This window comes from Aeromonas jandaei, from assembly GCF_037890695.1.
Lineage (GTDB): Bacteria > Pseudomonadota > Gammaproteobacteria > Enterobacterales > Aeromonadaceae > Aeromonas > Aeromonas jandaei.
Genome location: NZ_CP149571.1, coordinates 1362501 through 1419313, shown reverse-complemented (window position 1 = coordinate 1419313; position 56813 = coordinate 1362501). Strand labels below are relative to the sequence as shown.

General features: G+C 60.2%; 45 protein-coding genes, 7 tRNA genes, 2 rRNA genes, 5 pseudogenes and 1 riboswitch (2 of these 60 cut by a window edge). Of the genes and pseudogenes, 28 read left to right on the top strand and 31 right to left on the bottom strand.

Annotation, left to right across the window (positions count from 1 at the left end; all coding sequences use genetic code 11):
- Positions 1-554 carry the start of a YjjI family glycine radical enzyme gene (locus tag WE862_RS06875; protein WP_042030350.1) on the bottom strand. Its footprint begins 973 nt before the window's first position, so 554 of the gene's 1527 nt are visible here — the first part of the coding sequence; its start codon is at positions 552-554; its stop codon lies beyond the left edge, outside the window.
- Positions 555-718: 164 nt separating this feature from the next.
- Positions 719-1195 (bottom strand): L,D-transpeptidase family protein, encoded by a 477-nt coding sequence (locus WE862_RS06870; protein WP_033114013.1) that lies wholly within the window; start codon positions 1193-1195, stop codon positions 719-721.
- Positions 1196-1475: 280 nt separating this feature from the next.
- On the opposite strand from WE862_RS06870, the gene WE862_RS06865 reads away from it, so the two are divergent.
- Positions 1476-4643, top strand: a complete 3168-nt coding sequence (locus WE862_RS06865; RefSeq protein ID WP_042030349.1) for a S41 family peptidase — start codon at positions 1476-1478, stop codon at positions 4641-4643.
- Between the two features lie 15 nt (positions 4644-4658).
- Here WE862_RS06865 and WE862_RS06860 read toward each other — a convergent pair whose 3' ends face one another.
- Positions 4659-5957, bottom strand: a complete 1299-nt coding sequence (locus tag WE862_RS06860) for a ferredoxin reductase family protein (protein WP_042030348.1) — start codon at positions 5955-5957, stop codon at positions 4659-4661.
- A gap of 306 nt (positions 5958-6263) precedes the next feature.
- On the opposite strand from WE862_RS06860, the gene WE862_RS06855 reads away from it, so the two are divergent.
- Positions 6264-6497 carry a hypothetical protein gene (locus tag WE862_RS06855; RefSeq protein ID WP_040067369.1) on the top strand — a complete coding sequence of 78 codons (234 nt, stop codon included), beginning with the start codon at positions 6264-6266 and terminating at the stop codon, positions 6495-6497.
- Between the two features lie 84 nt (positions 6498-6581).
- Here WE862_RS06855 and WE862_RS06850 read toward each other — a convergent pair whose 3' ends face one another.
- Positions 6582-8447, bottom strand: a complete 1866-nt coding sequence (locus WE862_RS06850; protein WP_042030346.1) for a M3 family metallopeptidase — start codon at positions 8445-8447, stop codon at positions 6582-6584.
- Between the two features lie 288 nt (positions 8448-8735).
- Here WE862_RS06850 and WE862_RS06845 point away from each other — a divergent pair, with 288 nt between their 5' ends.
- Both WE862_RS06845 and gbpA read left to right on the top strand, forming a co-directional pair.
- Positions 8736-10418, top strand: a complete 1683-nt coding sequence (locus WE862_RS06845) for a methyl-accepting chemotaxis protein (RefSeq protein ID WP_042030345.1) — start codon at positions 8736-8738, stop codon at positions 10416-10418.
- A 264-nt stretch (positions 10419-10682) separates the two neighbouring features.
- Positions 10683-10768: riboswitch (cyclic di-GMP riboswitch) on the top strand.
- 65 nt (positions 10769-10833) lie between these two features.
- Positions 10834-12264, top strand: a complete 1431-nt coding sequence (gene gbpA, locus WE862_RS06840) for an N-acetylglucosamine-binding protein GbpA (RefSeq protein WP_339058718.1) — start codon at positions 10834-10836, stop codon at positions 12262-12264.
- 151 nt (positions 12265-12415) lie between these two features.
- Here the strand turns inward: gbpA and WE862_RS06835 are convergent, their stop codons facing one another.
- The 11 genes and pseudogenes from WE862_RS06835 to WE862_RS06785 form a co-directional block, all read right to left on the bottom strand.
- Positions 12416-13252 (bottom strand): transporter substrate-binding domain-containing protein, encoded by an 837-nt coding sequence (locus WE862_RS06835; RefSeq protein WP_040067363.1) that lies wholly within the window; start codon positions 13250-13252, stop codon positions 12416-12418.
- A complete protein-coding gene (locus WE862_RS06830) occupies positions 13249-14010 on the bottom strand; it encodes an amino acid ABC transporter ATP-binding protein (protein WP_040067361.1) in 762 nt (253 codons plus the stop codon). The genes WE862_RS06835 and WE862_RS06830 overlap by 4 nt, the downstream gene beginning before the upstream one ends.
- On the bottom strand, positions 14007-14669 hold the full coding sequence (locus WE862_RS06825) for an amino acid ABC transporter permease (RefSeq protein WP_042030341.1): 663 nt from the start codon (positions 14667-14669) through the stop codon (positions 14007-14009). The genes WE862_RS06830 and WE862_RS06825 overlap by 4 nt, the downstream gene beginning before the upstream one ends.
- Before the next feature lie 92 nt (positions 14670-14761).
- Entirely contained in the window at positions 14762-15427 is a 666-nt protein-coding gene (locus WE862_RS06820) for an amino acid ABC transporter permease (protein ID WP_040067357.1), read from the bottom strand.
- Positions 15424-16636, bottom strand: a pseudogene (locus tag WE862_RS06815) (threonine synthase). Before WE862_RS06815 ends, WE862_RS06820 begins: the two are co-directional and overlap by 4 nt.
- Before the next feature lie 195 nt (positions 16637-16831).
- The gene (gene cbl, locus WE862_RS06810) at positions 16832-17779 is read right to left on the bottom strand and encodes an HTH-type transcriptional regulator Cbl (protein WP_042030338.1); all 948 of its coding nucleotides are present in this window, start codon (positions 17777-17779) and stop codon (positions 16832-16834) included.
- A 123-nt stretch (positions 17780-17902) separates the two neighbouring features.
- Entirely contained in the window at positions 17903-18970 is a 1068-nt protein-coding gene (locus WE862_RS06805; RefSeq protein WP_042030337.1) for a sulfate/molybdate ABC transporter ATP-binding protein, read from the bottom strand.
- A gap of 22 nt (positions 18971-18992) precedes the next feature.
- Positions 18993-19883 (bottom strand): sulfate ABC transporter permease subunit CysW, encoded by an 891-nt coding sequence (gene cysW, locus WE862_RS06800; RefSeq protein ID WP_042030335.1) that lies wholly within the window; start codon positions 19881-19883, stop codon positions 18993-18995.
- Complete coding sequence (gene cysT, locus WE862_RS06795; protein WP_041209035.1) at positions 19880-20719, bottom strand: sulfate ABC transporter permease subunit CysT; 840 nt, start codon at positions 20717-20719, stop codon at positions 19880-19882. The genes cysW and cysT overlap by 4 nt, the downstream gene beginning before the upstream one ends.
- A gap of 252 nt (positions 20720-20971) precedes the next feature.
- A complete protein-coding gene (locus tag WE862_RS06790) occupies positions 20972-21553 on the bottom strand; it encodes an RBBP9/YdeN family alpha/beta hydrolase (RefSeq protein WP_042030333.1) in 582 nt (193 codons plus the stop codon).
- Between the two features lie 62 nt (positions 21554-21615).
- Complete coding sequence (locus tag WE862_RS06785; protein ID WP_042030331.1) at positions 21616-22617, bottom strand: sulfate ABC transporter substrate-binding protein; 1002 nt, start codon at positions 22615-22617, stop codon at positions 21616-21618.
- A 219-nt stretch (positions 22618-22836) separates the two neighbouring features.
- Between WE862_RS06785 and WE862_RS06780 the strand changes: the two genes are divergently transcribed.
- The 4 genes from WE862_RS06780 (at position 22837) to WE862_RS06765 (ending at position 25438) form a co-directional block, all read left to right on the top strand.
- Positions 22837-24099: an MgtC/SapB family protein gene (locus WE862_RS06780; protein WP_042030330.1), complete on the top strand. Its 1263-nt coding sequence runs from the start codon at positions 22837-22839 to the stop codon at positions 24097-24099.
- A gap of 86 nt (positions 24100-24185) precedes the next feature.
- Positions 24186-24776: a sugar O-acetyltransferase gene (locus tag WE862_RS06775; RefSeq protein ID WP_042030328.1), complete on the top strand. Its 591-nt coding sequence runs from the start codon at positions 24186-24188 to the stop codon at positions 24774-24776.
- Positions 24773-25111, top strand: coding sequence for a DUF1294 domain-containing protein (locus tag WE862_RS06770; RefSeq protein WP_042030326.1), 339 nt, complete (start codon positions 24773-24775; stop codon positions 25109-25111). The genes WE862_RS06775 and WE862_RS06770 overlap by 4 nt, the downstream gene beginning before the upstream one ends.
- Positions 25112-25225: 114 nt before the next feature.
- Positions 25226-25438 (top strand): hypothetical protein, encoded by a 213-nt coding sequence (locus WE862_RS06765; protein ID WP_041209029.1) that lies wholly within the window; start codon positions 25226-25228, stop codon positions 25436-25438.
- Positions 25439-25505: 67 nt separating this feature from the next.
- Here the strand turns inward: WE862_RS06765 and yrfG are convergent, their stop codons facing one another.
- Positions 25506-26186 carry a GMP/IMP nucleotidase gene (gene yrfG / locus WE862_RS06760; RefSeq protein ID WP_042030325.1) on the bottom strand — a complete coding sequence of 227 codons (681 nt, stop codon included), beginning with the start codon at positions 26184-26186 and terminating at the stop codon, positions 25506-25508.
- 143 nt (positions 26187-26329) lie between these two features.
- Here yrfG and nudE point away from each other — a divergent pair, with 143 nt between their 5' ends.
- The 3 genes from nudE (at position 26330) to WE862_RS06745 (ending at position 29497) form a co-directional block, all read left to right on the top strand.
- Entirely contained in the window at positions 26330-26929 is a 600-nt protein-coding gene (gene nudE, locus WE862_RS06755; RefSeq protein ID WP_042030324.1) for an ADP compounds hydrolase NudE, read from the top strand.
- Between the two features lie 46 nt (positions 26930-26975).
- A complete protein-coding gene (cysQ, locus tag WE862_RS06750; protein ID WP_042030322.1) occupies positions 26976-27788 on the top strand; it encodes a 3'(2'),5'-bisphosphate nucleotidase CysQ in 813 nt (270 codons plus the stop codon).
- A 437-nt stretch (positions 27789-28225) separates the two neighbouring features.
- Entirely contained in the window at positions 28226-29497 is a 1272-nt protein-coding gene (locus WE862_RS06745) for an aromatic amino acid transport family protein (protein ID WP_042030321.1), read from the top strand.
- 71 nt (positions 29498-29568) lie between these two features.
- Here WE862_RS06745 and WE862_RS06740 read toward each other — a convergent pair whose 3' ends face one another.
- From WE862_RS06740 to metJ, 3 genes and pseudogenes are all read right to left on the bottom strand, one after another.
- A complete protein-coding gene (locus tag WE862_RS06740) occupies positions 29569-29907 on the bottom strand; it encodes a tRNA-binding protein (protein WP_005343050.1) in 339 nt (112 codons plus the stop codon).
- Between the two features lie 84 nt (positions 29908-29991).
- Positions 29992-30738: pseudogene (locus tag WE862_RS06735) on the bottom strand (helix-turn-helix domain-containing protein).
- A gap of 6 nt (positions 30739-30744) precedes the next feature.
- A complete protein-coding gene (gene metJ, locus WE862_RS06730; protein ID WP_005343046.1) occupies positions 30745-31068 on the bottom strand; it encodes a met regulon transcriptional regulator MetJ in 324 nt (107 codons plus the stop codon).
- A gap of 220 nt (positions 31069-31288) precedes the next feature.
- Between metJ and metB the strand changes: the two genes are divergently transcribed.
- Positions 31289-32461, top strand: coding sequence for a cystathionine gamma-synthase (gene metB, locus WE862_RS06725; protein WP_042030319.1), 1173 nt, complete (start codon positions 31289-31291; stop codon positions 32459-32461).
- A pseudogene (locus tag WE862_RS06720) lies at positions 32461-34918 on the top strand (bifunctional aspartate kinase/homoserine dehydrogenase II). Before metB ends, WE862_RS06720 begins: the two are co-directional and overlap by 1 nt.
- A gap of 69 nt (positions 34919-34987) precedes the next feature.
- Here WE862_RS06720 and WE862_RS06715 read toward each other — a convergent pair.
- Both WE862_RS06715 and WE862_RS06710 read right to left on the bottom strand, forming a co-directional pair.
- Positions 34988-36253: an inorganic phosphate transporter gene (locus WE862_RS06715; protein ID WP_041209023.1), complete on the bottom strand. Its 1266-nt coding sequence runs from the start codon at positions 36251-36253 to the stop codon at positions 34988-34990.
- Positions 36254-36278: 25 nt separating this feature from the next.
- The gene (locus tag WE862_RS06710; protein WP_033113984.1) at positions 36279-36959 is read right to left on the bottom strand and encodes a TIGR00153 family protein; all 681 of its coding nucleotides are present in this window, start codon (positions 36957-36959) and stop codon (positions 36279-36281) included.
- 169 nt (positions 36960-37128) lie between these two features.
- Here WE862_RS06710 and WE862_RS06705 point away from each other — a divergent pair, with 169 nt between their 5' ends.
- The gene (locus tag WE862_RS06705) at positions 37129-38097 is read left to right on the top strand and encodes an inorganic triphosphatase (protein WP_042030317.1); all 969 of its coding nucleotides are present in this window, start codon (positions 37129-37131) and stop codon (positions 38095-38097) included.
- A 59-nt stretch (positions 38098-38156) separates the two neighbouring features.
- Here WE862_RS06705 and dapA read toward each other — a convergent pair whose 3' ends face one another.
- Positions 38157-39029, bottom strand: a complete 873-nt coding sequence (gene dapA / locus WE862_RS06700) for a 4-hydroxy-tetrahydrodipicolinate synthase (RefSeq protein ID WP_041209021.1) — start codon at positions 39027-39029, stop codon at positions 38157-38159.
- Between the two features lie 280 nt (positions 39030-39309).
- Between dapA and rsmC the strand changes: the two genes are divergently transcribed.
- The 9 genes from rsmC (at position 39310) to WE862_RS06655 (ending at position 44340) form a co-directional block, all read left to right on the top strand.
- Positions 39310-40338 carry a 16S rRNA (guanine(1207)-N(2))-methyltransferase RsmC gene (gene rsmC / locus WE862_RS06695; protein ID WP_042030314.1) on the top strand — a complete coding sequence of 343 codons (1029 nt, stop codon included), beginning with the start codon at positions 39310-39312 and terminating at the stop codon, positions 40336-40338.
- A gap of 151 nt (positions 40339-40489) precedes the next feature.
- A complete protein-coding gene (gene glgC / locus WE862_RS06690; protein WP_033113980.1) occupies positions 40490-41707 on the top strand; it encodes a glucose-1-phosphate adenylyltransferase in 1218 nt (405 codons plus the stop codon).
- Positions 41697-43157, top strand: coding sequence for a glycogen synthase GlgA (glgA, locus tag WE862_RS06685; RefSeq protein WP_042030311.1), 1461 nt, complete (start codon positions 41697-41699; stop codon positions 43155-43157). The genes glgC and glgA overlap by 11 nt, the downstream gene beginning before the upstream one ends.
- 128 nt (positions 43158-43285) lie before the next feature.
- Positions 43286-43371: transfer RNA gene (locus WE862_RS06680), tRNA-Leu, on the top strand.
- A 54-nt stretch (positions 43372-43425) separates the two neighbouring features.
- Positions 43426-43511: transfer RNA gene (locus tag WE862_RS06675), tRNA-Leu, on the top strand.
- 72 nt (positions 43512-43583) lie between these two features.
- A tRNA-Leu gene (locus WE862_RS06670) sits at positions 43584-43669 on the top strand.
- A gap of 45 nt (positions 43670-43714) precedes the next feature.
- Positions 43715-43800: transfer RNA gene (locus WE862_RS06665), tRNA-Leu, on the top strand.
- A gap of 72 nt (positions 43801-43872) precedes the next feature.
- Positions 43873-43958, top strand: a tRNA-Leu gene (locus tag WE862_RS06660).
- A gap of 109 nt (positions 43959-44067) precedes the next feature.
- Positions 44068-44340 carry a late competence development ComFB family protein gene (locus WE862_RS06655; protein WP_042030310.1) on the top strand — a complete coding sequence of 91 codons (273 nt, stop codon included), beginning with the start codon at positions 44068-44070 and terminating at the stop codon, positions 44338-44340.
- A gap of 6 nt (positions 44341-44346) precedes the next feature.
- On the opposite strand, the gene WE862_RS06650 is transcribed toward WE862_RS06655, so the two are convergent.
- Positions 44347-44553 (bottom strand): hypothetical protein, encoded by a 207-nt coding sequence (locus WE862_RS06650; protein WP_042030309.1) that lies wholly within the window; start codon positions 44551-44553, stop codon positions 44347-44349.
- A 302-nt stretch (positions 44554-44855) separates the two neighbouring features.
- Here WE862_RS06650 and nhaC point away from each other — a divergent pair, with 302 nt between their 5' ends.
- A complete protein-coding gene (gene nhaC / locus WE862_RS06645) occupies positions 44856-46265 on the top strand; it encodes a Na+/H+ antiporter NhaC (RefSeq protein WP_041210901.1) in 1410 nt (469 codons plus the stop codon).
- Between the two features lie 115 nt (positions 46266-46380).
- On the opposite strand, the gene erpA is transcribed toward nhaC, so the two are convergent.
- From erpA to clcA, 3 genes and pseudogenes are all read right to left on the bottom strand, one after another.
- Positions 46381-46731 (bottom strand): iron-sulfur cluster insertion protein ErpA, encoded by a 351-nt coding sequence (gene erpA / locus WE862_RS06640; protein WP_005340225.1) that lies wholly within the window; start codon positions 46729-46731, stop codon positions 46381-46383.
- An 87-nt stretch (positions 46732-46818) separates the two neighbouring features.
- Positions 46819-47514: a DUF6776 family protein gene (locus WE862_RS06635; protein WP_042030308.1), complete on the bottom strand. Its 696-nt coding sequence runs from the start codon at positions 47512-47514 to the stop codon at positions 46819-46821.
- A gap of 93 nt (positions 47515-47607) precedes the next feature.
- Positions 47608-49001 (bottom strand): annotated as a pseudogene (gene clcA, locus WE862_RS06630) (H(+)/Cl(-) exchange transporter ClcA).
- Positions 49002-49245: 244 nt separating this feature from the next.
- Here clcA and hemL point away from each other — a divergent pair.
- Both hemL and WE862_RS06620 read left to right on the top strand, forming a co-directional pair.
- On the top strand, positions 49246-50532 hold the full coding sequence (gene hemL, locus WE862_RS06625) for a glutamate-1-semialdehyde 2,1-aminomutase (protein WP_042030307.1): 1287 nt from the start codon (positions 49246-49248) through the stop codon (positions 50530-50532).
- 196 nt (positions 50533-50728) lie between these two features.
- Positions 50729-51544: a hypothetical protein gene (locus WE862_RS06620; protein ID WP_339058717.1), complete on the top strand. Its 816-nt coding sequence runs from the start codon at positions 50729-50731 to the stop codon at positions 51542-51544.
- On the opposite strand, the gene WE862_RS06615 is transcribed toward WE862_RS06620, so the two are convergent.
- Both WE862_RS06615 and WE862_RS06610 read right to left on the bottom strand, forming a co-directional pair.
- Positions 51528-52361, bottom strand: a complete 834-nt coding sequence (locus WE862_RS06615; protein ID WP_422388483.1) for a permease — start codon at positions 52359-52361, stop codon at positions 51528-51530. The two genes, WE862_RS06620 and WE862_RS06615, sit on opposite strands and share 17 nt — an antisense overlap.
- A gap of 276 nt (positions 52362-52637) precedes the next feature.
- Positions 52638-53387, bottom strand: a complete 750-nt coding sequence (locus WE862_RS06610; protein ID WP_041210895.1) for a DsbA family protein — start codon at positions 53385-53387, stop codon at positions 52638-52640.
- Between the two features lie 197 nt (positions 53388-53584).
- Here WE862_RS06610 and WE862_RS06605 point away from each other — a divergent pair.
- Together WE862_RS06605 and WE862_RS06600 are read left to right on the top strand one after the other, a co-directional pair.
- Positions 53585-53672, top strand: a tRNA-Ser gene (locus WE862_RS06605).
- Between the two features lie 168 nt (positions 53673-53840).
- Positions 53841-54038: pseudogene (locus WE862_RS06600) on the top strand (GNAT family N-acetyltransferase); the annotation flags it as partial.
- A 271-nt stretch (positions 54039-54309) separates the two neighbouring features.
- Here the strand turns inward: WE862_RS06600 and WE862_RS06595 are convergent.
- The 3 genes from WE862_RS06595 to WE862_RS06585 form a co-directional block, all read right to left on the bottom strand.
- Positions 54310-54386 (bottom strand) — tRNA-Asp (locus WE862_RS06595).
- 29 nt (positions 54387-54415) lie between these two features.
- Positions 54416-54530 (bottom strand): 5S ribosomal RNA (gene rrf / locus WE862_RS06590).
- Positions 54531-54612: 82 nt separating this feature from the next.
- A 23S ribosomal RNA gene (locus tag WE862_RS06585) occupies positions 54613-56813 on the bottom strand; it runs 689 nt beyond the window's last position.

Here is a 56813-nt window from a genome sequence, read left to right as displayed (position 1 = left end):
TGGAAGAAGGTGAGGTTGGGGGCCACCTGCTTGAGCTCGTTGTCGATGCGCAGGATCAGGCGGCAGATCCGGTTGTCATCGGGGCCGATGTTGACGTGCATGAAGGCGTCCGGCAGCACCCGATCCAGATAGATCCAGAACCCTTTCAGCTTGCGGTAGAGAGTCTCGTCATCCAGCTCTCCGACAAAGGGGAGCAGCAGCTGATCGAGCCGTCCCAGCCAGACCGGCATGCCGGTGACGGAAGGAACATGGTGATAGAGGATGCGCAGGGCATCGAGCGCTTCATCGAAATCCCGCGGCGCTGCCAGCTCCAGCCAGGCGGAGCCCTGGGTCAGGAACTTCTCGTAGTCCGGCAGCACATAGCGCGGCTTGTAGGGGGCGTGGCCCTCGAACATGTCACAGACAAATCCCTGCGCCATCGCCTCGGCCACTGCGGCAGGCAGGTCGGGGTATGGCAGCGCATTCTCGGCGGCCAGCGCCAGCGCGTGGCTCTTCTGGGCAGGAGAGAGATGGGGATCGCGCACGATGCGCTGGCAGGTTTCGGTCAAAGACATGGGAAGCTCCTTCACTGGCTGAGCCCATATCCTCACCTTTTGCAGGCTTTTTTGGAATTGACATTCATAACATGGTGGATGTCCATACAAGACATCCGAAAGGCGGGATCACATCCGCGATAAACCAACGGGGCCCGCTCGATGGAGCGGGCCCCGTTCATCAATCAGGGTTCGATGATGATGGGCGTGCCGGGTTTGACGGCCTCCCACACCTCATCCAGATCGTGGTTGAGCATGGCGATACAGCCGTTGGTCCAGTTGGAGGGCTGTACCCTGCGGTTGCCAATGCTGTTGATCTGACCGTGGATCATGATCATGCCACCCGGGTTTACCCCCTTCTCGTTGGCCGCCTTGATGTCATCCAGATTGGGGTAGTTGATGTGGATCGCCTTGTAATAGCCGGAGTTGGTCTTCTTGTAGTCGAGGATGTAGCGACCTTCCGGAGTGCGCTGATCCCCCTCTCGCTGCTTGTGGCCCTTGGGCGCCGGGCCCAGCGCGATCCAGTAGCGTTTGACCTCTTTACCATCCTTCATCAGGGTCAGGCTATAGGTGGACTTCTTGACCACCACCATGTCGGCAGACAGGGTGGCAAAACTCAATGCGGGCCACAGCCCCAGTAAACACAGTAATACGGCTCTCATTCCATCCCTCGACAAGCCTCTGATACGGGCTTTGGTGTTGCCAAATCATCTGAATAATCTTCGCCTGCTGGCGAGCGAGCGCCATGATATTGGATCGCCATCAATACTCAATATGCGCGATAAAACATATCTTGGCACCGGTTTCGCCTAATCCCCGCACACATCGGTCAGAATTCAATAATTAACATTAAAAACAATAAGATAGCGTCAAACATCAGTTCTGGCGTATGACCCGATGATCGGCGATGATTACTTTTCAACCCATCGACAGGATCATGCCATGCGCTCTTCATGCCGCTTCGTCCACCTGCTGTTGTCACCCCTGCTGCTCTGGCTGCCCGCATCTTACGCAGCGGATGCGCTCTGGCTGCGCGATCCCGCCCTCTCCCCCGATGGCAAACAGCTTGCCTTCACCTGGCAGGGACGGATCTTCATCACCAGCGCACAAGGGGGGCCGGCCAGCGCCCTTACCGGCAATGACTACCTGAGCCAGCGCCCCATCTGGTCGCCGGATGGCAAGCTGATCGCCTTTGCCGCCAACCTCTATGGCAACGAGGATGTGTTCGTGGTGCCCGCCAGCGGCGGCAAGATGGTGCGGCTCACCCGCGACTCGCGCAACGACCTGCCGCAGGCATTCAGCCCCGATGGCAAACAACTGCTGCTGAGCAGCCAGCGGCTGACCGACCCCAATGCCGATCACTTCGTGGCCGAAGGGGTGCAGGTCAGCGCCCTCTACTGGGCACCGGTAACAGGAGGCAAGCTGCAGGCCGACCTGCCGCTGCCAGCGATCCTCGCCCGCCCGCACGGGCAGCAGCTCGCCTACCAGATGCCGTCGATGGATCAACCCTTTCGCAAGCACCAGCACTCGTTTGCCGTCTCCCGCCTCTGGCTGTTCGATGGCAAGCAGCACCGCCAGCTGACCGAGGATCGCATCGCCGCCACCGACCCGGTCTGGAGCGACAAGGGGGATACCCTCTTTTACCTGAGCGAGCGCAGCGGTGACTTCAACGTCTGGCGCCGCGATCTGGCCAGCGGCAAGGAGCAGCAGCTCACCCACTACAAGGGCAATCCGGTGCGGGGGCTGAGCGCCTCACGCAGCGGCGATCTGGTCTGGTCGTGGCTCGGGGAGATCTACCGCCTCGATGCCGGCAGTACCGAGCCGCGCAAACTCGCCATCACGCCGCAGGTGGTGAGCGAGCCGGACGAGCAGAGCCAGTCCAACAATCAGGCTGACGAGATCCTGGTCAGCGAGGAGGGCAAGGAGCTGATCCTGGTGAGCGAGGGGAGCCTGTTCGCCGTCGATCCCGAGCGGGAGCGGGTACGCCAGCTCACCGACTCCCCCAGCGAGCAGTCCAGCCCGCTCTTTGCCGAGAAGGAGCGCTCGCTTATCTACCTCTCCGAGCAGGATGGGCCGGCCGCCCTCTATCGCCTGCGCAAAGCGGATCCGGAGCGTCTCTTCAGCGATCCGGGCCCCTTGCAGGAGAGCCTGCTGCTGGCCATTCCCGGCAAGGGGATCAGCCGTCCGGTGCTCTCTCCCGATGGCAAGCTACTCGCCTTCGTGGTCGATGGTCAGGCCATCCATCTGCTCGATCTGGCGAGCAACAAAGAGCGCGAGCTGGTTCCCGCCAGCTTCAACCCCTCGCGCCACGAGGTGATGCTCGCCTTTGCTCCCGACTCCCGCCATCTGGCGCTCACCTTCCGTCCCGACTCGGCCCAGCAGGAGATCGCCGTGCTCGATACGGCCGATGCCAAAGCCAAGCCGGTTAACGTCAGCCTCAACGGCTATCAGGACGGGGCACCGGCCTGGAGTCAGGATGGCGGCATCCTCTACTGGCAATCGACCCGTTACGGGGTGCTGGATGCCGATGGAGAACCCCTTGGCAGCAACCTGCTCGGCATCTACAGCAGCCGGGCGGCCAAGGCAGACTTTCTGGCCGAAGTGGCGCCGCCCAAGGAAGGGTATGGCTTCGAGACCGATCGCCTCTCCCATCGGGAGGCGCTGCAACTCTTCCCCAGCGGCACGCTGCTCGCCAGCCGGGTCGTTCACGACCAGCTCGTCTATCTGGTGGAAGAGGGGGGCCCCAACAACGAGAGCGAGATCAAGGGTTACTCGCTCGACCTGCGCAAAGGGGAGACCCGCCAGCTGTTTGGCGATCAGCCGGGGCCGGCCATGGCCACCCTCAATCGGGAGGCGACCCAGGCCACTCTGGTGCGGGACGGAGAGATCACCCGCATTAACCTCGACTCCGGCGAGGCGCTCAGCTCCGCTTTCGAGCTGGTGCAGAGCAGGGGCCAGCACGCCCGGATGGTGGCCGCCTTTGACCAGATCGCCCGCCTCACCCGGGACGAGTTCTATCGCGACGACATGAACGGAGTGGACTGGAACGGCTATGTCGCCACCTATCGCCGGCTGCTTGCCGGCATCAACAACGGCCGCGACTTCGGTGACCTGCTGGCGGAGCTGGCGGGCGAGCTGAACGTCTCCCACACCTGGGGCTATGGCCCCACCCGCTATCCCGACATGGCAGATGAGACCGCCAGTCTCGGGGGCTACTGGCAGGATGGCAAAGAGGGGGTAGTGCTGACCCATCTGCTGCCCGGCGGGCCGCTGGATCAGGAGAGCGACATCGTTGCCGGTACCCGTCTGCTCGCCATCAACGGCAATCCGGTTGCCACCCGGACTGAGCTCGATCGCGCCCTCAACCACAAGGCAGGGGCACGGCTTGCCCTCACCTTCCAGCAGGTGGGGAACAAGGAGCCGGACGAGGTGGAGGTGACCGCCATCGATCAGCAGCAGGAGTACCGGCTGCAGCTCGACAGCTGGATCGCCAAGCGGCGGGATCTGGTGGCCAAGCTGAGCAAGGGCCGGGTCGGCTACGTCTATCTGCCCGAGATGAACAGCGCCGTCTATGAGGAGCTGGTGTCGGAGGCGCTCGGCCGCTTGCGCAGCAGCGAGGCGCTCATCGTCGACGTGCGCTTCAACAAGGGGGGCTATCTGGCCAATACCCTGGTCGGCTTCCTCACCGGCAGCAGCAGCGCACACGGCATGGCCATCTCGGATCCCAAAGCGGGACAAGGGGCCAGCGATGCCGCGACTCGCCAGTGGACCAAACCCTCGGTGGTGCTGGTCAACGCCGGCAGCTACTCGGAGGGCTCCGCCTTCCCCGAATACTACCGCGCGCTCAAGATCGGTCCCATCGTCGGCGAGCCGGTGCCCGGTACCGGCACCATGGTCTATGGCCATACTTCCCGCCTCGTGCCCGGCCTCTCCTACGGCATTCCGACTCTGGGGCTGCGCAAACCGGACGGCACCTTCTACGAGAATCAGGAGCTGATCCCGGACGTGCAGGTGCCGCTCACCCCCGCCGATATGGTGGCCGGGCGTGACCCCCAGCTGGAGGCCGCAGTACAAGCCGCCCTCAAGCAGTTGCCCGCCAGCGCCAAATAACGGCGCCCATCGAGTTCACCGAAAGCGAAACAGCTCGCGATGCAGATGCCCGTCCGGCAACAACCGGGTCAGGGCATCTGCCATCCCCTCCGGCCCGCAAAACCATACCTGCGCAGGTGCATCCTGGGCGATGCGGGCCAGATCCAGCCGCCCGGCCGCCTTGTCCAGATGCAGCTGATAACGCACACCGGTGCGATGACAGAGCTCGGCCAACCGCTGGTGGTAGACGGCCCCCGCCAGATCCGGCGCGCACTGGATCAGGGTGATCCCCTCGCCGCGCTCGCCACGGGCAGCCTGCCCCTCCAGCCAAGCCACAAACGGCGTGATACCGATCCCGGCCCCCAGCCAGAGGGCTCGCCCTCCCCCTTGCGGGGCGACAAAAGCGCCATAGGGGCCGGTCACCACCACCTCATCCCCGACGCGCGCCTCTGCCACCAGCTGACGGGTATGATCCCCGAGCGCCCGCACCGCGATCACCAGCTGGCGCCGATCCGCCGACACCCGCACCAGAGTAAAGGGGTGCGGCCCCTCCTTGGCGTCAAATTCGAAAAAGGCAAACTGACCCGGGCGGTAATGGGCGAGCGGCCGCTCCAGCTGCATGGTCAGCTCGCAGGTCTGATCCGCCAGCGTCCGCACCGCAACGACCCGGCCGGGATGGCGCTTGCGCGCCCCCACTTGCCCCAGCAGGGAGTAGAGGGCCCCGATAGCGCCGATCCCGCCGATCAACCAGATCGCTACCCCAACCGGCGTCATGGCTCCCACCTGAGGCAGCAGGCAGAGCCCGTGCCCCCAGCCCGCCAGATAGATGAGCGGTGCCAGCCGGTGGATCAGCCGAAAACGGCCATAACTCACCAGCGCCAGCAAGCTCACCACCACCAGTGCGATCAGCAGATAGAAACTCCACTCCCCCAGAGTATTGCCAAGGGCATGGAGCGAGATGCCACTGCCTGCTCCTGCACCAGCTGCGGCCGCGCTGGCCCCACGCCGGGCGGGGCGGCTCAGCCAACCCGCCGAGACCGCCCACTTGGGCGCCTCCACCAGCAGCCAGTGAGCGGTCAGTGCCAATGCGCCGCCGATGGCCGTCTGGCGGTGCAATCGCAACATCCGGTCCAGACCGCCACACCACACCTCCAGCTGCGGCAGGCGCAAGGCCAGCAACAGCGAAATGGCCATATAGGCCATCCCCAGCAGGCCCGTCAGCAGCAACATCTCATGGCGCCAGGGCCACACCCCGTTGGCCTCCCCCGCATAACCCAGCCACCAGACTCCGACCGCCAGCAGCGGCAACAGCCACCACACCCGTTTACTCGTCATAACATGCTCCCAGGTTCCATCGCGGCAGGGCCTCGCCCCTGCTCATGGTTCCATTACAACCCCGTCCGGTCACAAGACTTTGCCAGAGGGGGAAGCTTGTGTGGCAATGTGTGACAAACGGCAACAGCAGAGGGGCCCGCCAGCCCCTCTGGTCACCCTTGCTGACTGGCCCTCTCTTCATGAGGGATTGCGCAAAATCCACCTCTGCCGTGATTGACGACCCGCCTGCAAAAGGAATCAAATGGAGACGACATATATCTGCGGCGAACAACCTGCCGCCCACTCCCCCGGACGAGGAGCCTCCCCTTGCTTTCATCCACCGAACAACGCTACTGCTCAAGCTGTCAGCGCGAGACCAACCATGTCGTGGTGCTGGTCGACAAATCCTTTGGCCAGCAGCTGACACCGGAGCAAAAGCGCAAAGCCTTTATCAAGGACTTCATTACCGGCTGGGCCGCCGGCCCCTTTCTGGCCAACATGGATCGCTTTGAGCGCCACGCCATCTGTGAAAATTGTGGAAAAAAGGTCATCGATGAGTAGTAAACAATGAGCAAAAAGAATGGCAGGAAGGTTGCCCCGCCTGCCAATTGCCGTATCAAAGCAAGTTAACGCCTATTAGATTGCTCACTGCACGCAGCTCCGCCCCTCCCCGGCATCCCCCGCAAAGTAGTGCCGGGCAATCCACGCCTCGAAGTCGGCCAGCATGCGACTCTCCGACTCGCGGTTGTCGGCGATGAGCTCGGCGCCGTGCACCACCCGGATATGAGCGTCGAGGGGCGAGCACGCACCGGCAGTTGGCCGCTGCTGCGCGGCCGCCATGCAGGCTTGCGCTTGCAGCCACGCCTCGGCGGCGCTCAGGTTGCACGCCTCGGCCAGCGGCACGGCACTGAAGCCTTCACCGGTCAGGCTGCGCAATGTCTCATCGTGAGTCATGCCGTTGCCCGGCCCCCAGTAGTGGGCAGCCAGATCCGGCCCGATGCGCGGGTTGTCGGTAAGGTAGCCATCGCGCTTGAGGAAGTAAGTGCGGGTCTGCTCCACCGCCATCAGCGCCAGCAGGTAGCCGTGATAGGCGCAGGCCGACTCCTGATTAAGGAGGTGCGGAATGGCCAGCAACGGGCGCGGGCTCACGACCCCGAGGATCTTGCGCTCCCACTTGCGGGCCAGCGCCAGCACAGCCTCGGGAGTGCGATCGCTCTCTGCCATGGCGTAGAGATCCCGCTCGAAGTAGGCCACCAGCGCGATCTGGCGCTCATTGAAGGCCCGAAACGGCTGGCGGGCGGCGATCATTTCCTTGATGAGGGCATCGGGAACAGCCTCTCCCGCCGCATTTCTGGCATAGCGTTTGAGCCAGTCGGCATCGTCCAGCAGGCTGTCGCAGAACATCGACTGGGTCTCGGCATAAGCCATAGAGGTGGGCGGGAACTCCTGGGAGAAGCAGGGCGCATTGCCGGTAACATTGGCAAAGTGCGCGGCGTGGCCTCCCTCGTGGAACAGGGTATTGAGGCCACTCCAACCGCTGCCCACCTGCACCGGAGCGGCCAGGCTGGTGAAGTTGACCACCGCTGGTATCCACTCACCCTGCTGGAAGAAGCTCGGTACCGGGCCATGACAGAAGCCGTTCTCGTATTTCCCCTCCCGGGTCAGCAAGTCCAGGGTCAGGGTAGCCCCGCGATACTGGATGCCGAGACGACGGAAGCTCTCGACCCAGTCCCGCAGCGCCCGCGAGAAGGGCACATAGGGGTCGAGCTGGCGGGTCACGTCGCCACTGACGAAGTAACGCAGGTTGTGGGGCAACAGGGCCGCCTCCCCTTTGGCCGCTGTCAGTTCGACCAGACTTTGCTGCAACCGGGCGTCGGTGCGGGCGATGAAGTCATCGAGGATGGCGAACAGCTGATCTGGGCTCATCTGCTCGTTCTTGCGCACCTTGTAGGCGAAGTAGTCGCGATAGCCCATGGCGCGGGCAAAGCGGTTGCGCAGCGCCACCACCTCGAGGAAGCCGTTGTCGACCACCCACTGCTCCAGGGTGTGGAACATGGCGATGGCGCTTTGGCGCACCGCCTCGTTCGGGCTGGCGGCAAGGGAGGTGCTGGCGGCGGGCAGGCTGCCAGCCACCTGCTGGCCCTGCTCATCCAGCAGGGTCAGTTTCAGCCCTTTGCGGCGGGCAAACAGATCCGCCTCAGCAGCCACCAGCTGGTCCATCAGGGTGGCGGCAACGGGATCCTCGATGACGTTGCACTCGAAGAAGGCGATCCAGCCCGCCAGACCCCGTTTTAACTCTTCATCTTCGGCGAGGGCGTGCATCTTGCGCAGTTCCGGCAACCGCTCCGGATTGGCGCAAAAGGCCTTGTAGGCCTGCTCGGCTGCGGTAAACCCGGCCTGATCGTCGCTGGTGCCCATATAGGTGGCCCAGAACAGATCCTCCTTGCGTCTGTGAACCTGCAGATAGTCGCGATTGAGCTGGTCAAAATACTCTCTGGCAATCGAACTCATAAATTCCCTCTTGTCGCAGGAGCGCTCCGGATGGCCCCTATTCTGGTTGGTGAAATGCCAAGCTATTCACATTTTTCGGCAAATCGTGCGAAGAAACCCTTTTCAACATGCTACCCGAAAGCGGGCTGTAACCTCTGCTGACTATACTGATGTTAAAACGCTCATTTAAACAGGCTCGCCAAGCCACTGAAAGTAAATGAATTGTTAAATTAGACGTTCAGCAAGAGAGATAGAGGCTACCGCTGTATCGAGCCACCATAACATCAACGGGATAACGAGGGGTTAGTCATGTTCAAGCTCGGTGATATCACCGTGAGCCGCAAATTGATCTTGCTGCTCACGGTTGCGTTTGTCGGTTTCGTGTCACTGCTGCTCATCTCCGCCAACGCACTCCAGCGCAATCTGATGAGTGAACGGGAAGCGCGACTCAATGCCGTGCTGGGACAGGCCATGAGCCAGATCCAGTTTCTGGCCAGCACCCTGCCGGCAGAGCAGGCGCAGCAGGAAGCGCGCAAGCTGCTGACCAACATGCGCTTTGATGGCAACAACTATTTGTTCGTCATCGACGAGAGCCGCAAGATGCTGGTACATCCCATCCGGCCCGAACTGGTCGGCCAGACCATGGGAGAGGGTTCGGGTGCCACCGCAGGGCAGTTCTGGTTCCAGATGGTCGACATCGCCCGTGGCGGCAAGCAGGGAACCCTGCAATACATCTGGACCGGCCCGTCTGGGGAAACCGCTGACAAGCTCTCCATGGTCTCTGGCTATCAACCCTGGGGCTGGATCCTCGGCACCGGTATGCTGCTGCAGGACATCCACCAGACCATCTGGGCCCAATACATGAAGATGGGCAGCGCCACCGCCATCGTCATTGTGCTGATGGGGCTGCTGGGCTGGCGCATCACCCACTCCATCGTCTCCCCGCTCAACCAGATCAACCACGCCATGCAGCGGGTCGCCAGGGGCGATCTGGTGGTCACTATTCCGGTGCAGGGCAAGGATGAGCTGGGCATGGTGGCAAGCTGCACCAACCAGAGTCTCGATGCCATCCGCCACGCGCTGCTGGAGGCAAGTCAGGGGGCCCGCAACGTGGCCGATGCCGCCCTGCGCATCGCCGCCTCCGCCGAGCAGACCAATCAGGCGGTCACCAATCAGCGGGATCAGCTGGCCCAGCTCGCTACCGCCATGAACGAGATGAGTACCACCATCTCTGACGTAGCGGGCCATGCCGAGAACACGGCGCGCGATACCCAGGAGGCGACCGGCGAGGCTGGCCTCGGCAACCGGGATGTGCACGCCAGCGTGAACGGCATCAAGGCGCTCGCCAGCGAAGTGGAACAGGCGACCCAACAGGTCAATCAGCTCAAAGAGGGGGTCATGCAGATCGGCGAGGTGACGGCGGTCATCAGTGCCATCTCTGATCAGACCAACCTGCTGGCCCTCAACGCCGCCATCGAGGCAGCCCGAGCCGGCGAGCAGGGCCGTGGCTTTGCCGTGGTGGCCGACGAGGTGCGCCAACTGGCCAGCCGCACTCGCCAGTCCACCGAAGAGATCCAGAGCACCATTGCCCAGCTGCAACAACGGGCCGTCAGTGCAGCCAATGCTATGGATGCCAGCCGCAAGCTGGCGGAGAGCAGCGTCGATCAATCCCAGCAAGCGGGCCAGGATCTCACCCTGATCGTCAACCACATCCAGCATGTGAGCGACATGGCGACCCAGATCGCCACCGCCGCCGAGCAGCAGAGCATGGTGGCCGAGGATATGAACCGCAACGTCAGCGGCATCAACGACTCGGCGCTGGAGATGTCCCAGTCCGCCTCGCAACTGGCGCAGGAGAGCGAACTGCTGGCCGGTCTATCCCGCAGCCTGGATGAGCGGCTTGCTGTGTTCAAACTGGGCAAGGAGTCCTCCACTGCGCCAATGATGGCTCCCGTATCTCCCCCCTCCGGAGAGCAGCGCGCCCGTCATTGATGGCGTCAACCCGTGTCGCCTTGTCACCCGACCTGCCAGCCCAGCTGGCAGGTTTTTTTACGCCGACAACACGCAATCAGCATGCACCTTATCGGCATATTCAACGGTATTCGACGCCATTCACAAATTAGAGAACAATTTAAAAACAGTCAGTTAGAATGATCCATGTGCCGTTGAACGGTGCATTTAAACATTTAACTTCAAATAATTAATCAATGCGGTGCACAATGGTGATGGCCGAACATTTGGCCCATCACTAACCATCTAGTCATTTGGCAAACTGACCGAAAGGTCGGGACGCAAAGCCTCCGGTCTACAGACGTTTTGTCCAGGATAGCGGGGTTGCCACACGCAAGTGTGCATCGGGGATCTCCCCGGCCAACTGACTGCCCACATCTATCGAACAGAGGAATGTATGGCAGCAAAAATCCAACTCAATCACATCGCGGCGATGCTGGCCCTGCTGGCCCTGCTGGCCAGCGGCAGCGCCCTGGCCCACGGCTACATCAGCCAGCCCGAGAGCCGCAACTACCTGTGCAAAACCGGTGGCAACAGCCAGTGTGGCGGCGTGCAGTGGGAGCCCCAGAGCGTGGAGGGCCCATCAGGCTTCCCGCAAACCGGCCCGCAGGATGGTCAAATCGCCTCGGCGGGCAGCCCGCGCTGGAGCGAGCTGAACATCCAGACCAGCGACCGCTGGGCCAAGCGTGAAGTACAGCCCGGCCCCTTCGCCATCAGCTGGACCTTCACTGCCAACCACGTCACCCGCAACTGGCGCTACTACCTCACCAAGCAGGACTGGAACCCCAACCAGCCGCTCACCCGCGCCTCGTTCGACCTGACCCCCTTCTGCGTCATCGACGGCAACATGGTGCAGCCGCCCAAGCAGGTGACCCACAACTGTGTCCTGCCGGATCGCACCGGTTATCAGGTGATCCTCGGCGTGTGGGAAGTGGGCGACACCAGCAACAGTTTCTACAACATCATCGATGCCAAGTTCAAAGATGGCAGCCAGCCGCCGCTGGAGTGGAGCCAGGCAGGCACCATCTACCCCTCCATCGACCTCGCAGTGGGTGACAAGGCGATGACCCGGGTATTCGATGCCAACGGCGAGCGCCCCGAGCTGCAGACCGTACTGACCATCACCACCGCCGAGCAGGGCCAGAAGAACAGCTGGGCCCACGCCCTCGCCAGCAAGATCAACGCCGAGCAGAGCCTGATCCGCGCCGGTCAGCAAGGAGCCGATGGCCAGTTCAATCCGATCTACGGTATGAACCCCGTCTATCTGAAGCGAAACAGCAAACTGGAGCGAGTCGAGATTGATCTGCAACAGCTGCAGCCGCCGGTAGTGGACAGCATCAGCGTCAGCGGTCTGGCCAGCGACTATGTGCTGGACAACGGCAAGGCAACCCTCGATTTCACCGTCACCGCACAGGGCGATCTGGCCGTCACCAACACCCTCTATGACCACGGCGGCGTCGCCAAGGGTGAAAGCAGTGCCGACATCAAGGACAGCAGCCACACCTTTACCATGGCGCTGGAAGGGCTCAAGGCAGGTCACCACCAGCTGGTGATCAAGGCCACCCCGAAAGCGGGCGGCGAGACCATTCAGCAGACCATGGATCTGATGTTCAAGGAGCAGAGCAGCGGCGAATACGACTTCGTCTTCCCGAACTCGCTCAAATCCTATGCCGCCGGCACCAAGGTGCAGCAGCCGAAAAATGGCAAGGTCTATCAGTGCAAGCCCTTCCCCTACAGCGGCTACTGCCAGCAGTGGACCACCACAGCCACCCAGTACGAGCCGGGCATCGGCTCCCACTGGCAGATGGCCTGGGATGAAGTGCACTAACCCACGCTTGGCCACATAAAAAAAGGGCGTCCTCTCTAGCAGGGGACGCCCGGAAAAATCAAACCTTGCGGTTTGCATACCAACGGAACCAAGACCTCACTCTTCACTTACTTCACACACTCAACACACTCTTCAAAACAGGGTTTGTCCATTAACCCTGCCATTTTCCTCCTTCGACGATCACATCATTCGGATCGGTATCAGGGCTCAGCTTGTCACGCACATACTGGTCATAGAGTTTCAGCAGGTACTTCTCCTCACCCAGCTTGGCGAGACGGTCATTGACCCAGTCACGCAGCTCGATATTGCCCTTCTTCACCGCCGGGGCGATGGGATCTTCCGAGCCCAGTTTTTCGGGCAATACCCGATAGCCCGGATTCTCCTTGGCCCAGCTGAACAGCACCAGGTTGTCCTGGGCGTAGGCATCGCCACGGCCCTGCGCCAGCGCCTGCAAAGATTCGGTGTTCTTCTCGAACTTGAGTACCTTCCACTCCGGGTGGTTGCGGGTCAGCCAGATGTCGGCCGTGGTGCCGGTGGTCACGATCAGGGTCTTGCTGGCCAGATCATCGAGCTTCTTGGCCGGACTCCCTTCCGGCACCAGCACCTGTACCGCCACTCGCAGGTTCGGGTTGGTGAAATCCACCACCTCGCGCCGCTCCGGCGTCACCGTCATATTGGCGAGGATCAGATCCACCTTGTCGCTCTGCAGGAAGGGGATGCGGCTGGCTGGCTCCACCGCCACGAACTCGATCTTGTTCTCGTCCCCCAGCAGATCCTTGGCGAAGCGGCGGCCGAGATCGGTGTCAAAACCGACGTAGTTCCCCTTCTCGTCCACGTAGCCAAACGGCGGCTTGTCGGTGAATACGCCGACGATGAGCTTGTCCCGCGCCTTGATCTTGTCGAGGGAACCGTCCGCCGCATGGGCAGCGCCGCTGGCGATACCCAGTCCCAATAAGGCACTAAGCAGAACCGAGGTGATTTTTTTCATGCTGACTCCTTTCGTTTGATGACATTTGTATAAGAAAACTTGGCGAGGAACTGGCGCGCACGCTGGCTCCTCGGATTGTCGAAAAATTGGTGGGGGGCGGCCTGCTCCAGAATGTGGCCGCCATCCATGAAGACGATGCGATCCGCCACCGCCCGGGCGAAGGCCAGCTCGTGGGTGACGATGAGCAGGGTCATGCCGCTGCCGGCGAGATCGCGGATCACCTCCAGCACCTCCTGCACCATCTCGGGGTCGAGGGCGGCGGTTACCTCGTCAAACAGCATCACCTGCGGGTTCATGCACAGCGCCCGCACGATGGCGATGCGCTGCTGCTGGCCGCCGGAGAGCTGGCGCGGATAGTCATGGCGCCGCTCCCACAGGCCGATGCGGGTCAGCAGCTGCTCGGCTTGCAGCAGCGCTTCTGCCCGCTCCCGCTTTTGCACCTGCAGGGGGCCAAGCAGCACGTTTTCCAGCACCGTCAGGTTGGGGAAGAGGTGATAGCTCTGGAACACCATGCCGATCCGCTGGCGCACCCGCTGCCAGTCGGTGGCACCATCCAGCAACACACCATCGAAGCGGATCTCGCCCCCCTGAATGGGTTCGAGCCCGTTGAGAGTGCGCAACAAGGTGCTCTTGCCGCAGCCGCTCGGCCCCAGGATGACGATCACCTCCCCGGCGCGCACGCTGAGGCTGATCCGATCCAGCACCAGATTCGGGCCGAACTGTTTACTGACAGAACCGAGTTCAAGCAGAGGTGTCATACCGCATTACCCCATTGTTGCTCCAGCCGGCGCGAGGCGAGCGAGAGCGGATAGCAGACCAGAAAAAAGAACAGAAACAGCAGACCGTAAATAAGCAGTGAGCCATAGGTGCGCTCGATGATCTGCTGGCCCACCTTGATCACCTCCACCACCCCGATCAGCACCGCCAGCGAACTGGTCTTGATGATGCGGGTGTAGATGTTGATGGTCGGTGGCGTCAGCCGCTGCAACGCCTGCGGCAGCAACACGTGGCGATAGAGCTGCCAGGTCGAGAGCCCGAGCGCCAACCCGGCCTCCTGCTGACCACGGGCGAGGGAGTTGAGGCCACCGCGCACCACCTCTCCCACCTCGCTGGCGCCCCAGAGGGCGAGTACCAGCACGGCGCACCAGAAGGCCGGAATATCGAGGCCGAAAAAGATCGGCAACCCGAAGAAAAAGAGATAGAGCCACACCAGCACCGGCACCACCCGAAACAGCTCGAGATAAAGCCGCAGCAGCCCCCGAACCAACCGACCGCCCTGTTGTGCCAACACGCCGTAAGCAACACCGCCGAGGGTGGCAAACAGGATGGCCAGCAGCGAGATGGCGAGGGTCTGACCCGCGCCCACCACCAGCAGTGGCAGCGCCTGCGTCAACTGCTCAGAGATCGAACTGGCCATATTGAGCCCTCCTTTCCTGCGCCTCGGTGGCGAATGACTGCGGCAGCTGGAAGATAAGTGCCCACATCGGGATCCTCGCCTGCATTAGCGATTCAGTGACCGAACTGACCATGTTGCAGCCTCCTTTCAACGACTCGCAGAGCGAGGGAGAGCGGCAAAAAGATCAGCACGCACATCAAGGTCAGCACCGCCAGCATCTCGTAGGTCTTGTAGTAGAGGGCGATGTAATTCTTGGTGGTGTAGAGCAGCTCTGGCACCGCCACCGCCGAAGCCACCGTCGTCTCCTTGAGCAGGAAGATGAAGTTGGCAAACAGCGCGGGCAGGCTGGCGAGCCAGGCCTGGGGCAACTGCACGTGGCGCAGCAGTTGCCAGCGAGAAAGCCCGATAGCCCTGCCAGCCTCCAGCTGACTGGCGGGCACCGCCTGAATGCCTGCACGCAGCGCCTCGGTCAGATAACCACCGCCGAGGAAGGTCATGGCAATCACCGCAGTGGTAAAGCCCGACAGCGACAAGCCGAGCGCAGGCAGCCCGAAATAGAGGAAGAAGAGCTGGATCAGCAGTGGCGTGTTGCGGGCCAGCTCGACATATCCGCGGATCAGCGCGCTGAGCGGCCGCTTGTGCAGGCTCAACAAGGCGACGTTGAGCAGGGCGACCGCCAGCGAAGTGAGGATCACTATGGTTCCCAGCTGCAAGGTGACCCAGACCGCCTTGCCGAAGGCGGGCAGCGTCGTGAGGATGAAGGGCAGATCCAAATTCATGCAGGGATCCTCCCGTCACGCTGCAGACGCTGGGGCAGCACAGTGATCGCATCAGGGTACTTGATGCCGGCACCGGTATTGAGCACGACAACCTGCTCCTGCTCCCGGATCCAGCCCGCCTCGCGCAGTTGACGAGCGGCAGCAAACGCGGCGGCCCCTTCCGGGCAGACAAAGCTCCCTTCGCGAGAAGCAAGCAAGCGGATCTCGCTCTGGATCGCCTTGTCATCCACCGCGATGGCGCAACCCTCGGTGCGATAGAGGGCGTCCAGCACCAGAAAATCCCCCAGCGCCTTGGGCACATTGATACCGAATGCCAGCGTCCTGGAGTCGGGCCAGAAGCTCGACTCGGTGGCTCTCTGTTGCCACGCCTCTACGATGGGCGCGCAACCGCTCGCCTGCACGGCCACCAGCCGGGGCAGCTCACCCTTGACCCAGCCCAGCTCCTGCAGCTCGCGCAACCCCTTGTAGATACCGATAAGGCCGACCCCGCCACCGGTGGGATAGATGATCACATCCGGCAGGGTCACAACCCAGCTGTTCGGCAATCTCCAGCCCCATGGTTTTCTTGCCCTCAATCCGGTAGGGCTCCTTCAGGGTTGAGGCATCAAACAGGGCGTGCTCCGCCACCGCCTGCGCCACCTGACGACCGGCATCGCTGATCAGGCCATCCACCAGATAGAGACGGGAACCGGCGAGGGAGGTCTCCAGTCGGGTGATGGCGGGAGCTGCCTGCGGCATGACGATGGTGCTGCGCAGTCCGGCGCGGGCACCGTAGAGCGCCCATGCAGCCCCTGCGTTGCCGTTGGTCGGCATGGCGAAGTGAGTGACGCCGAGTTCACGCGCGCGGGAGATGCCCACCGCTGCACCACGAGCCTTGAAGGAGCCGGTGGGGATGACGCTCTCGTCCTTCATCCAGAGATCCGGAATACCGATCTGCTTGCCCAGCGTGGGCAGCCGTAGCAACGGGGTAAGCCCCTCACCCAACGTCACAACGTGGGCGGGATCCCGCACCGGCAGCAACTCGTGATAGCGCCACAGGCTGGCCGGGCGACCCGACAATGCCGCCGGGTGCCAGGCTCGCTTCAACGCATCGAGATCGTAGCTGGCCAGCAGTGGTGCACCTGCCCGGCTCAGTTGCCAGGGTTGGTCGGCATCATGGATCTCGCCACTCTTGCTGCAACGCAGATGTGATAGGTAGCTATACGGCATGCTTTATCCTGAATGGATCGACTTTGGTCAGTCACTTATTCCATCCTGCAATCCAAGTACCGGATAACAAACAAAATTAACTGGCAAACCTAAGTGAAAAAATTCATATGAAGCCGTCTGTTTTCGCTGGCAATCTCATCTGCCAGCAATAAAGAAGGGGAGCCAATGGCTCCCCTTCTGGTCTTCTCTTCCAATTCAAATCTGGAAGTCGATGGCAGGCTCGCTGCCCATGGCGCGGGCCTGAATATCCGCCAGCGCCAGCTCGGGGTTGCAGAGCTGGATAAACTGCCAGGCAAAGTTGTGCTGGAACTGCCCCTGCTTGAGGCCAATCCAGGCGGTGTGGGGGGCAAACAGATGGCTGCCGTCGAGCTGTACCAGCCCCTGATCGCGCTGCGCGTCGAACGCCATGTCGGCCAGTATGCCGACCCCCATCTCCAGCTCGACATAGGTCTTGATGACATCGGAGTCCTGCGCCGTCAGCAGGATCTGCGGCTCGATGCCAGCCGCAGCAAAGGCCTCATCCACCCGCACCCGCCCGGTCAACCCGGCTTGATAGGTGACGATGGGCCAGTTGGCCAGCGCCGCCAGCGTCAGATCCCGCTCGCCTGCCAGCGGATGTTGCTCGGGCACCACGATATTGTGGTGCCAGCGGTAGTAGGGAAATGCCACCACCCCTTCGCTCTTGTCGAGCTGCTCGCTGCTGATGCCGATATCCACCTCGCCGGTCTGCACCAGCCGCACTATCTCCTCCGGGCTGCCCTGACGCAGCTCCAGCTGCACCAGCGGGAACTGCTCGCGAAACGCCTTCACCACCCGCGGCAAGGCATAGCGCGCCTGGGTATGGGTGGTCGCCACCAGCAAACGGCCCGAGTCGCGGTTGGCAAAGGTGCTGGCCAGTTTGCGGATGTTGTTGGCGTCATTGAGAATGCGCTCGGCAATCACCAGCAGCTCCTTGCCAGGCTCGGTCATACCGAGCAGCCGCTTGCCGTAGCGGATGAACAACTCGATCCCCAGCTCCTCTTCCAGCTCGCGGATATGGCGACTCACCCCGGATTGCGAGGTAAAAAGGGCGTTGGCCACCTCGGTCAGGTTGTAATCCCGCCGCGCTGCCTCCCGGATAATTCGTAACTGCTGAAAATTCACCTTGTCGCCTCCTGCGAAGAGTGGGAGACACAAGCTGGTCACCCCCTCATTTTTGTTATTTGGCCGGATCATGCCCCGGCAGAGCGCCTGAACCCGGGCAGCCATGCCACCCGCAACAAAACATCAAATCTGGTAATCGGGATAGAACTGCGCCTGTCTGGCCACCAGCCGCACCCCCTGTCCCGGAGCAAACTGCTTGGCCGCCTCCTTGCTCAGCTCCGCCTCATAGTGGGCCCCTTTGGTCTCGCCATCGCCACGCAGCTCCACCCGAATGCGTGGCCCCATGGGCAGCAGACGGGTGATGGTGGCACGGATCCCGCCCGGCGCATCGGCTGGCAAGATCTCCAGCTCATGGGGACGGACATAGGCGATGGCGGCACTGCCGTGAGCCAGATGAGAAGCCGACGGCCCGCCGAGCAGCTGCTCGCCGATGCCGAATCCCTGCTCCGCCACCCGACCGCGGAACTGGTTCACACTGCCGAGGAAGCTGTGGACGAAGGAGCTGGCAGGCTGGTCGTAGACCTCGGCCGGGGTGCCGATCTGCTCGACCCGTCCGGCGTTCATCAGCACCACCCGATCCGCAACCTCCAGCGCCTCCTCCTGATCGTGAGTGACGAACAGGCTGGTGACATGCAGCTCGTCGTGCAGCTCGCGCAGCCAGCGGCGCAGCTCCTTGCGCACCTGCGCATCGAGGGCGCCGAAGGGCTCGTCCAAGAGCAGTACCTTGGGCTGTACCGCCAGCGCGCGGGCCAGCGCGACCCGCTGACGCTGACCGCCGGAGAGCTGGGTCGGATAGCGCTCGGCCACGTGGCTGAGTTGCACCAGATCCAGCAGCTCCTTGACCCGGGCGCGAATGGCCGCCTCGGCCGGGCGCTCACTGCGCGGCTTGACCCTAAGGCCAAATGCCACGTTCTCGAAGACTGTCATATGGCGAAACAGGGCATAGTGCTGGAACACGAAGCCGACATTGCGCTCGCGCACATGGAGATCCGAGGCATCCTCGCCACGGATGATGACGCTGCCACTGTCGGCCTGCTCCAGCCCGGCGATGATCCGCAGCAACGTGGTCTTGCCGCAACCGGAGGGGCCGAGCAGCGCCACCAGCTCACCGTCGTGAAAGTCGAGGTTGATGTCTGCCAGCGCCGCGTACTGATTGAAATGCTTGTTGAGTTGTTGAACCTGAATGCTCATGGCTGCCTCTTTAAAACGGTGATCAGTGAGATTTGGTGGGCTGGGCACGCAGCCGGGCCAACAGGGTTTCACCCAGCAGGGTGAAGATCCCGAACAGAGCCAAGAGGCTTGCCACTGCAAAGGCGGCGCCGGTCTGGTACTCGTTGTAGAGGATCTCGATATGCAGCGGCAGGGTATTGGTCTGGCCGCGAATATGACCGGAAACTACCGACACCGCGCCAAACTCCCCCACCGCGCGGGCGGTACAGAGCAGCAGGCCGTACATCAGGCTCCAGCGAATGCCGGGAAGGGTGACGCGCCAGAACATCTGCAGACCGCTCGCCCCCAGCATGATGGCCGCCTCTTCCTCTTCCGGGCCACGCGCCTCCATCTGGGGCAGCAGCTCGCGCACCACGAAGGGCACGGTAATGAAGGTGGTGGCCAGGATGATCCCCGGGGTGGCGAAGATGATCTTGATGTCGTGTTCGCTCAGCCAGTCACCGAACCAGCCGCGGCTGCCGAACATCAACACCAGCATCAGACCGGCGATCACCGGCGACACCGAGAAGGGCAGATCGATGATGGTGATGAGCAGCTGCCGACCGGGGAAGCGGAAACGGGCGATGGCCCAGGCCGCCGCGATCCCGAACAGCAGATTGAGGGGAACGGCGCAGAGGGTCACCAGTGCGGTGAGACCGAGGGCGCTCAGGGCATCCGGCTCGCTGATGGCGTGCCAGAAGAAGGCCAGCCCAGGGCTCAGCGCCTGAATAAAGACGGTGGCCAACGGCAGCAGCAACAGGGCGGCAAACCAGCCGAGACCCACCGTGATGAGCAGCCATTTGACCCACTGGGGCTCGCGGATCACGGTCGGAGCCTTGCGCACGGGAGCAACCTCCACAGGGGCGACTTCAAGGGCGAGTGTCGATGCGTTCATATCCGGCTCCCTCCGATACGAGACCAGCTCCAGGCCTGCAACTTGTTGATTAGCAGTAACAAAATGAATGAGATCAGCAGCATCACTACGGCAATGGCAGAGGCGCCGGCATAGTCGTACTCCTCCAGATGACTCATGATCATCAGCGGTGCGATTTCCGAGACCATCGGCAGGTTGCCGGCGATAAAGATGACGGAGCCGTACTCCCCCACTGCACGGGCAAAGGCCAACGCAAAGCCGGTGAGCAGGGCCGGGATCAGGGTCGGCCAGAGCACGTGGATAAAGGTCTGCCAGCGATCAGCGCCGAGGCTGGCGGCGGCCTCCTCCTGCTCGCTCTCAGCCTCTCGCAGCACCGGCTGCAGGGTGCGCACCACAAAAGGCAGCCCGATAAAGGTGAGGGCGATAACGACGCCGATGGGGTTGTAGGCGAGCTGGATGCCGAGCGGCGCCAGTAGATGGCCGATCCAGCCGTTGGGGGCGAAAATGGCGCACAGGGCGATGCCGGATACAGCGGTCGGCATGGCAAATGGCAGGTCGATCAACGCATCCACCAGTCGACGACCGGGGAAAGTGTAGCGCACCAGGATCCAGGCCAGGATCAGGCCAAACAGGCTGTTGAGCAGCGCCGCGACAAAGGCCGCCCCGAAACTCAGGCGAAAGGAGGCGAGCACCCGGGGTGAACCAATCACCTGCCAGAACTCGGCTGCCGTGAGGTTGTTCGCGGCAAACAGCACCAGCGCCGAGAGCGGCAACAGCACCAGCAGCCCCAGATAGAGCAGAGTAAAGCCGAGGGTCGGGCCAAATCCCGGCAGGACTGAGTAAGAACCAAATCGCATAACGATTCCATTTGTTATGAAAAACATCAGATGTAGCGATTCTGCTTACTCTCCTTTTAAGCAACAAACACCATTTGCGACTTTGCTAATTACTTTTTTGTCTAACAACGGTGCGACAAGGCTTTTAGAGCGATCCAAATAAAAAAAGGTCTTTTATATAAATAAAAGACCTAAGAAATGGAGCAATACGGAGCGCAACATTCAAAGAGCAGGGTTCGCAACAGCTCACCCGATAACATATCCCGCCATTGGTTAAGGGCCGATGGCAGAGACAACAACAGTTCTGATAGCCGAAGCCGCTTGCGGAGCAACCACCAGCTCGGCCCGGCGATAGAGAGAGCCAAGCAGTTCCAACCCCTGATGCCAGTCGCCATGACCGGACTGGGCATTGATATGGCCCGCGTTGCCGGCGTCGAACAGAGGCACCTGCCACTGACGACTCCAGTATTCGGCCCGCTCGAAGCTCATCCAGGGATCGTTGCGACTGGCCACCAGCTGGGCGGAGACTTGCAACGGCCCTTCCAACCGTTCATCGACAATCCCGAAACGGGCCGGGTCAGCCGGTGCCACCAGAAAGAGCGAGGCGACCTTCTCCGGCTGCAATCTGGCTGCCGCAATGGCGGTCAGGGCACCGAAAGAGTGGGCCACCAGATGGACCCGACTGCGGCGACTTCTCAACTTGCTCGCCAGCTTGGCACTCCAGACCGTGAGATCCGGTTTCTCCCATGGCAGACCCGCCATCCGTTGCCAGTAGGGAAAGTGCTCGTGCCAGCGACTTTGCCAGTGATCCGGCCCACTGTTGTGCAGACCGGGAACCAGGAGGATCTTGTTCATCTTGGTGCTCCTATCGGCTGGCACAGGGGCCAGTTCAAAGGGGTTATACGGAGTTACCTGCCTCAGCCACCGGGTTGGTAGATCTGGTCAAACAGACCGCCCTGTGCGAAGTGCTTCTTCTGGGCTTTATCCCAGTTCCCCTCGATATCCTTGACCGTAAAGAGTGCCAGCTTGGGGAACTGATCTGCGGTCTCTTTCAGGATCGCCGGATTGCTGGGGCGGTAGTGATACTTGGCGACTATGTGCTGTCCCTCGTCGGAGTAGAGGTAGTCGAGGTAGGCCTTGGCCACCGTTTCGGTGCCGTGCTTCTTGGCGACCTTGTCCACCACCGCGACCGGCGGCTCAGCCAGAATGGATACTGACGGCACCACCAGTTCGAACTTGTCGCTGGCACCGGGCTGACCAAGTACCAGCAGGGCTTCGTTCTCCCATGCCAGCAGCACATCGCCAAGGCCACGCTCGATAAAGCTGGTGGTGGCACCGCGGGCGCCGGAGTCCAGCACCTTCACGTTCTTGTAGAGATCGCCGACAAACTGTTTGGCCCCCTCTTCATTGCCACTCTTCTTCAGGGCATAACCCCAGGCGGCCAGATAGTTCCAGCGGGCACCGCCGGAGGTCTTGGGATTGGGGGTCACGATGGCCACATCCTTGCGCACCAGGTCGCCCCAATCCTTGATCTGCTTGGGATTGCCCTTGCGTACCAGGAAGACGATGGTCGAGGTATAAGGCGCTGCATTATTGGCCAGACGGTTCTGCCAATCCGCTGCGATAAGACCTTGCTTGGCAACGGCGTTTACGTCGTAGGCCAGCGCCAGCGAGACCACATCAGCTTCCAGCCCGTCCACAACGGCGCGAGCCTGCTTGCCGGAGCCACCGTGAGACTGGCTCACCACCACATCGTCACCGGTTTTGGCCTTCCACTCCTTGGCAAAAGCGGAGTTGTACTCCTGAAACAGCTCGCGGGTCGGATCGTAGGAGACGTTGAGCAGGTGCACTTCTGCGGCGTAGGCCTGGCCAAAGGCCAGCACGGAGAAGAGGGAGAGAGCGGTCATTCGCAGTTTCATGGTGATACTCCATATCGTTGGGTTGAGAGCAGCATGCCGCGGAGTTGTTATGCCGAGAAGAAAGAAATAACTCTTTGCTTATCTCTTTTGCTCATATCAGGCAGTCAGTCACACGCCACAAGGAGCCAGACGCAGACTCTGTGAGCCATGCCCCTCTGTGACCTCAAGCGCTGTGCCATCATGGGAACAAGGCAGGCAGATGACGAAAAGGAAGTCGTTATGTGGATCAATGCAGAACCCGTCAACGGTGCCCTGGTCTCGCTGGCCATCGGCCTCATCATCGGACTGGAGCGGGGCTGGCAGGTACGCCAACTGGGGGATAACCAGCGCATCGCCGGGATGCGTACCTACGGCCTCATCGGCCTGCTCGGCGGGGTCTGCGGTTTGCTGCTGCCGACCCTGGGCCCTTGGCTGCCGCTGCTCGGCCTGCTGGCGGTGGTGATCGGTTGCGGCCTCTCGGTCTGGCTGGCCCAGCGCTGGCAGGGAGAGTTCGGTCTCACCAGCTCGGTAGCCATGCTGCTCACCTATCTGCTGGGGCTGATGTCGGTGCTGCTGAGCCCGAGCGAGGCGGTGGCCTGCGCCGTGCTGGCGGCCCTGCTGATGGGGCTCAAGGGCAAGATCCAGCAGGGGATGCTGTTTCTGAGCGAAACCGAATTCCACGCCACCCTGCGCTTTCTGCTCATCTCGCTGGTACTGCTGCCGGTACTGCCCAACGAGGAGATGGGCCCCCTCGATGCCTTCAACCCCTTCAAGATCTGGCTGATGGTGGTGGTGATCGCCGGCATCTCGTTTTGTGGCCACTTCGCGGTACGCCTGCTCGGTACCCGCGCCGGACTGGTGCTCACCAGCATACTGGCGGGATTGGCCTCCTCCACCGCCCTCACCCTGCAGTTCGCCCGCCTCAACAAGGAACAAGGGGGGCTGGAGCGGCTGCTGGCCACCGGCATCCTGCTGGCAGGGGCCACCATGTGGCTGCGGCTGCTGGTACTGGTACTGCTGATTCACAGCGAACTGGCGATGCGCCTCGCCGCCCCGCTCGTTCTGCTGGCTGCCACGGTGTACGGCTTTGCCTTCTGGTTCTGGCGCCAGCGCGAGGAGCTGACTGACGGCCCGGTGCAGCCGGAAACCAGCAACCCGCTCGATCTTGCCACCGCCATCAAGTTCGGCCTGCTGCTGGCGCTGATCGGCTTTATGGCAACTCTGCTGCAAGACAAGGTAGGCAACTCGGGGGTCTATCTGCTGTCGCTGGTGTCGGGGATCACCGACGTGGATGCCATCACCTTGTCGCTCTCCCAGCTATCCCACAAGGAGCTGGCACTGGAGGTGGCGGCCCGCGGCATCCTGCTTGCCGGTTTGATCAACTCGCTGGTGAAGGGGTTGCTGGCCCTCGGCATCGGTGGTCGCAGCCTGGGGCTGCGGGTGCTGCTCCCCTACTTCGTCTCGGCCCTGCTGATCCTCCCCCTCGTCTGGCCAGCAGGATGACGGGGATCACCTGCCAGAAGTGACAGACTGACGCCTCTCGCGCTTGTCACGTATACTGCCCCCTCTTGCAGCATGAGGAGGTAGCAATGGCGAGCGACTGGGACAAGGTACTGGCTGGCGGGGCACTGGATAGCCAGAGCGAGGAGATAGCCAACGACCGGATCCGCGGTCAGGCGCTGCTGGCCCGGCTCAATGGTTCATCGGCGGGCGATGGCCCTCTGCGCCAGCAGATTTGCCGCGAGCTGTTCGGCCACTGCCCCGACTCCTGCTGGATCAGCACGCCGTTTACCTGCGAGTTTGGCCGCAACATCCACATCGGCGAGAAGACCTTCTTCAACTTCAACGTCACCATTCTCGATCTGGGTGAAGTGCATATCGGCAGCCATGTGCTGCTGGCCCCCAACGTGCAGATCTACACCGCCACCCACACCATGAACTATCTGGAACGACGCAACTGGACTGCCTACAACAAGCCGGTACGGATCGGCGATGACTGCTGGATCGGCGGTGGCGCCATCATCTGCCCCGGCGTCACCATAGGGCCGCGCTCCATCATTGGCGCCGGCGCAGTGGTCACCCGCGACATCCCGGCCGACTCGGTGGCGGTGGGCAATCCGGCCAGGGTGATCCGCACCCTCAAGCAGGATGAGGAGCGCTGCTGGGAGCTGGCCCAATGATGGCGCTGGCGCTGCTGCCGCTGGGCTGGACCCTCTGGCTCGGCCTCGACAGCCAGCAGTGGTGGCCACTGGCCGCACTGCTGACCATGAGTCTGCTGACGCTGGCGGCCTACGCCTGGGACAAGCGGCAAGCGGTGCGGGGCGAGTGGCGCATTCCCGAATCGAGGCTCCATCTGCTGGAGCTGTGCGGCGGCTGGCCGGGCGCTCTGGTGGCCCGCCAGTGGCTGCGTCACAAGACCCAGAAGCGCAGCTACCGGCTGGTCTTCTGGTTTATCGTGCTGCTGCACCTCACCCTGTGGGCGCTCTGGGTCGCTCGGCCACTCTGGCAGCAATAGCTGTCTGCGTCACAAAGGGACAATGGGCCCCATTGCGGCCGCCCGGCAGCTATGAGAAAACAGAGCAGATCTCATCAGCGTTTTCGCCGTCTATAGACGACAAGGAGTCGTGACATGACCATGTGGACAGGCATAGTCCTGATCGTATTTATCAGCGTATTGTTCGGATATCTCGGCAAGCGGGCCCGCTACCAGATGGGGGATGCCCGCATCACCGACCGCCTCGGCAGGCAGGATATGATCATCAGAGAGCTACAGGAGCGGATCGCCAATCTGGAGGCGATTGTCATCGAGGAAGAGAAACGGCGCCCGTTCCGGGAGCTGTGATGTTTCACCACCAGGTTTCAGATACAGAGAGGGCTGCATGATGCAGCCCTCTCTTGTTTGAACTGATTCAGATTGCCAGCGGCAGCAACTCGGCATAGTCGCGGATCGCCGGAAAAGCGGTAATGCTCTGCTCCGGCTTGCAGCTGTCCGGATTCTGGATCGCCAGCTGATAGCCGATGCCATAGTCGGCGGCAGCCCGCAGGATCCGCGCGCTATCATCCACAAACAGGGTGCGGGCCGGATCGAACACCAGCCGCTGTGCCAGCGCCTGCCAGCAGTGCTGACTCTCCTTCGACCAGCCCAGCTCGTGGGTACTCACCATCAAATCCAGATGCTTGCTTAGTCCCAACTGAGCATCCTTCACCGACAGACTGGCGGGGTGGGCGTTGGTGAAAAGCACCAGCTGCTTGCCCGCGGCGCGCAGCGCGGCCAGAAAGGGGATGGCGTGGGGACGCCACTGGATCTTCGCCAGCAGCTCCTGCTTGAGGGCACGAATATCGAGCCCCAGGGTCTCGCTCCAGTAATCCACGCAGTACCAGTTGAGGGTGCCGTTGACGGCGTGATAGTGGACGTCGATCTGCGCTTTGGCTTCATCCAGTGGCAGCCCGAGCCGCTCGGCGTAACGCTCCGGCACCAGCTGCTGCCAGAGGTGGTTGTCAAAATGCAGATCGATCAGGGTGCCATCCATATCGAGCAAGACGGTATCTATCTGGTGCCATGGCAAGGTGTTTGAGCGGGAGTGTGGCATCGGGCCTCTTGATCGCGGATCTCGGAAAACGGGGCGGCAGTATAACGGATTTTTCCTCCCCCTTTCCCCTCCCTGCCCCGTGGTGTTCGGTGTGGGAGTCGTTTACTCTTGAAGCACGATTTTTTAACGAGCCGTCCCCCCTGATGAGTGAGCACCACAAAAGCCCCCCCGAACAGATTTCGATCGACCAGCTGGAGCAGGAGAAGAGCAAACCGGAGATCCTCAAGGCCGAGATCGTGGCCGAGAGCCGGCTGTTCAGAGTGGAATCCCTCCACCTCAAATTCTCCAACGGCGAGGAGCGGGTCTACGAGCGGATGCGCGGCGGCAATCGTGGCGCCGTCATGGTGGTGCCGCTGTTCGATGAGCAGACCCTGCTACTGGTGCGCGAATATGCCGCTGGCACCCACTCCTACGAGCTGGGCTTTCCCAAGGGGCTGATCGACCCGGGCGAAGATGCCTTCGAGGCAGGCAACCGGGAGCTGATGGAAGAGGCGGGCTTTGGCGCCAACAGCCTGACCCTGCTCAAACAGGTGTCACTGGCGCCCGGTTACTTCTCCAGCCGGATGGACATTTTGCTGGCGCGGGATCTCTTCCCCGAGCAGCGGATCGGCGACGAGCCCGAACCGCTGGAGGTAATCCCCTGGCCACTCAACCGGATCGACGAATTGCTGGCGCGGCCCGACTTCACCGAGTCGCGCAGCATCAGTGCCCTGCTCTTGGCCCAGAAGTGGCTGGCGGAGTAGGCAGAGTAGCCCGCAGACGGGCAGTTAACAGACAGAGGATAACGAGATGCAGGAGTTGTTGGCCTGGGTGCCGGGGGTCAAGGAGATTGCCCGCGAAGCCGGAAGGATCCTTCACGACATCTATCACGGCGGTCAGTTCGAGCGTCAGCTGAAGGAGGATGCGACCCCGGTCACCAGTGCCGATCTTGCTGCCGATGCCTACCTCAAACAGGCGCTCTCGGCGCTCACCCCCCATGTGCCGGTGCTGACCGAAGAGGCGGCCGACATCCCCTTCAGCCAGCGATCCAACTGGCGGCAATACTGGTTGGTGGATCCCCTTGACGGCACTGGCGAATTTATCGCAGGCAGCGGCGATTTCGCCACCCTGATCGCCCTGGTGCGGGACAATGTGCCGGTGCTCGGGGTCATCTACGCCCCCGAGTCTGACGTGCTCTACTGGGCGGTGCGCGGCTACGGCGCCTTCAAGGAAGTGAACGGCGAGGTGTTGCCCATCAGCGCCATGCACCACGAGCATGACCAGCCTGACTCGCTGGTGGTGGCCATCAGCCGCCGCCAGAAGCTGGAGAAGCTCACCCGCCGCCTCAACCCGGCCATCAACTACGAGCTGATCCCGCTCGGCTCCAGCTCCCTCAAATCCTGTCTGGTGGCGGAAGGGGCGGCCGATTGCTACGTGCGGCTCGGCCCCACCGGCGAGTGGGACACCGCCGCCGCCCAGTGCATCGTCGAGGCAGCCGGTGGCCGCATCCTCAGCCTGGCGTTGCAGCCACTCAGTTACAACGAAACCGAGTCGCTGGAGAACCCTGACTTTATCGTGATGGGGGATCCGGATCTCGCCTGGGGCAACATTCTGGCCCACTAAACGGATAGCGATATCATCACACCAGACAAGCAGGCGGCCCGATGGCCGCCTGCTTTGTCAGGGAAGTTGCCCCGAGTAATGGCCGGAGTGATCCGCTGGTCAAGGCGCTCTTGAACAGCGTGATACGCTGGCAAAGCGGCAAAATGACAGTGAAACATCACAGTCGGTCGGCGAGAAATGGTGCGATTTTTCACGTAATTCTAAAAACGCCTGATTAGTCAAAATAAAAAAACGAGCGCAGATCAAATTTTGGTTTTATATTTCACAAAAATCACCATTGTCAGTTTTGTTGCATTCTGTGACCCAGATTCCATTCCCAATCTCGCTGGCTAAACCCCGCAATGGCAGTGATATGTTTCAGTCTCGCCTTTTGAGAATTAAATCCCGATAAACCACAATAAACTCAGATTAAAACACTAACAAAAAGTGAATTAGTAATGAGTTTATCTGTAGAGGCTACCAAGGAGCTATCCGGTTCCTGCTCCACCACGGCCAGCACCACCCGCTGGCGCCGTCATGACACCCACTGGGTTATCAGCCTGTTTGGCACCGCCGTTGGCGCCGGTATCCTGTTCCTGCCCATCAATCTGGGTCTGGGCGGCATCTGGCCTCTCGTCATCGTCGCGGTACTGGCAGGCCCCATGACCTTCCTCGCCCACCGCGGGCTGGCGCGCTTCGTGCTCTCCTCTTCACGCCCCCACGCCGACTTCACCGAAGTCGCGGAGGAGCACTTCGGCAAGATGGCCGGTCGCCTCATCTCTGCGCTCTATTTCCTCTCCATCTTCCCGATCCTGCTCATCTACGGGGTAGGGCTGACCAACACGGTGGAGAGCTTTATGGTCAACCAGCTCGGCATGGCAACCCCGGATCGGGTGATGCTCTCCGGCATGCTGGTATTTGCCATGATCGCCGTGATGCTGGCGGGTGAGAAAGCGATGCTGCGCGCCTTCGCCTTTATGGTCTATCCGCTGGCGGCCATTCTGGCGGCCCTCTCCTGCTACCTGATCCCTCAGTGGCAGTGGCCGGAAGTGACGGCGTTTGAAGGGGTCAGCTTCCTCAACACCGTCTGGCTGGCGCTGCCGGTCACCGTATTCGCCTTCAGCCACGCCGCCGCCATCTCCGGCTTTGCCAACGTGCAGCGCCGTGAATATGGCGAGCAGGCGGAAGCCAAGAGCGGCCTGATCCTGCGCAACACCACAGTGATGCTGGTGGGCTTCGTGCTGTTCTTCGTCTTCTCCTGCGTGCTGAGCCTCTCGCCAGCCCAGCTGGCTGAAGCCAAGGCCCAGAACGTCTCTGTGCTCTCCTATCTCGCCAACATTACCGACAACCCGGTGATCGTGACTCTGGGGCCGCTCATCGCCTTTATCGCCATCAGCTCCTCCTTCCTCGGCCACTTCCTCGGTGCCCGCGAAAGCCTGAAAAGCCTGATCGCCAAGCCCACCGGCCTGCCGCTGGCCAAGGCGGACAAGGTCGGCATCGCCCTGATGTTCTTCTCTATCTGGGGTGCTGCAGTCATCAACCCGGGCATTCTGGGGCTGATGGAAACCCTCTCCGGCCCGGTGATCGCCATGATCCTGTTCATCATGCCGGTGATTGCCATCTATAAGGTGGAGGCGCTGGCCCGCTTCCGTCACGGCTGGACCAACGGCTTTATCCTGCTGACCGGCTCGCTGGCGGTATCGGCGCTGATCTTCAGCCTGTTGAAGTAACGACTCGCAGCAGATAACAAAAAGAGAGGCGACCCCGGGGTCGCCTCTCTTCTCTCTGTTCGGGTGTGCGCTCAGCCCAGCCTGGCGCCGTTCTCCACCGCCTGCTCGGGGATAGCCATCACTACAGCGCCATCCGGCCGATAGAAACCGGTCAGCAGAAATTCAGACTGAAACGGGCCGATCTGCTTGGTCGGGAAGTTGACTACGGCGATGATCTGGCGGCCCACCAGCTGCTCTGGCTGGTAGAGAGCGGTGATCTGGGCGCTGCTCTTGCGGATCCCCAGTTCAGGGCCAAAATCCGCCCACACCTTGTAGGCCGGTTTGCGCGCCTCGGGGAACGGCTCGACCCGCACCAGGGTGCCCACCCGGAGCTCCACCATCTCGAAATCCTGCCAGCTAATCGTCTCCATTTCGGCTCCTGTTTATCGTGCACCTTGCATGACCCGCAGCATGGCCCAAAGAGAGCATCCCGTCTTCGGCGATCAGCCGTTTCGTTATGGCAAGTGGCCGTTTTGCTGGCGCCAGAGGGACGGAGTGAGCCCGGTCTCACTCAAGAAGCGCTCGCTGAAGGCCCCCTGATTCTGGTAACCACAGCGGCTGGCAATCTCGCCGACGGGCAGCTGCGTGCTGGCAAGCAGGGTTCGCGCCAGTGCCATGCGCTGACTGCGAATGTAGTGGGAGACGCTCACCCCCAGCTGCTGGCGAAAGGCTAGCTTGAACTGGCTCTGGCCAAGGCAGGCGATGGCAGCGAGTTGCTGATTGGTCTGCGGGGCGGCGAGGTTGGCCTCGATATGGCGCTGCACCTTGAGGATGCGGGCGGCAAGGCGCGGCGTGGCAGCGCTCTGCATCCCCTGCCCTTCCGCCAGCAGGGTGCTCCATGCCCGCCACCTGCCGCCCTTCGGCCACCATCCGGTGCAAAAAGGCGAGGTAGTGACGCTGGGGTTCATCCAGCTCGATAAAAGGATGAGCTGCCAGATCCCCGGGCAGCCAGTCGCTCTCCTGCACCAGAAACGAAAGCGCCGGATCGGCGGCGTAGTCGTGCCGCTCGCCGGGAGCGATGATGCAGGCAGAACCGGGGGCAAGCCGGCGCCCCCGGCCCTGCACCTCGATCTCGAGGGGGCCGTCGAGGGGGATCACCAACTGGGCAAAGTCGTGACTATGGCTACAAACGTGGTGGTGATAGTGGCGCAGGCTGAAACGGGACATGGCAGATAGCAATGACGCGGCCAGGGCCGCGTCATTGGGGGTTATTCCTTGTCGAAATCTTCGATCTCTTTGCCCAGCGCTTCCATGATGGCGCGCGCTTCGGCAGGGACGCTGTCCGGATGATCCTTGCGCAAGTCTTCGTCGCAAGGGAGCGGCTGGCCGGTGAAAGCGTGCAGGAAGGCTTCACAGAGCAGCTCGCTGTTGGTCGCATGACGCAGGTTGTTCACCTGACGGCGGGTGCGCTCATCGGTCAACACTTTCAACACCTTGAGCGGGATCGAGACGGTAATCTTCTTGACCTGTTCGCTCTTCTTACCGTGTTCCGCGTAGGGGCTGACGTAGTCGCCGTTCCACTCTGTTCCCATGACTCACCTGTTCTCATTTAGCCGTGAGCGCGGATTTTAACCCTTAAGGAAATTAATGGCAATCCAACAGCAAAGCCATTTAGACGTCTGGAAGTGTTGACGGCCTTTTTAAGCTGGCGTAGTGTGGTTCATCATGATGCCAGCATTGGCACGATTGCGTGTGGCAAAAGCAGCGTGGCAGGAAGAGCGGCCACCGTCCAGAGAGATCAAGGAGAGAAACATGACCCACAAGGCCACCCTGGCGGTTCGCACCGGGATTGAGACAGACCAGCAACACGGTGCCGTGGTGCCGCCTATCTACCTCTCCAGCAACTACACCTTTGCCGACTTTGGCGAACCCCGTCAATACGATTATGCCCGTTCCGGCAACCCGACCCGCACCAATCTGGCGGACGCGCTGGCGGCACTGGAAGGGGGCGCTGGCGCTGTGGTCACCGGCACCGGCATGGGTGCTATCCATCTGGTCACCACAGCACTGCTCAAGGCTGGGGATCTGCTGATCGCCCCTCACGACTGCTACGGCGGCACCTGGCGCCTGTTCGAGTATCTGGCGGCCAAGGGCCACTACCGGGTGCAGTTTGTCGATCAGGGGGATGAGGCCGCACTGGCCGCCGCGCTGGCCCAGAAGCCCGCGCTGGTATGGGTCGAAACCCCCTCCAACCCGCTGCTGCGGGTGGTGGATATCAGCGCCATTGCCAGTGCAGCTCATGAGGTGGGTGCACAGGTAGTGGTGGACAACACCTTCCTCTCCCCCCTGCTGCAACAGCCGCTGGCCCTCGGTGCCGATGTGGTGGTGCACTCCACCACCAAGTACATCAACGGTCACTCAGACGTGGTGGGCGGAGTGGCAATTGCCAAGGAGGCCGAGCTGGCCGAGTCGCTGGTGTGGTGGGCCAACTGTCTGGGGCTCACCTCCGGGGCGTTCGACTCCTACCTCACCCTGCGCGGTCTGCGCACTCTGGCCCCCAGATTGCGCTCCCATCAGGAGAATACCGACCGCATCCTCGCCTTCCTGCAACAGCAGCCGCTGGTGAAACGCATCTATCACCCCAGCCTGCCGAGCCATCCGGGCCACGATATTGCGCGCCGTCAACAGTCCGGCTTCGGCGCCATGCTAAGTTTTGAACTCGATTGCAGCGAGGCGGGCATTCGCGCCTTCCTCGCGGCCCTCACCCTCTTCTCGGTAGCCGAGTCCCTCGGCGGAGTGGAGAGCCTGGTGGCCCATCCGGCCAGCATGACTCACAGGGCCATGACCCCGGTCGCGCAGCAGGCAGCAGGTATCAGCGCCCAGCTGCTGCGGTTGTCGGTCGGTATTGAACACGGTGAAGATCTGGTGGCCGATCTGGCACAGGCTTTTGCACAGGCGCAGCAGGCAGAACAGGTAGCGAAGTAATGGAACAGCAGCAACAAGGAGAGATCGCGGTGGCAACAGAAGCAGGCTTGAAGCGACGTCACGTCCACAAATTCGGTGGCAGCAGTCTGGCGGATCCGGTCTGTTATCGCCGGGTCGCCAGCATCGTTGAACAACAGGTGGGTGGCGACGAGCTGATCGTAGTCTCCGCCGCCGGCAAGACCACCAACCGACTGATCCAGCTGGTGGAGCTGGCCGAAGCGGGTGATGAAGCCGCTGGCGAAGCCATCTCCGCCCTCCACGCCTATCAGCAGGGGCTGATCGACGGCCTGCTGGAAGGTGAGCTGCAGCTTGATCTGAGCAAACAGCTGGCCGACGACATGCAGCTCATCGCCAAGACGCTTGAGGGGCAGTTTGACCGCTTCGCCCGCAACGGCCTGCTCGCCTTTGGCGAGGTGTGGTCGGCGCGCCTGCTAGCAGCCCTGCTCACCAGCCGCGGCGACAAGGCCATCTGGCTCGATGCCCGCAGCTTCCTGCGTGCCGAGGATGGCGCTCTGGTCAAGGTGGATACTGCGCTCTCCAGCGAACTGCTCAAGGCGCGACTGGCGGAGCATGCCGGTCGCATCGTGGTGACCGGCTTTATTGCCGCCGACATGGAAGGCCGCTCCCTGCTGCTCGGTCGCAACGGTTCCGACTACAGCGCCAGCCTGTTGGCTCTGCTGGCGGACGGCGAATCCACCACCATCTGGAGCGACGTGGCCGGGGTCTACAGCGCCGACCCGCGTCGGGTGAAGGAGGCACGCCTGCTGGAGCGCCTGAGCCTCGCCGAAGCCAACGAGCTGGCCCGTCTTGGCTCTTCGGTATTGCACTCCCGTACCCTGCAACCGGTGGCCGACAGTCGTCAGCGCCTCACCCTGCGCTGCAGCTACAACCCGGACGAGGGCTGCACCCACATCCTGCGCCGCGCCCCCCGCTCCGGCGGTGCCCGCATCGTCTCCTCGGTGGATCAGAATCGCCCTCATCGAGCTGAAGGTGCTGCCACAGACCAACTATGAGCAGACGGTAGCCACCATCGAGGCCCATCTGGCCCGTCACCGCCTCAATCCGCTCACCCTGCAGCGCCAGCCGGATCGCCGGGTATTGCGCCTCGCCTATACCCTCGAAGTGGCACAAGGGGCCTTCGAGCTGCTGCGCGACTTCCAGCTGCAAGGGAGCTTCACCGGCCTCATCCAGAAGGAGGGGTACAGTCTGGTTGCGCTGGTGGGGGCCGGCGTCACCGACAATGCCGAGCAGTGCCACCGCTTCTACCAGCTGCTGGCGGATCAGCCGCTGGAGTTCGTCCAGGTAGCCAAAGATGGCCTGAGTCTGGTGGCCGTGCTACGTCAGGTGGTACTGGAACCCCTGCTCATCGCCATGCACAGCGCCCTGTTCAGCCGCCCGAATCGGGTCGGACTGGTGGTGTTCGGCAAGGGCAATATCGGCGGCCACTGGCTGAGCCTCTATGCCCGCGAAAAGGCACGGCTCGAACATGAACTCAATCTGGCGCTCACCCTCTACGGCGTATTCAGCTCGGAAGGGGGCCTGCTCGATGAAGAGGGACTGGATCCGCTCAAGGTGCAGGACAACTTTGCCCCCAAAGCACTGATCTGGCCCGAACTGCTGGCCCAGCTGGAACAACACAGCTTCGACACCCTGATCGCCATCGATTTGACCGCCAGCGAAACGGTCAGCCGCTACTACCCCGACTTCGCCCAGCTCGGCATTCACATCATCGCCGCCAACAAGTTTGCCGGCGCCGCCGACAGCGAGTTCTACCAGCGCATCAAACAGACCTGCCGCGACCATCAGGTGCAGTGGCGCTACAACGCCACCGTGGGTGCCGGGTTGCCAATCCAGTCCAGCATCCAGATGCTGCGCCAGAGCGGCGACCGTATTCAGGGGGTCTCCGGCATCTTCTCCGGCACCCTCTCCTGGCTGTTCCAGCAGTATGACGGCAGCAGACCCTTCTCCGAGCTGGTGGACGAGGCGTGGCAGCACGGCCTGACCGAACCGGATCCCCGCGAAGATCTCTCCGGTCAGGATGTGCGTCGCAAGCTGCTTATTCTGGCGCGGGAGGCGGGCTTCGAGCTCGACTCCGCCGATATCGAGCTGGAGAATCTGGTGCCCGTCCCGCTGCGCAAGGTAACCCCGGATCAGTTCATGGACCGGCTGAAAGAGCTGGATGGCCCGATCCAGACCGCCTTCGAGGGTGCCAAGCGGCTTGGCAAGGTGCTGCGCTATGTGGCTCGTTTTGAACATGACGGCAAGGCACGAGTCGGGCTGGAGGCGCTGGAGCCGCACCACCCGTTTGCCAACCTGTTGCCGTGCGACAACATCTTCGCCATCGAGAGCGACAGCTACCGCACCAACCCGCTGGTGATTCAAGGGCCGGGAGCAGGTCGGGAAGTGACGGCCGCCGCCATCCAGTACGACCTCTGGCAGATCTGCGCGTCGCTCTAAGCGCAGGAAATAGCGGCAACAAAAAGCCCGAGTCAGTGACTCGGGCTTTTTGTTGCTGAGCGCAGCTTCTTAGGAGAAGCAGGCCTGCAGCACGTAGAAGATACCGATGGCCAGAATGGCACCTGCCGGCAGGGTGATGACCCAGGAGACCACGATGTTGCGCAGCACACCCAGGTTCAGCGCCGCGATACCGCGCGCCAGACCCACGCCCATGACAGCGCCAACCAGAGTCTGGGTGGTGGAGATGGGCAGACCGGTACCTGAGGCGATTACCACGGTAGCAGCAGTGGCCAGCTGGGCGGCGAAGCCACGGCTCGGGGTCAGGTGAGTAATGCCGGTGCCGACAGTCGCCATCACCTTCTCGCCCATGGTGGCCAGACCGATCACGATACCGATACCGCCGAGCGGCAGGATCCACCAGGCAATGGCAGCCTGACCGGAAATCTCGCCACCGGAAGCCACGATAGAGGCAACCGCAGAGAGCGGGCCGATGGCATTGGCCACATCGTTGGAGCCGTGGGCAAACGCCATGGCACAGGCGGTGATCACCATCAGGATGCCGAACACCTTCTCCACGTTGGCGAAGTGCATCTTGCTGTCATCCTGCGGGTTGTACTTCTGACCGCGAATATAGATCCAGCCGGCAAACGCGACGGCGATGGAGATGGCCACGGAGAGCATGACGCCTTCGCCATCGGTCAGGTGAAGACCAACGTGAGTCAGACCCTTCTTGATGGTCACCAGGCAGATGACCAGCGAGGTCAGGAACATGTAGAAGGGGACGTAGCGCTTGGCGTTGTTCAGGGGATCATCGGTGTTGAAGATGAGCTTCTGCACGCTGATGAACATGAAGTAGGCGATGACACCGGAGATGGCGGGGGTGATGACCCAGGAGCCGACGATGCCGCCAAACTTGTTCCACTGCACCGCTTCCGGGCCAATGCTCACCACGGCGAAACCGACGATGGCGCCGATGATGGAGTGAGTGGTGGAGACAGGCCAGCCGAAGTAGGAGGCGAGGATCAACCAGGCACCGGCAGCCAGCAGGGAAGCGATCATGCCGAGCACCAGCAGATCCGGGCTATCGACAAAGGCATTGCTGTCGATGATACCGCTACGGATGGTGGCGGTTACTTCACCACCGGCCAGATAGGCACCGGCAAATTCGAAGATCATGGCGATGATAATCGCCTGACGAATGGTCAGGGATTTGGTACCGACCGATGTGCCCATGGCGTTGGCTACGTCATTCGCGCCAATGCCCCAGGCCATCAAAAAGCCGAACAAGGCCGCCACGAGCACCAGAGTGGTGCCGTAATTCGCAATAATGTCCATTGATAGTGTTTACCCAGTCAGTCGATTACGAACGAGCCAGCATCAGCTCAAGACGGGCGCCTACGCGCTCGGCCTGATCAGCCAGGTCACCTACCCATTCGAGGATCTTGTAGAGGAACATCACGTCGATCGGGTTGTAGTTCTGCTCAACCGCTTGCAGCTGTTGGCGCAGACCGATCTGCATGGTGTCTGTATCGTCCTCGATCAGATCCAGCTGGTGGATCATCTCGGCAACCATTTCCACTTCCCGTCCTTTGAAGCCGGTCTCGAGCAGCTCGTCGAGCTCCCCGATCGCTTTCTCGGCCTGAGCGGTCGCATCAATACAACGTTTGAGGTAAGCCATGAAGCCTTCCCGCATTTCGGAAGGGAACTCCATGCGACGACCAAGCATGCGGCCGGAGATATCCTTGGCACGGTTGGCAATCTTGTCTTGCTGGGTCAACAACTCCAGCAGGTCGGTGCGTGCAACCGGCAGGAACAGACCGCGGGGCAGTTTCAGACGAATTTCACGCTTGAGGATATCCGCCTCTTTTTCCAGCTGGGAGATCTGCTGCCGGATCTTCTCGGCATCTTCCCAACGGTCTTCAGCAACGGCATCAAAGAAGGGAACCAGCTGCTGGGAGCACTGGTGAACCTTGACGATATGCTTCTGCAGCGGCTTGATGGGGGACTTGGCAAAAAGCCCCAAAATAGTATTTACTGGCATGGCCAAACCTGTGTCGGTGAAAAAACACTCGATACGATTTTATGAGGCGCGCATGTTAACCGAACTGCGCCCTCAATTAAACCGCGAATTAATCTAGTCGTTTCGCGGGCATTATATCCCCGCGACCCGATTCCTGCCCCCCAAAGTTGCCTGCCAGCCCGGAATGAGTATGCAAACTGAGATCGAGATAAAGTTTTTTGTCGCCCGCGACATTGCGGCAGATTTATCCAACCTGTTGAATTCTTTTGATATTAAAGAATCATCACAACAGCAGCTCGGCAACGTCTATTTCGACACGCCGACCCTCGACCTACGTCGTCTGGACATGGGGCTGCGCATTCGCCGCTGCGACGCCTACGCCGAACAGACCATCAAATGCCGCGGCCAGGCGGTGGGTGGCCTGCATGCCAGACCCGAATACAATGCGCCTATTGGTGGCGATCTGCCGATATTGAACGCCTTTCCCGCAGAAATCTGGCCCGATGTGACAGAACGTGACCGCATCCAGCAGCAGCTGGTTGCGCAATTCAGTACCGACTTCCTGCGCCGCCACTGGCTGATCGCGTTCGAGGGGGCCGAGATCGAGCTGGCCTGGGATCAGGGGGAGATAGTCGGCAGTCAGGGGCACGCAGCGATCAACGAGCTGGAACTGGAGTTCAAGTCGGGCGATACCATAGCGCTGTTTGCACTGGCGCAGCGCCTCGCCCGGCTGGGTGGCGTGCGTCTGGGGGCGCAATCCAAGGCGCAGCGAGGTTATCGGCTGGCCGGGCTCGGCAAACCGCTGGCCCTGCAATCGCTGGCCACCAGCGAAGCCATGGATGTGGCAACCGCCATCGCCGCAGGCCTGAGTCACTGGCAGCATCACGAGCAGCTCTGGCTGGAAAATCAGCAGAATGAAACCATTCGACAGCAAGCATTCACCGCCCTGTGTGAAGGGATTGCGCTGATTGAACGCCGGGCGGCCGAGCTGACGCAGCCGACCCTTTGGGGTTCAGAGCTGGCAAGCCTGCTCGCACATCTGCAAGCCGCACCGGTCTCTGATCGCCAGTGGCCCGCCGAGCTGGCTGACCTCTTCCTCTCAGCGGATTATGTCGCACTGCAGCTGGCTATCGCCGACTGGCTGCACAGCACACGCTGAGCGGCCAATCCGCTGCCACCGCAAACAGAACGGGTGAGCCTTGGCTCACCCGTTTTGCATTACAGCAGGTTGAGCTGCTGCATGGCGCTGCGAATGCGCTCGCGAGTCGCTTCCGACAGTGGCATCACCGGCAAGCGGCACTCTTCGCTGCAGAAGCCGAGCAGAGAGGCAGCATATTTGGCACCGGCCGGACTCGGCTCGGCAAACATCGCCTGATGGAGCGGAATCAACTTGTCTTGCAGTTCACGCGCTTCTTGCCACTTGCCAGCCAGCGCCAGATTTTGCACCTCGGCCACCAGCTTGGGCGCCACGTTGGCGGTCACCGAGATACAACCCTGACCACCGCCGATGTTGTAGGCAACAGCGGTGGCATCCTCACCGGAGAGCCAGGCAAAGGGCTTTTTGATCAGCTGGCGTTCGGTCCAGGGACGTGCCAGATCGCCAGTCGCGTCTTTCACCCCGGCAATCCGTGGCAGCTCGGCCAGACGGGCCAGAGTCGCGGGTTGCACGTCAACGATGGCGCGCGGCGGAATGTTGTAGACGATGATGGGTTTGGTGGTTGCGTCGTGCACTGCCTTGAAGTGGTGGTAGAGCCCCTCCTGATTGGGGCGGTTGTAGTAACCGGCCACATGCAGGGTGGCATCTGCACCGACCCGCTCGGCATACTGGGTATATTCGATCGCCTCGACCGGATTGTTGGAGCCCGCTCCGGCAATCACCGGAATACGGCCAGCGACCTGTTTGACCACCAGCTCCACCACCCGGCAGTGCTCGTCGTGGGTCAGGGTCGGGCTCTCACCCGTGGTACCGACCGGCACAATGCCGTGAGTACCCTGCTCGATATGCCACTCCACCAGACGCAGCAGCGCCTCTTCATCCAGCTTTCCCTGTCGAAACGGGGTAATCAACGCAACGATTGAACCTTGAAACATGGGATCTCCTTCTCCGGTTTGACGCTCATATGGCAATAAAAAACCCCGGTTCGATGTGCGCAACCGGGGTTTGAATCTTCTCAGAAATGAGAGGTTACGCGCGAACGTCAGCAGGCCCGAATTTCAGGCTTTTTTTATGCTTTCGTTTCAACCCATTGAACCGCATTGACTCATCTCTGCTCAAAAAATGGTGTCTGGGCATATTTCGGGAACACGGCATAAATGTCAAGGCGAAAGGGGCTATGTATAATGGCCGCCCAAAATTGCGTGGAGAGACCCGATGAGCAGCCCAATCAGTGCCGTCAGCCAGATGCTGGAACGAAACCAAGCCCTCTTTGTCGGCAAGCGGCTACTTGTCTGTGGCGCACTGGAGGATGACTACCCCCGCCAGCTGGCGAGTCTGGCCCAGAGCCTGACCGTCTTTACCACCGATTACTGCTACTACCGCAGCCAGCAGGCGGCCCTCGGCGATGCCATTCTGTTTGACCACCAGCTGGGCGGAGCACCCCGCTTCGATGCCCTGCTATTGTTGATGCCCAAGGCGAAAGCCGAGGCGCAATATCTGCTGGCCATGATGACCCCCCTGCTGGAGGCGGGCGCCGACCTGTTCCTGGCTGGCGAAAACCGTGGTGGCATCAATGGCGCAGACAAGCTGCTGGCCCCTTATGGCGACAAGCCGATCAAGCGCGATTCGGCTCGCCGCTGCTCTCTCTATCATGGCGAGCTCTGCAAACTGGTCGCCCCGTTCGATCTGGATAGCTGGTTTGGCCGCTATCAGTGCAAGGCGGGTGATACCGAGCTCACCGTGCTGGCGTTGCCCGGCGTTTTCAGCGCCGCCGAGCTGGACCTCGGCACCCAGATGTTGCTGGCCACCGTGCCAGCCATGAAGGGTTCACTGCTCGATTTCGGTTGCGGTGCCGGGGTGATTGGCTCCGTGCTGGCCAAGCGCAATCCCGAGCTCAAGGTCACCATGGTGGATATCAATGCGCTGGCGCTGGAGTCAAGCCGCCGCACTCTGGCTATCAACGATCTGCAAGGGGAGGTTCATGCCTCTGACGTCTACTCCGACATTACGGGAAGCTTTGACCAGATTGTCTCCAATCCCCCTTTCCATGCCGGGCTCAAGACCTTCTATACGGCGACCGAAACCTTCCTCGCCAGGGCGCCTGAATTTTTGCGTCCCCATGGCAGCCTGACCATAGTTGCCAACGCATTCCTGCGCTATCAGCCTATACTGGAAGCACACTTCAAACGGACGGAAGTGAGCAACAGCGACGCCAAATTCAAGGTCTATCTGAGCAAAGTGTAAATAAGTGTAAGCAGTACAATAAAACCGCTAGAGAGCGCCATCCGGAATCTGATAAGGTACTAGAAGCACAGCAAAAACACCCCTTTAGGGGTGTTTTTATGCCGAAGGTTGAAAACCTTTTCATACATGTTTATTCAGGGAGAGAAATACGATGGCTGGCATTTTGACCATGATCCTGGCCGGAGGTGAAGGTACTCGCCTGCAGCCTTTGACAACCACCCGCAGCAAGCCGTCGGTACCCTTTGGTGGCAGCTACCGGCTAATCGACTTTGTCCTCAACAATTTCGTCAACGCAGACTTTCTGCGCATCTACGTCCTCACCCAGTTCAAATCCCAGTCCCTCTATCTGCACATGAAGAAGGGCTGGAATATCGTCGGCATTACTGACCGCTTTATCGATCCCATTCCAGCCCAGATGCGGATGGGCAAGCGCTGGTATGACGGTACCGCCGACGCCATCTACCAGAACCTCGGCTTTATCGAGCGGGCCGAACCGGATCATGTCTGCATCTTCGGCTCCGACCACATCTACAAGATGGATGTGAGCCAGATGGTGAGCTTCCATAAGCAGAAAAATGCCGCCATGACAGTGGCAGCCCTGCGCATGCCGATTGCAGAAGCCAGCTCGTTCGGGGTGATCGAGGTGGATGCCGAAGGGCGGATGATCGGCTTTCAGGAGAAACCGAAACAGCCGAAACACATTCCCGGCGATCCCACCCAGGCCCTGGTCTCCATGGGCAACTACATCTTCGAGACCGAGGCACTCTGCCGCGAGTTGAAACGGGATGCCGCGGAGGAGAACTCCAGTCATGACTTTGGCAAGGATGTGATCCCCAGCCTCTACCCAAGGGCGCCGGTCTATGTCTACGACTACAGCACCAACGTGATTCCGGGCGAAAAACCCAACGTCTACTGGCGCGATGTGGGCACCCTGGACTCCTACTGGCAGGCGCACATGGATTTGGTGGCCGACAACCCTCTCTTCTCTCTCTACAACCGCAAGTGGCCGCTGCACACCCACTATCCGGCCCTGCCGCCAGCCACCTTCATCGACAGTGACGAGTGCAAGGTGAAGATCGCCAACTCGCTCATCTCCGCCGGTTGCTTCATTCAGGGCAGCCAGATCCAGCGCTCCATCCTCGGTTTTCGCTGCAACATCGGCGCCTGCAGCCACATCAGCGAGTCCGTCCTGCTGGGGGATGTGAAGATTGGCGAAGGGTGCTCCATCCGGCGCGCCATCATTGATAAAAACGTTGAAATTGCGCCAGGCACCGTTATCGGTGAAAATCTCGACCACGATAGAGAACGATTTACCGTATCCGAAGGCGGTATCGTGGTGGTACCTAAGGGAGCAAGAGTTGGCTATTAACCCACTGAAAATCCTGTTTGTTGCCTCGGAGGTCGAGGGGCTGGTCAAGACTGGTGGCCTGGCGGATGTCGCCAGAGCGCTACCAATGTATCTGGCCCAGAAGGGGCATGATGTCAGAATCATGCTCCCCTTCTACAAGACGATAAAACATCGGGATGAGGCAAAACTGGTGGCATCGCGCTGGCTGCCCACCCACCCGGGTCTGCCGGATATCGGTTATCGCATTTACCAGATGGAGCTGGATGGTGTTTGCATCTATCTCATCGACTGCCCGCAATATTTCGACCGCCCCCAGCTTTATGCTGAAAACAATCAGGCTTATCCGGACAACGGCGAGCGCTTTGCCTTCTTCTCGGCTGCTGCCCTCCATGCCTGCGAGCAACTTGGTTTCGCCCCGGACATAGCCCACTGCAACGACTGGCACACCGGTCTGTTGCCGCTGCTGTTGAAAACCCGTCATGCCCACAACCCCTTCTTCCAGCAGACCCGCAGCGTGATCAGCATTCACAACGCGGCGTTTCAGGGGGTATTCGGGCGGGAGCAGTTCTGGGCCATGCCCGAGATCGCCGACTACGAGCGCCGCATCAACTATGACTACGGCCACGTCAACCTGCTCAAGTGCGGGGTTCTGTATGCTGATAAGATCAATGCGGTCAGCCCCAACTATGCCCAGGAGCTGCTGACTCACCTCGGTGCCCACGGCATGGCACACATCTTCCAGCAACGGGCTGCCGACCTTTGCGGCATCCTCAATGGCTGCGACTACAAGGACTGGGATCCCGAATTCGACGAACTCCTGCCCGCAACCTATAGCGTCGACAATCTGACCGGCAAACAGGTCTGCAAAGAGAGCCTGCAACAAGAGGTGGGTCTGCCAGTCGCAAACCTGCCTATCTATGGCATGGTATGCCGCCTGACCGAACAGAAGGGTGTCCCCCTGCTGATCCCGGCGCTGGAGAAATTTCTCCACCATCAGGTACAAGTGGTGATCGTCGGCTCTGGCGATCCTGCGCTCGCCACGCAACTGCAAACCATGGCCCGGGATTACCCGGACAAACTCGCCTTCATCAATGCCTATGATGACCGACTGGCCCATCTGGTTGAAGCCGGAGCGGACTTCTTCCTGATGCCCTCTCTGTTCGAACCTTGTGGGCTCAACCAGATGTACAGCTTGGCCTATGGCACCCTGCCACTGGTGCGCGCCGTTGGTGGACTGAAAGATACCGTGGTTGACTGGGATGCCGATCCCGAGCATGCCACCGGCTTCTGCTTCAATGACCCGACCGCCGCCATTTTGCTCGATACCATGCGCCGCAGCCTGCTCTACTTCCTGCAAGACAGGGAAAAATTCGCCAAGGTGCAGCGCAACGCCATGAACACCCGCTTCAACTGGCCCGACTCGGTCACCCAGTACGAGCAGATGTATCTGAGCGCATTGGGTCGTTACTAAGCTAGCCACTCGGGCAGATTGCTGAAGTTTTGTCCCTTTGGCATGTCTTTAAGCGTCAACAGCGAAAAAAGTCCCCTTTGGCTGTTGACGCCCCCCCAAAACTCTATAGAATCCCCCTCCGCAGTGATGCGAAGGTGGCGGAATTGGTAGACGCGCTAGCTTCAGGTGTTAGTGTCCCACGGATGTGAGGGTTCGAGTCCCTCTCTTCGCACCATACTGCAGATGCTTTTATCAGACAGCATATAAATCCAGACTGATAACCCGATGTGCGAAGGTGGCGGAATTGGTAGACGCGCTAGCTTCAGGTGTTAGTGCCCCCCGGGTGTGAGGGTTCGAGTCCCTCTCTTCGCACCATGATTCTGACATGTAAAAACAGAGCGATGCGCTCCAACCGCATTTAAAAACCAGCTGGAAAAAAATCAGTGTGCGAAGGTGGCGGAATTGGTAGACGCGCTAGCTTCAGGTGTTAGTGCCCCCCGGGTGTGAGGGTTCGAGTCCCTCTCTTCGCACCATGCTTTTATCAGACAGCATGTAAATCCAGACTGATAACCCGATGTGCGAAGGTGGCGGAATTGGTAGACGCGCTAGCTTCAGGTGTTAGTGCCCCCCGGGTGTGAGGGTTCGAGTCCCTCTCTTCGCACCATGATTCTGACATGTAAAAACAGAGCGATGCGCTCCAACCGCATTTAAAAACCAGCTGGAAAAAAATCAGTGTGCGAAGGTGGCGGAATTGGTAGACGCGCTAGCTTCAGGTGTTAGTGTCCCACGGATGTGAGGGTTCGAGTCCCTCTCTTCGCACCATTCATTACGCAAAAGGCCCATCACGAAAGTGACGGGCCTTTTGTTTTTAATCCTTGTTATGGCTATGCTTTTGACGACTCACCGCCCATCGTCATGCCAAGGAACGCATATGATACTGGATACCGACATTCACAACTTCTACGAGCATCTGGTGCTCAAGGAGATTGAAAAGCAGGGTCTGCAGCAAAAACTCAGCAGCGACCAGATGGCCGATCTCTGCTGCCTCACCCTCAACCAGCTCCCCTCCCACTATATTCGCCACGATGTCGACATGATCTACTTCCTGACCGATGCCAAACGGAGCGAGATGGAGAAAAAAGTCGTTGAATCGCTCAAGCAGGCCCAACAGAAGATCAAGCAGGCCCCCGTCAAACACGCATAACGCCTACTAGCCGGTATGCTGCCAGAGCAGGGCCACCACGCCGGTCAGCCCTGCCACTGGCAACAGGATCAGTGCCGGTTTCAATCTGGGCTCAAGCATCATCCAGGCGGCCAGCAGAAAACCCAGACTCCAGATGCCATACTCTTGGTCATGGCCCCATACGAGCACAACCAACCCGGCTAGCAGCATCACTCCCCGCACTACCCAGTTCATCTTTTTCCTCCCCCACCGAGATAATGATAATAATTATCATATTCATAAATGAGAGATGCAACCCTCCTCCAGCGCAAGACTCAAAATAGGCTTTTATGCCAATAAAGCGCTCAAAAACGGGTTACGAGATCAACAATTCTGTGATTTTTTCAATCAAAAGTGCAATTTTGCCAATTTGGTTAGGCTTTAACCCTCCCACTTTGTGGTAGATTGCGGCCTCTTTTTGGGTTGGCCCCTCGGGATATGCGTATCCACAGGATGAGAGGAGCCAACCTTGGCGAGCAAGAGTTTAGGAAGTATCTATGCAAAACCAACACAACCACATCCGATTGCCGAGCATGTCGCAGGTGTTTGCCTGTCTGGCCATTTTTCTGGCTCTGGCATTCTCGTTCACCAGCGTGCTCGATCTGCCTATCCAGCTGGCACTGTTCATCGCCTGGTTCGTCATCATGGGGCTTGGCATCAAGCTCGGTCATGACTACAAATCCCTGGAGCAAGCCGCCGTTGATGGGGTATCCAAGGGAATGGGGGCCATCCTGATCCTGGTTTCCGTCGGCGCACTGGTCGGCACCTGGATCGCAGGCGGTATCGTGCCCAGCATCATCTACTTCGGCCTCAAGGTGATTCACCCCTCCATCTTCCTGCTGGCGACCCTGATCATCTGCTCGCTGACCTCGCTGGCCACCGGCACCTCCTGGGGTTCGGCCGCCACTGCCGGTATCGCCATGATGGGGATTGGCCACAGCCTCGGCGTACCTGCGCCTCTGGTTGCCGGTGCCGTGCTCTCCGGCGTTTATTTCGGTGACAAGCTCTCCCCGCTCTCCGACTCCGTGGTTCTGGCCTCTACCATGTCCAACGTCGACGTGGTGGAGCATATCAAGGGGATGCTGCCCATCAGCCTGCTCTCCTACATCATTACCGCTGTGCTGTTCACCGTGGTCGGCATGCAGTACTCAGGCAACGTCAGCCTGGAGCAGGTCAATCTGGTGATGGAGGCCCTCGACAAGCAGTTCAACATCACTCCGCTGGCCATCGTGCCGGTGGTGCTGGTGCTTGGCCTGCTGGCCAACCGCAAGCCCGCCTTCCCGGTGATCAGCTTCGGCGCCCTGCTGGGCCTGATCTGGGCCATCCTGTTCCAGGACATGGATCCGGTGAAAGCAATGCACTCTGCCTACAGCCCCTTTGCCATCACCTCCGGCATCGACTTTATCGACAACATCCTCGGTCGTGGCGGTATGGAGTCCATGCTGGGCTCGGTCGCTGTCATCATCTTCGGTCTGGGCTTTGGCGGCCTGCTGGAGAAAGTAGGTATCCTCTCCGTCATCGCCAGCGCCTTCGAGAAGCGCATCAACAGTGCCGGCAGCCTGACAACCCACACCATTGGCACCGCTTTCCTGGCCAACGTGTTCGGCTCCGCCATGTATGTATCGCTGATACTGACCCCCAAGATCATGGCCAAGAACTACGATCGGCTGGGACTGGCACGCAAGAACCTCTCTCGCAACGCCGAGTTTGGCGGCACCCTTACTTGCGGCATGGTGCCCTGGAGCGACAACGGCATCTTTATGGCCGGGGTACTGGGAGTGGCCACCCTCGACTACCTCCCCTACATGTGGCTGAGCTTCACCTGCATCATTGTGACCATCACCCTCGCCTACATGGGCAAGGCGGTGAACAGGGTTCCACTTGTGGCTGCAGCAAGCTCCCGCTAACTGTACCAATCAAAAAGGCGCCTCACCGGCGCCTTTTTATTTCCACTACAACGATCTGCATAAAGAAAAACGGCCCTCGTTGCCGAGAGCCGTTGCGTCTGATCGTCGGGCTCGATCAGATGGAGAAGCTGGAACCACAGCCACAGGTAGTGGTTGCATTGGGGTTGGTCACGGTAAAACGTGAACCTTCCAGCCCCTCGGTGTAATCCACACTGCCGCCAACCAGATATTGGAGACTCATCGGATCGATCACCATGGTGACGCCATTCTTCTCGACCACGGTATCGCCGTCGTTGATCTTCTCATCAAAGGTAAAGCCATACTGGAAACCAGAGCAGCCCCCACCCGTGATATAGACCCGCAGCTTGAGCTCCGGATTCTCTTCTTCGGTGATCAGGTTCTTCACCTTGTTGGCCGCCGCATCCGTCATCTGGATGGGCAGCGGGGCTTCTGCTACTGCACTCATTACTGACCTCACAACCATTAGATCCACAAACATGGAAACCGCGAAATTATCCAATACCCGACCATTCAGTTCAAGTATTCACCACGTTTAACCTGCAGCGGGCACCGGAGCAGGCGGTGCGGCGACTAGCGGCTTAAGCGCATCGGCCCACTCAACCAGCAGCTCCTGCGCCGGTTGCCGGCCATCCTTGTTGATGGTGACCCGGATCCGATCCGGCACAAACCCTTCCGGCAGTTGCCAGTTTCCCTCCAGCAGCTGGAAATAGCGCAGGGAGTAGCGCCACTCGCTCACCTTCATGCCCAGATCCCGCCCGGACAGCACTTTTGGCTTGTCGCCAAGGCTCCCCTCGACCCGGATCTGCACCTGACCGCGAAACAGCTCGCGCTTCTTGGCGGGCTGGGTTAAAGCCAGTCGATAGTGGTAGCGACCCGGAATGCTGCTCTCCTGCAGGGTCAGGTTGTCGATTACCACCCCAACCTGCTCGCCAGTCGGGCGCATGATCCGCTCGAAAAAGGCCAGCTGGCGCTTGAGCTCCTGCACCTGCGCCTCCTGACTCTTCAGGGTGGTCTGCAGCTGCTCGAAGGCGGCTCGCTGGGTGGCGAGCTGGGTATCCTTGAGACCGAGATCCGTCTTGAGCTGGCTGATGGCATTGCTCTGGCGATCCAGCGTCTCCTGCTGAACCCCCAGCAAGCTGCTTTGCGCCAGATCCTGATGGTTGCCGGCAAAATAACCGGCCAGACCACCTACTGCGAACACCACCAATAACTTCAATAGGTTGGACATAGCCCTCTTTCCCGTTATTTGCCTCACAGCGGCAACTGCGACCTCCTTTCACTATACCGCCCTAACCGAAGTCACAGGCGGTGATGGTGAAAATTAACTGGTGGCTACACTGCCATCACCCCGCTTTTGACGCGCGGCAAGCCGTAAAGTTCGCTCAAGGATCTGGGAATAGATAGGACGACCGCCCAGCGCTTGCGCCACAAGAGTGGCGCCCATGGTGGTGATCATCATCGGCAGGATCAGCTGGTAGTTGTCGGTCATCTCGGTGACCAGCACGATACCCGTGATGGGCGCTCGCACCGTCGCGGCAAACAACGCTCCCATGCCGGCAATGGCAAAGGCACCGGGCTCGATACCAAGCTCCGGAAAAGCCGCGTGGAACAGATGACCAAACACCACGCCAAACAGGGTGCCGAGGGCCAGGGTCGGCGCAAACACCCCGCCGGGCGCGCCGGAGCAGAAGCAGATCAGGGTTGCCACCAGACGGATGGAGAAGATAAGGAACAGGGTCGCCATCGCATACTCGCCCCCCATCAGATGAGGAATGAGCTCAGTGCCGCCACCGGTCACCGAGGGGGCAAACAGCGACAACACGCCGAAAGTACCGGCAACCAGCATACCGATGGCCACAAAACGGTGGCGCTTGTTCTGGTGCAGCGCCAGATAGCCATCCTGACAGGCCAGCACCAGCTTGTTGAAGACAAAGCCCAATACGCCGAAGGTGGCCCCCATAAAGAGGAACAACCAGAGCGCCTTGAGGGCTGGCGCATCGTAGTGCGGCAGAGTGATCACCGCCCCCTGCCCCTTCATGTTTTGCAGCATCAGGGTCGCCATGATGGCGGAGATACCCACCGCCTTGATAGCCAGGAAGGAGTAGCGAAACTGCGGCCGCATCTCCTCCATCACGAACAGGATCCCCGCCAGCGGTGCATTGAAGGCCGCCGCCAGACCGCCCGCCGCACCGGCTGCCAGCAAGGCGTGGCCATGCTCCTTGGGCAACCGGAAGATATCCGCCACCATCTTGCCGAGGTTGCCGCCTATCTGCACCGAAGGTCACTTCCCGTCCCAGCACCATGCCGGAGCTCAGGGTACACACGCCACCGAAGAACTTGACTGGCAACACCCGCCACCAACGTACCGGACGCAGGCTCATCCATCGCCCCCTCTATTTCGGGAATGCCCGAGCCTCCGGCCTCGGGGGCAAAAGTATGAGTCAGGAAGTAGCCGATACACCCCAGCATGGCGCTGAAGCCAAAGCCAAGCAGGCCGAGCTGCCACCATGGGCGATCAGCCAGCAGGGCGAGCCGCTGCTCTGCCAGCCAGTGCACGCCTGACTCGAACAGGCCGCAGACCAGTCCGGCCAGGGTGCCGACCAGTGCCGCCAGCAGCAGAACCAGCAAGGGCATCCTGTCTTGCCGAATGATTCGGGAAACCGGCCCGCGCGGCGAGGCGGACGGTTCGGAAGAGGAGAGAGCTTGTTGCGCCATCTTGTTACACCAACTTGGAAACACCATATCCTCAGCTAGCTGAGATCAGGATCACCCGGCGCATTGCTCGGCTGCCCAGGGCTGGGGCTTTCTGCTATAGTCGGCCCGTTAAATTTTTGTCACGGGAGCAGACCGAGAGTCCGGGTGGCGAGAGCGCAAAGCATACTCCTGATGCCCCTACCTGCCGAGCCTCTATCGACTGCTTTCTCCTGCGTGACGACCAAAATCCCATTAAGGATGATCCATGTCAAAATCAGATCAGCTGTTTGAACAGGCCCGCCAGACCATTCCGGGTGGCGTCAACTCACCGGTCCGCGCCTTCAATGGGGTCGGCGGTACACCCCGCTTCATCGATCACGCCGATGGCGCCTACCTCTATGATGTGGATGGTCAGGCCTACGTGGATTACATCGGCTCCTGGGGCCCCATGCTGCTGGGGCACAACCACCCGGCCATCAAGGCTGCCGTCATCAAGGCCGTGGAAAAAGGGCTGAGCTACGGCGCGCCGACCGAGATCGAAGTGCTGATGGCCGAGAAAGTGCGCCAGATCGTCCCTTCCATGGAGCAGGTGCGGATGGTCAACTCCGGTACCGAGGCGACCATGAGCGCCATCCGTCTGGCCCGCGGTTACACCGGTCGCGACAAGATCGTCAAATTCGAAGGCTGCTACCACGGCCACGCCGACTCCCTGCTGGTCAAGGCCGGCTCCGGCGCCCTGACCCTTGGTCAGCCCAACAGCCCGGGCGTACCGGCCGATTTCGCCAAGCATACCCTGACCTGCGTCTTCAACGATCTGGACTCGGTGCGCGAAGCCTTTGCCCAGTACGGCAGCGAGATCGCCTGTATCATCGTCGAGCCGGTCGCTGGCAACATGAACTGCATCCCGCCGGTACCCGGTTTCCTGGAGGGGCTGCGCGCCATCTGCGACGAGTTCGGTGCCCTGCTGATCCTGGATGAGGTGATGACCGGCTTCCGCGTCTCCCTGCGCGGTGCCCAGGGCCACTACAACATCGACCCGGATCTCACCACCCTCGGCAAGATCATCGGTGCCGGCATGCCGGTCGGCGCCTTCGGCGGCAAGAAGAAGGTAATGCAGCACATCGCCCCGACCGGCCCCGTCTATCAGGCTGGAACTCTCTCCGGCAACCCGGTGGCCATGGCAGCCGGCCTCACCATGCTGGATCTGCTGCTGGAACCGGCTCTCTATGAGCAGCTGAGCGCCAAGACTGCGCGCGTTGCAGAAGGACTGAAAGCCGCCGCCGCCAAACACGGCATCCCGCTCGCCATCAACTATGTGGGTGGCATGTTCGGCTTCTTCTTCACCGACGAGCCCGAAATCACCCGCTACGAGCAGGTCACTCGCTGCGATATGGAACGCTTCAAGCGCTTCTATCACCTGATGCTCGAAGAGGGCGTCTATCTGGCGCCGAGCGCCTACGAGGCAGGCTTCCTGTCGCTGGCTCACGGCGACAAGGAGATTGAACACACTCTGGCAGCCGCCGAGCGCAGCTTCGCCAAGCTGGCTGGCTAAATCTCCGCTGCTTGTCGCAAAAGGGCCCGTCACGGGCCCTTTTCCATATCTGCAATCTACGCCCGCTTCTGGTGCACCCCGACCTCCTATCCCGCTTATTTGCCACCCTCTGGTGCAAATGATCCCGCTCAGCCTGTCATATATCGGGCCCACTATTTGCACATCCGCTACAGGAGCCCACGTCACCGAGGTCCATATGGCAGAGATGAGCCCCATCGATGTATTGCGACGTTATCAGGAGTATCAGGTCGAGCTGACACCACTGATCCATGGTTTGCTCGGCGCACCTCTTGCTGCGCTCAAGGAGTACCCCTTTATCATCAGCATCGACCGCTATCAGGGGCCGGCTTGCATCCTGTCGCCACGTCCGGGCACGCAGAACCGCTTGCAACTGATCGCTCGCGGAGAGGGACGAGAGCTGACCCTCTGCCTCAACCAACTGATCGCCTGGTTGATGGGAGACAGAGAGCGGCGCCGCGCCATGCCCTGGTTCAAGGCCATCTATGTGGTACTCAGCATGGCGCTGTTCCTCATCGTTGCAACGCTCATCTGGCACGGACTGGAACAGCTCTATCTGCTGCTATGCGGGGCGCAGCAGAACCGACTGGGGGCCCTCAGCGCGATTATCTTTCTGACGCTGGCACTGGCGGTATTCGATCTGGGCAAAACCATTCTGGAGGAGGAAGTGCTGCTGCATAAGGATATCTTCCGCCACAGCGCCATTCGTCGCACCATCACCCGCTTTATCGCCGCCATCCTGATCGCGGTCTCTATCGAAGGGTTGTTGCTGCTATTCAAAGGGTCGCTCGGCCAGAGCGAGCTGCTCTGGCCTGCGATTGGGGTGATGGGGTGTGCGGTGGGATTGCTGCTGGCCCTCGGACTCTATGTCTTTCTCGGGGCCAGAGCGGAAGCGGCACTGGTGCAGGCTAACCAGCGATATCCGCAGCCAGCTGCACGCTGGGGCGACGAGCAGCCCGCCAGGAGGCGTACATGGTTCAGGAGGTATAGATGACGATAAAGGCAACCAGCCACTTCAGCATCGCCATATCCATGGATTTGACCAGCATGGCCGCCAGCACCACACCGATGGGGCCAAAGATGGCTACCGCCAGCACCGCCTTGGCATCGAATGCCCCTTTGCGGATAAAGGTGCCTGCGGAGAAGACGCTAAGTACCGCGGTAGAGCCCATCATGATGGGGAACGCCGCCAGCGGGTTCATCCCGAGCAGATAGACCAGCGTCATGCAGGGAGCGAACAGACCGATCCCCACATTCATCAGGACACCGAAGATAAAGTTGCCGATCAGGGCGATCACCAGCTTGTAGCCACTGAGCCCCATGGCCTCGCCGCCGACCGGGAAGAGGCCGAGCAGGCCGGCAAAAATCAGCCCGGCAACGACCAACAGGGAGACTGCCATCACCAGCCGGATGGTCTGCCGATCAAACGAGGCGACATGACGCGCCCCCCAGGCAGCACCGGCTGCGGCAGCAATCATCATGCTGATCAGCGTCAGCGGCTCCACCGCTACTGCGCCGACAAAGATCAGCGACTGAGTCACGGTCGGCAACACACACTGGCCGTTGAGAGTCCCCGGCAACAGACGATCATCGATTAGCTTGAACTGCTTGTAGCAGGCTGTTTTGACCGCAAAGCTGCCAACCCCCAGGGTATCGAGAAAGTTGGCAACACCGCCGATTAGCGCCACCGGCCAGAAGGGGGTGGACTCAAAAGTCCCGTTGCATCGTTTTTGCCAGCACGCTTGTACCAGCATGAAGATGAATACCAAACCGCCAGCTATAAAAACAAGCCGCAAAATATCAACTAACATAGGGGTTCTCTCCTGCAAGGGACGCGATTCTAAGGCAGGCAGCAGAAAAAATCCTGACCTGAATTAAGCAACTCTCACAAGCGGCTGCGGGACGCTTAAATAAATACGAATGGAAGTCGAACGACTCTGCTAATACTTGTTACTGAGACCGATAGGTCGAGTCCTGCGCACGTTGTTATGGTCCTTTCGCGACGACCACCTGTGACTCGGGACATAAAGAAAAGAGGGCCGGTAGCAATACCGACCCTCTTTTTATTCCGTCAGGATGCAAGCGCGTTACTGGATGCTTTTGCCAGCACGTACATCCTTGATAAAGCTCTTCAGGCTGGCCAAATCCCGTGGTGCACCACGCAGGATTTGATCACCGATGATAAAGGCGGGAGTACCGGAAATACCGAGCGCTTCAGCCAGAGCCCGGTTGGTGCCCAGATTCTGATCGATGCTGCCATCCTTGATCTTGGCCTCTACCTTGCTCCAGTTAACACCGGCCTCTTCTGCCACCTTCTTGACCTGCGCTTCATCGGAGAGCGGGCCCTGATGGGCATAGAGCTTCTCATGGAAAGCCTGGTACTTGTCGGGCTGACCCAGCTGAACGGCCAGTGCGGCGCGCGCGGCGAAATAGGAGGTTTCGCTCAGGATCGGGAACTGCTTGTAGATGTAGCGAATATCCTTGTCCTCAGCCATCAGCTGCTCGACCAGCGGATGTGCCCGCTTGCAGTAACCGCAGTTGTAATCGAAGAACTCGACAATCGTCAGCGACCCCTTAGGATTGCCCATTTCGGGATCCTTGTTGCCATACAGCTGCTGGGCATGGGCCTTGATCAGCGCCTTATCGCTCTCGGCCTGCTGGCTCTCCTGCTTGGCACGCAGGGCATTGGACATCTCGACCAGGATCTCGGGATTCTTGACCAGATAGTCACGAACGATCTGCTCGACATCACTCTTGGTCAGCTCGCTCGCCTGCACCGGCGATGCCAGCAAGGTTACGCCCGCCAGAGCGCAAAACAGGGCATTTTTAATAGTCATAATGTTATCTTGCAGAGGATATGATGGAGGCCACTATAGTGGTGGACTCTCTTTTCAAGTCAAGCAATCAGGCCAAAAAAGCACTCATTCCAACCAGTTTGACCATTTAATCGGTCATTTCGTGCAATTAACCAGCAATCGAACCAGCCGGGGATTTACAACCCTGATCAGCATGGTAATATTCGCCGCACTGCTGCGGAGGGGTGGCAGAGCGGCTGAATGCACCGGTCTTGAAAACCGGCGATGGGCGACCATCCGTGGGTTCAAATCCCACCTCCTCCGCCATTTATTCCGAGCCCATGCAACGCAAGTTGCGTGGGCTTTTTGTTTTTATCCCCTCTCTATATCCCATCACTTTATCTTTCATGGCGCTTCATACGTCGCCTCACTGTAACCCACCACTTAAGCACACTGTTTCCTACCCCCACTGCTCTCTGAACAGAAGGAGAGAGGTTAAAACTCGGCAAACTGATGATGGAGAAGATCATCCGCTACGCCGACGAACAGGGGCTTGGCCAGCTCTCCGGCATGACCATGCCGAGCAATCGCGGCATGGTGACCCTCGCCAAACGACTCGGCTTTACCATTGATGTCCAGATGGAGGAGGGAGTGGTCAATATGGCTCTTACCTGCGGGGCTGGAGTCCGGTGATGGGGATGGTGGCTGCGAGTAATCCAGTACAAATGGTTGCGAATCATCCGAAAAATGACCGCAATTACATACCAAAAGGAGGGAATAGCGGGCCTGTCAGCGGCCCTCCCTTAGGCAAGAGCCACTGTTCAGTGGCCTCTCGATGCTGAAAACACAAAAGCTCGGTCTGATAACCGGGCTTTTGTGTTTATTCTTGCATGCAACGCTGTGGCCAACAGGCAAATCGCCCATAGCAAAAAGGCCTTCCCAATCGGGAAGGCCTTCTATTTAGTGGCGGAGCGGACGGGACTCGAACCCGCGACCCCCGGCGTGACAGGCCGGTATTCTAACCGACTGAACTACCGCTCCGCATTCGGCTAGCTTATTGCTAATTAGGTGCCTGGCAGTGTCCTACTCTCGCATGGCGAATGCCACACTACCATCGGCGCTACCGCGTTTCACTTCTGAGTTCGGCATGGGATCAGGTGGTTCCACGGCGCTATTGCCGCCAGGCAAAAATCTTCAATCTGAGAAAGCTGACGTAAGTAATTCGTTCGTATTTGCTACAAGTCTTAGAACACTTCTTGGGTGTTGTATGGTTAAGCCTCACGGGTAATTAGTATGGGTTAGCTCAACACGTCGCCGCGCTTACACACCCCACCTATCAACGTTGTGGTCTCCAACGGCCCTTTAGGACCCTCAAGGGGTCAGGGATGACTCATCTCAGGGCTCGCTTCCCGCTTAGATGCTTTCAGCGGTTATCGATTCCGAACTTAGCTACCGGGCAGTGCCACTGGCGTGACAACCCGAACACCAGAGGTTCGTTCACTCCGGTCCTCTCGTACTAGGAGCAACTCCCTTCAATCATCCAACGCCCACGGCAGATAGGGACCGAACTGTCTCACGACGTTCTGAACCCAGCTCGCGTACCACTTTAAATGGCGAACAGCCATACCCTTGGGACCGACTTCAGCCCCAGGATGTGATGAGCCGACATCGAGGTGCCAAACACCGCCGTCGATATGAACTCTTGGGCGGTATCAGCCTGTTATCCCCGGAGTACCTTTTATCCGTTGAGCGATGGCCCTTCCATTCAGAACCACCGGATCACTATGACCTACTTTCGTACCTGCTCGACCTGTCCGTCTCGCAGTTAAGCTGGCTTATGCCATTGCACTAACCTCCTGATGTCCGACCAGGATTAGCCAACCTTCGTGCTCCTCCGTTACTCTTTGGGAGGAGACCGCCCCAGTCAAACTACCCACCAGGCACTGTCCGCGAGCCCGATTCAGGGCCCTGCGTTAGAACATCAAACATACAAGGGTGGTATTTCAAGGACGGCTCCAGCGCAACTGGCGTCACGCCTTCAAAGCCTCCCACCTATCCTACACATGTAGGTTCAATGTTCAGTGCCAAGCTGTAGTAAAGGTTCACGGGGTCTTTCCGTCTAGCCGCGGGTACACCGCATCTTCACGGCGAATTCGATTTCACTGAGTCTCGGGTGGAGACAGCATGGCCATGGTTACACCATTCGTGCAGGTCGGAACTTACCCGACAAGGAATTTCGCTACCTTAGGACCGTTATAGTTACGGCCGCCGTTTACCGGGGCTTCGATCAAGAGCTTCGCTTGCGCTAACCCCATCAATTAACCTTCCGGCACCGGGCAGGTGTCACACCCTATACGTCCACTTTCGTGTTTGCAGAGTGCTGTGTTTTTGATAAACAGTCCCAGCCATCTGGTCACTGCGACTCCCGTCAGCTCCATCCGCAAGGGACTTCACCAACAAGAGCGTACCTTCTCCCGAAGTTACGGTACTATTTTGCCTAGTTCCTTCACCCGAGTTCTCTCAAGCGCCTTGGTATTCTCTACCCGACCACCTGTGTCGGTTTGGGGTACGATGACTTGTAATCTGAAGCTTAGAGGCTTTTCCTGGAAGCAGGGCATCAATGGCTTCCACACCGTAGTGTGTTCGTCTCGTGTCTCAGCGTTGCACCTCCGGATTTACCTAAAGGTACCGCCTACGCACTTTCACCAGGACAACCGTCGCCTGGCCCACCTAGCCTTCTCCGTCCCCCCATCGCAATTACAAGTCGTGCAGGAATATTAACCTGCTTCCCATCGATTACGCCTTTCGGCCTCACCTTAGGGGTCGACTCACCCTGCCCCGATTAACGTTGGACAGGAACCCTTGGTCTTCCGGCGAGGAGGCTTTTCACCCCCTTTATCGTTACTTACGTCAGCATTCGCACTTCTGATATCTCCAGCATACCTCTCGATACACCTTCGCAGACTTACAGAACGCTCCCCTACCACTTGCACTAAGTGCAAATCCGCGGCTTCGGTGCCTGGTTTGAGCCCCGTTACATCTTCCGCGCAGGCCGACTCGACTAGTGAGCTATTACGCTTTCTTTAAATGATGGCTGCTTCTAAGCCAACATCCTAGCTGTCTGAGCCTTCCCACATCGTTTCCCACTTAACCAGAACTTTGGGACCTTAGCCGGCGGTCTGGGTTGTTTCCCTCTTCACGACGGACGTTAGCACCCGCCGTGTGTCTCCCGGATAGTACTTACTGGTATTCGGAGTTTGCATGGGGTTGGTAAGTCGGGATGACCCCCTAGCCCAAACAGTGCTCTACCCCCAGTAGTATTCGTCCGAGGCGCTACCTAAATAGCTTTCGGGGAGAACCAGCTATCTCCGAGTTTGATTGGCCTTTCACCCCCAGCCACAGGTCATCCCCTAACTTTGCAACGTTAGTGGGTTCGGTCCTCCAGTTGATGTTACTCAACCTTCAACC

Bases quoted from the DNA above. Each gene is read 5' to 3' on its own strand.
- WE862_RS06870 (WP_033114013.1), bottom strand. From the start codon at position 1,195: ATGAGAGCCGTATTACTGTGTTTACTGGGGCTGTGGCCCGCATTGAGT.
- WE862_RS06865 (WP_042030349.1), top strand. From the start codon at position 1,476: ATGCGCTCTTCATGCCGCTTCGTCCACCTGCTGTTGTCACCCCTGCTG.
- WE862_RS06860 (WP_042030348.1), bottom strand. From the start codon at position 5,957: ATGACGAGTAAACGGGTGTGGTGGCTGTTGCCGCTGCTGGCGGTCGGA.
- WE862_RS06850 (WP_042030346.1), bottom strand. From the start codon at position 8,447: ATGAGTTCGATTGCCAGAGAGTATTTTGACCAGCTCAATCGCGACTAT.
- WE862_RS06845 (WP_042030345.1), top strand. From the start codon at position 8,736: ATGTTCAAGCTCGGTGATATCACCGTGAGCCGCAAATTGATCTTGCTG.
- gbpA (WP_339058718.1), top strand. From the start codon at position 10,834: ATGGCAGCAAAAATCCAACTCAATCACATCGCGGCGATGCTGGCCCTG.
- WE862_RS06835 (WP_040067363.1), bottom strand. From the start codon at position 13,252: ATGAAAAAAATCACCTCGGTTCTGCTTAGTGCCTTATTGGGACTGGGT.
- WE862_RS06830 (WP_040067361.1), bottom strand. From the start codon at position 14,010: ATGACACCTCTGCTTGAACTCGGTTCTGTCAGTAAACAGTTCGGCCCG.
- WE862_RS06825 (WP_042030341.1), bottom strand. From the start codon at position 14,669: ATGGCCAGTTCGATCTCTGAGCAGTTGACGCAGGCGCTGCCACTGCTG.
- WE862_RS06820 (WP_040067357.1), bottom strand. From the start codon at position 15,427: ATGAATTTGGATCTGCCCTTCATCCTCACGACGCTGCCCGCCTTCGGC.
- WE862_RS06805 (WP_042030337.1), bottom strand. From the start codon at position 18,970: ATGAGCATTCAGGTTCAACAACTCAACAAGCATTTCAATCAGTACGCG.
- cysW (WP_042030335.1), bottom strand. From the start codon at position 19,883: ATGAACGCATCGACACTCGCCCTTGAAGTCGCCCCTGTGGAGGTTGCT.
- cysT (WP_041209035.1), bottom strand. From the start codon at position 20,719: ATGCGATTTGGTTCTTACTCAGTCCTGCCGGGATTTGGCCCGACCCTC.
- WE862_RS06790 (WP_042030333.1), bottom strand. From the start codon at position 21,553: ATGAACAAGATCCTCCTGGTTCCCGGTCTGCACAACAGTGGGCCGGAT.
- WE862_RS06785 (WP_042030331.1), bottom strand. From the start codon at position 22,617: ATGAAACTGCGAATGACCGCTCTCTCCCTCTTCTCCGTGCTGGCCTTT.
- WE862_RS06780 (WP_042030330.1), top strand. From the start codon at position 22,837: ATGTGGATCAATGCAGAACCCGTCAACGGTGCCCTGGTCTCGCTGGCC.
- WE862_RS06775 (WP_042030328.1), top strand. From the start codon at position 24,186: ATGGCGAGCGACTGGGACAAGGTACTGGCTGGCGGGGCACTGGATAGC.
- WE862_RS06770 (WP_042030326.1), top strand. From the start codon at position 24,773: ATGATGGCGCTGGCGCTGCTGCCGCTGGGCTGGACCCTCTGGCTCGGC.
- WE862_RS06765 (WP_041209029.1), top strand. From the start codon at position 25,226: ATGACCATGTGGACAGGCATAGTCCTGATCGTATTTATCAGCGTATTG.
- yrfG (WP_042030325.1), bottom strand. From the start codon at position 26,186: ATGCCACACTCCCGCTCAAACACCTTGCCATGGCACCAGATAGATACC.
- nudE (WP_042030324.1), top strand. From the start codon at position 26,330: ATGAGTGAGCACCACAAAAGCCCCCCCGAACAGATTTCGATCGACCAG.
- cysQ (WP_042030322.1), top strand. From the start codon at position 26,976: ATGCAGGAGTTGTTGGCCTGGGTGCCGGGGGTCAAGGAGATTGCCCGC.
- WE862_RS06745 (WP_042030321.1), top strand. From the start codon at position 28,226: ATGAGTTTATCTGTAGAGGCTACCAAGGAGCTATCCGGTTCCTGCTCC.
- WE862_RS06740 (WP_005343050.1), bottom strand. From the start codon at position 29,907: ATGGAGACGATTAGCTGGCAGGATTTCGAGATGGTGGAGCTCCGGGTG.
- metJ (WP_005343046.1), bottom strand. From the start codon at position 31,068: ATGGGAACAGAGTGGAACGGCGACTACGTCAGCCCCTACGCGGAACAC.
- metB (WP_042030319.1), top strand. From the start codon at position 31,289: ATGACCCACAAGGCCACCCTGGCGGTTCGCACCGGGATTGAGACAGAC.
- WE862_RS06715 (WP_041209023.1), bottom strand. From the start codon at position 36,253: ATGGACATTATTGCGAATTACGGCACCACTCTGGTGCTCGTGGCGGCC.
- WE862_RS06710 (WP_033113984.1), bottom strand. From the start codon at position 36,959: ATGCCAGTAAATACTATTTTGGGGCTTTTTGCCAAGTCCCCCATCAAG.
- WE862_RS06705 (WP_042030317.1), top strand. From the start codon at position 37,129: ATGCAAACTGAGATCGAGATAAAGTTTTTTGTCGCCCGCGACATTGCG.
- dapA (WP_041209021.1), bottom strand. From the start codon at position 39,029: ATGTTTCAAGGTTCAATCGTTGCGTTGATTACCCCGTTTCGACAGGGA.
- rsmC (WP_042030314.1), top strand. From the start codon at position 39,310: ATGAGCAGCCCAATCAGTGCCGTCAGCCAGATGCTGGAACGAAACCAA.
- glgC (WP_033113980.1), top strand. From the start codon at position 40,490: ATGGCTGGCATTTTGACCATGATCCTGGCCGGAGGTGAAGGTACTCGC.
- WE862_RS06655 (WP_042030310.1), top strand. From the start codon at position 44,068: ATGATACTGGATACCGACATTCACAACTTCTACGAGCATCTGGTGCTC.
- WE862_RS06650 (WP_042030309.1), bottom strand. From the start codon at position 44,553: ATGAACTGGGTAGTGCGGGGAGTGATGCTGCTAGCCGGGTTGGTTGTG.
- nhaC (WP_041210901.1), top strand. From the start codon at position 44,856: ATGCAAAACCAACACAACCACATCCGATTGCCGAGCATGTCGCAGGTG.
- erpA (WP_005340225.1), bottom strand. From the start codon at position 46,731: ATGAGTGCAGTAGCAGAAGCCCCGCTGCCCATCCAGATGACGGATGCG.
- WE862_RS06635 (WP_042030308.1), bottom strand. From the start codon at position 47,514: ATGTCCAACCTATTGAAGTTATTGGTGGTGTTCGCAGTAGGTGGTCTG.
- hemL (WP_042030307.1), top strand. From the start codon at position 49,246: ATGTCAAAATCAGATCAGCTGTTTGAACAGGCCCGCCAGACCATTCCG.
- WE862_RS06620 (WP_339058717.1), top strand. From the start codon at position 50,729: ATGGCAGAGATGAGCCCCATCGATGTATTGCGACGTTATCAGGAGTAT.
- WE862_RS06615 (WP_422388483.1), bottom strand. From the start codon at position 52,361: ATGTTAGTTGATATTTTGCGGCTTGTTTTTATAGCTGGCGGTTTGGTA.
- WE862_RS06610 (WP_041210895.1), bottom strand. From the start codon at position 53,387: ATGACTATTAAAAATGCCCTGTTTTGCGCTCTGGCGGGCGTAACCTTG.